This window comes from Segatella salivae DSM 15606 (assembly GCF_000185845.1).
GTDB lineage: Bacteria > Bacteroidota > Bacteroidia > Bacteroidales > Bacteroidaceae > Prevotella > Prevotella salivae.
In genome coordinates this window covers 1338419-1385970 of sequence record NZ_GL629647.1, presented here as the reverse complement: position 1 = coordinate 1385970, position 47552 = coordinate 1338419, and the positions used below count along the sequence as shown (strand labels likewise).

Genomic DNA, 47552 nt, shown 5'->3' with positions numbered 1-47552 from the left:
ATAATAAATAAAATAAATATATAAATTAAAAAGTTAAGTTATGCCTACTATTTCACAATTAGTAAGAAAGGGCAGAAAGGACATCGTAGACAAGAGTAAGTCCCCAGCTTTGGATAACTGTCCTCAGCGTCGTGGCGTTTGTGTTCGTGTTTACACTACGACTCCTAAGAAGCCTAATTCAGCAATGCGTAAGGTTGCTCGTGTGCGTTTGACAAACCAGAAGGAAGTAAACTCATACATCCCTGGAGAAGGTCACAACCTTCAGGAGCATAGTATTGTACTTGTTCGTGGTGGTCGTGTTAAGGACCTTCCTGGTGTACGTTATCACATTGTTCGTGGAACACTTGATACAGCTGGTGTTGCAAACCGCACACAGCGTCGTTCTAAGTATGGTGCTAAACGCCCAAAGGCAGCTAAGAAGTAATTGCTGAGCTAAAGATTTTTTTTATTCAAACGTTTTGCTGGAGAATTGTTGGACGCAGGTTGAGTAAATATTCGAGTGCGGATATTGAAGAACATGAATGACAACCCCATGCAGAATTTATTTTTCAAAACAAAATGAGAAAAGCAAAACCAAAGAAACGCGTGATCCTTCCGGATCCAGTTTACAATGATCAGAAGGTTTCTAAGTTTGTAAACCATTTGATGTATGATGGTAAGAAGACCATTTCATACGAGATTTTCTACAAAGCTCTTGATACAGTGAAAGAGAAGATGGCTAAAGAAGAGAAGCCTGCTCTTGAGATTTGGAAACAAGCTTTGGATAATATTACTCCTCAAGTAGAGGTAAAGAGCCGCCGAATTGGTGGTGCTACTTTCCAGGTTCCGACTGAAATTCGTCCAGATCGCAAGGAAAGTATTTCAATGAAGAATTTGATTGCTTTCGCACGTAAGCGTGGAGGAAAGTCAATGGCAGAGAAACTTGCTGCTGAGATTATGGATGCATACAACAATCAGGGTGGTGCATTCAAGCGTAAAGAAGATATGCATCGTATGGCAGAGGCTAACCGTGCGTTCGCTCATTTCAGATTCTAATTAATAAAGGTAAAAAGAAAATGGCAAATCGCGATTTACATTTGACTCGTAACATCGGTATCATGGCCCACATCGATGCTGGTAAAACAACTACTTCAGAACGTATCTTGTTCTACACAGGTAAGACGCATAAAATCGGTGAGGTGCATGATGGTGCAGCTACAATGGACTGGATGGCCCAGGAGCAGGAACGCGGTATTACAATTACTTCGGCTGCAACAACTTGTAACTGGAACTATGATGGTAAATCATATAAAATCAACTTGATTGATACTCCGGGACACGTTGACTTTACAGCTGAGGTAGAACGTTCACTACGTGTACTTGATGGTGCTGTTGCAACCTATTCTGCTGCTGATGGTGTACAGCCTCAGTCTGAGACTGTTTGGCGTCAGGCAGATAAGTATAACGTGCCACGTATCGGTTATGTGAATAAGATGGACCGCTCAGGTGCTAACTTCTTCGAGACTGTTCAGCAGATGAAGGATATTCTTGGTGCTAATCCTATCGCTATCCAGATTCCAATCGGCGCAGAAGAAAACTTCAAAGGTGTTGTCGATTTGATTAAAATGAAAGCTATCCTGTGGCACGATGAGACCATGGGTGCTGAATACGACGTTGAAGAAATCCCTGCAGAACTTGCTGATGAGGCTGCTGAATGGCGCGAGAAACTTGTAGAAGGTGCTGCAAACTTTGATGATGAGGTGATGGAACTTTATCTCGAAGGTAAGGAGATTAGCGAAGAAATGTTGCTTCGTGCTATTCGTAAAGGCTGTATTGCTATGGAGTGCTGTCCTATGTTGTTAGGATCTTCTTATAAGAATAAAGGTGTTCAGCCTCTGTTGGATTATGTTTGTGCCTTCCTTCCTTCACCAGTTGATACACAGGCTATCGTAGGAACGAATCCTGATACAGATGAAGAAGAAGATCGTATGCCTTCAGAGGATGCTCCAACTTCAGCTCTTGCATTTAAGATTGCAACCGATCCTTTCATGGGACGTCTTGTGTTCTTCCGTGTTTATTCAGGTAAGGTTGTTGCTGGTTCTTATGTATATAACCCGCGTTCTGGTAAGCGTGAGCGCATCAGTCGTCTGTTCCAGATGAATTCAAAGCAAGAAATCCCAATGGAATCTATTGATGCTGGTGATATTGGTGCAGGTGTAGGTTTCAAAGATATCCGTACAGGTGATACTCTTTGTGATGAGAAAGCACCAATCGTATTGGAGTCAATGACATTCCCTGACACGGTGATTTCTATTGCTGTTGAGCCAAAGAGCCAGGCAGATGTCGCGAAGATGGATAATGGTCTTGCTAAACTTGCAGAAGAAGATCCAACATTTACTGTTCGTACTGATGAGCAAAGTGGTCAGACTATTATTTCAGGTATGGGTGAGTTACACTTGGATATCATTATCGACCGTTTGAAACGTGAGTTTAAGGTTGAATGTAACCAAGGTAAACCTCAGGTGAACTATAAGGAGGCTATCACTCGTTCTGCACAGAGCCGTGAGACATATAAGAAACAATCTGGTGGTCGTGGTAAGTTTGCTTGTATTGATGTAACTATCGGTCCGAAAGATGAAGACTACACAGAAGGTGACTTGCAGTTCATCAATGAAGTTAAAGGCGGTAATGTACCAAAGGAGTTTATCCCTTCTGTACAGAAAGGTTTCGCTGATTGTTTAAGTAATGGTGTTCTTGGTGGCTTCCCTATGACAGGCTTGAAAGTTACATTGACGGATGGTAGCTTCCACCCTGTAGACTCTGATCAGTTGTCATTCGAATTAGTTGCACATCAAGCTTTCAAGGTGCTTTGCCCGAAGGCAGGTCCTGTTTTGATGGAACCTATCATGAAGGTAGAGGTTGTTACACCAGAAGAAAACATGGGTGATGTGATTGGTGACTTGAATAAACGTCGTGGTTTGGTTCAAGGTATGGAAGAAGCTCGTAGCGGTGCACGTATCGTTAAAGCAATGGTTCCATTAGCAGAGATGTTCGGTTATGTAACAGCACTGCGTACTATTACTTCTGGACGTGCTACTTCTTCAATGGAGTATGATCATCACGCAGCACTTTCTACAAGCATAGCTAAGGAAGTACTTGAGGAAGTTCATGGTCACGCAGAACTCCTTTAATTGAGAAAACTATAAAAGTTGAGAGGCGTTGTTTAGCGTATGACTCTTAAACAACGTACCTCTTTACTTCATTTACTAACAATTTTATAATTTAAAAAGTATGAGTCAGAAAATTAGAATTAAGCTGAAGTCTTACGATCACATGTTGGTTGATAAGTCAGCTGAAAAGATTGTGAAAGCCGTAAAGGCTACAGGTGCAATCGTTAGTGGTCCTATTCCATTGCCAACTCACAAACGTATCTTCACAGTAAACCGTTCAACTTTCGTAAATAAGAAGGCTCGTGAACAGTTTCAGCTTTCAGATTATAAACGTCTTATAGACATTTATAGTTCTACTGCTAAGACAGTTGATGCATTGATGAAGTTGGAATTGCCTTCAGGTGTAGAAGTAGAGATCAAAGTCTAATTTCAAAGTAGTAAATTATTAATTGATAAATTTTTATTGAAATGCCAGGATTAATTGGAAAAAAAATCGGAATGACATCCGTTTTCAGTGCCGACGGTAAGAATGTTCCGTGCACTGTTATCGAAGCTGGTCCTTGTGTTGTAACCCAAGTTAAAACAGAAGAAAAAGATGGTTACAAAGCACTTCAGTTGGGTTTCGAAGAGGCTAAGGAGAATCGTACCTCTAAGCCAATGATGGGAACTTTTAAGAAGGCAGGCACAACACCAAAGAAGCACTTGGCCGAGTTCAAGTTTAATGAGGAATACAACCTTGGCGACACACTCACCGTTGAGATTTTCTCAGATGCTAAGTTTGTAGACATCGTTGGTACTTCTAAAGGTAAGGGGTTTCAAGGTGTTGTTAAGCGTCATGGTTTTGGTGGTGTAGGGCAAAGTACACATGGTCAAGATGACCGCGCACGTAAACCGGGATCAATTGGTGCTTGTTCTTATCCTGCAAAGGTTTTTAAGGGCATGCGCATGGGTGGTCAAATGGGTGGTGATCGTGTTACTACTCAAAATCTTCAGGTGTTAAAGGTAATTCCAGAGCACAATCTCCTTCTCGTTAAGGGTTCTGTTGCTGGATGTAATGGTTCAACCGTTTTAATCAAAAAGTAATGGAAGTTAGTGTTTTAAATATCAAAGGTCAGGAGACTGGAAGGAAGGTGACTCTTAATGAGGCTATCTTTGGAATAGAGCCTAACGATCACGTGCTTTATTTAGATGTAAAGCAGTATCTTGCTGCGCAGCGTCAAGGAACAGCTAAAACGAAAGAAAGAAGTGAATTAAGTGGCTCTACTCGTAAGCTCGGTCGCCAAAAAGGCGGTGGTGGTGCACGTCGTGGTGATATTAATTCACCTGTATTAGTTGGTGGTGCTCGTGTATTCGGTCCAAAACCTCGTAATTATGACTTCAAATTAAATAAAAAAGTAAAAGTTCTTGCACGTAAATCTGCTTTATCTTACAAAGTTCAAGATAATGCTATAATTGTAGTTGAGGACTTAAAATTTGAAGCTCCAAAGACTAAAGAATTTGTAAATTTTGCAAAAAATATAAAAGTAGAAGGGAAGAAAACTTTAGTTCTTTTGTCAGAAGTTAATAAAAACGTATATTTGTCCGCTCGTAATATTCAAGGGACTGAAATAATGACAGCAACATCTCTCAATACGTATAAAGTTTTGAATGCAGACATTGTTGTAATTGCAGAAAGTGCTCTTAAGGCTATTGACGGAATCTTAAATAAATAATAAGGAGGTTTAGATTATGGCATTTATCATTAAACCATTGGTTACTGAGAAGCAATCTAAGATTACTGAGAAGAACGCGAGTCGCTATGGCTTTATCGTTCGTCCAGAGGCTAATAAGCTCCAGATTAAGAAGGAAGTCGAAGCCTTGTACAATGTTACAGTAGTTGAAGTGAATACACTTCGTTATGCCGGCAAGCATTCAAGTCGTTATACAAAGGCTGGTCTTATTAAAGGCCAAAAGAATGCGTTTAAGAAGGCTATCGTTACAGTAAAGGATGGCGATACAATTGATTTTTACAGCAATATTTAAATAAAAAATGGCAGTACGTAAATTAAACCCGGTTACTCCGGGACAAAGACACAAGGTTATTGGCACGTTCGAAGATATTACTGCATCCGTGCCAGAGAAGTCTCTCGTTTACGGCAAACATTCTACTGGTGGTCGAAATAACACTGGTAAAATGACCGTTCGCTACATTGGCGGTGGCCATAAGCAGAAGTATCGTTTGATAGACTTCAAGCGAGAGAAAGATGGTGTTCCAGCTGTAGTAAAGACAATCGAGTATGATCCTAATAGATCAGCTCGTATAGCTCTTTTGTTCTACGCTGATGGTGAAAAACGTTACATTATTGCTCCTAACGGACTGCAGGTAGGTGCTACACTGATGTCTGGTGCAGATGCTGCTCCTGAAATTGGTAATGCTCTTCCACTTGCAAACATTCCTGTTGGTACGGTAATTCATAACATTGAATTGCGTCCTGGTCAGGGTGCTTTGCTCGTTCGTTCGGCTGGTAACTTTGCTCAGTTGACTTCTCGTGAGGGTAGTTATTGTGTTATTAAGCTCCCTTCTGGCGAAACTCGTCAGATTTTGAGTGCTTGTAAAGCTACGGTAGGTAGTGTTGGTAATTCTGACCATGCTTTGGAGCAGTCTGGTAAGGCTGGTCGTTCACGTTGGTTAGGTCGTCGACCACATAACCGTGGTGTTGTTATGAATCCTGTTGATCACCCAATGGGTGGTGGTGAAGGTCGTCAGAGTGGTGGTCATCCACGTTCTCGTAAAGGTCTTTACGCTAAGGGTCTCAAGACTCGTGCACCTAAGAAGCTTTCAAACAAGTATATTATCGAAAGAGCTAATAAAAAATAAAGAGTAAATTATGAGTCGTTCATTAAAAAAGGGTCCATATATCAACGTGTCGCTCGAGAAGAAGATTCTCGCTTTGAACGAGAGTGGTAAGTCGAGTGTTGTGAAGACTTGGGCCAGAGCATCAATGATTTCCCCTGATTTTGTGGGACACACTGTTGCAGTTCATAACGGAAATAAATTCATCCCTGTTTATATTACTGAGAATATGGTTGGTCATAAACTCGGTGAGTTTGCACCTACACGTCGTTTTGGCGGTCACTCTGGTAATAACAAGAAGTAAGCGGGATTAAATCCATTTAAAAAATAGAATAATAATGGGAGCAAGAAAACATATCGCAGCTGAAAAAAATAAAGAAGCTCGCAAAAATCTGTACTTCGCAAAGCTCAAGGGGGTTCCTTCTTCTCCACGTAAGATGCGCTATGTCGTAGATATGGTTCGTGGTCTTGAAGTAGGGCGTGCTCTCGGAGTACTCAAGTTCTCTAAGAAGCAAGCTGCTTTGGACGTTGAAAAATTACTTCGCTCAGCAATTGCTAACTGGGAAACAAAGAATGGCCGCAAAGCTGAAGATGGTGAATTGTATATCAGCAAAGTCTTCGTAGATGAAGGTGTTACAATGAAACGTATGAGACCTGCGCCACAGGGACGTGGTTATAGGATTCGTAAACGTTCTAATCATGTGACTTTGTTTGTTGATGCCAAAACTAACGACGAAAAATAAAGAATAGAATGGGACAAAAAGTTAATCCGATAAGCAACCGACTTGGTATAATCCGTGGTTGGGATTCAAACTGGTTTGGTGGCAAGAATTTTGGTGATAACCTTGTTGAGGATCGTAAGATTCGTAAGTATCTCAATGAGCGTTTGGCGAAGGCAAGTGTATCGCGTATTGTAATAGAACGTACATTGAAACTCGTTACCATCACTATTTGCACAGCCCGTCCAGGTATCGTCATTGGTAAAGGTGGTCAGGATGTTGATAAATTGAAAGAGGAATTAAAGAAACTCTATAAAAAAGACATCCAAATTAATATATTTGAGGTTAAGAAACCCGAACTAGATGCAAATATCGTTGCTAACAACATCGCTCGCCAAGTGGAAGGCAAAATTTCATATCGTCGTGCCATTAAGATGGCTGTTCAGAATACGATGCGTGCAGGTGCAGAGGGTATTAAAGTTCAAATTACAGGTCGTCTGAATGGTGCTGAAATGGCACGTAAGGAAATGTTCAAGGAAGGTCGCACTCCTTTGCATACATTCCGTGCAGACATCGATTACTGTGCTACTGAGGCCTTAACAAAGGTTGGTCTTTTGGGTATAAAAGTATGGATTTGTCGAGGTGAAGTTTACGGAAAGCGTGAATTGACCCCTAACTTTACTCAGGAGAAACAAGTTGGTGGCCGTTCTAATAGCCGTAATGGCCGCGGTAGTCGAAAGAGAAACAATAACCGTTAAAAGAAAAAGCTATCATGTTACAGCCAAAAAGAGTAAAATATAGAAGACCTCAAGATGGGCGTGGTAATAAAGGCAATGCTCACAGAGGTACACAGCTGGCTTTTGGTTCTTTCGGCATCAAGACACTTGAGCCAAAGTGGATTAATAGCCGACAGATAGAGGCTGCTCGTGTAGCCGTAAACCGCTACATGAATCGTCAAGGCCAGGTTTGGATTCGCATTTTCCCTGATAAACCAATCACTCGCAAACCTGCTGATGTCCGCATGGGTAAAGGTAAAGGTGACCCTGCAGGTTGGGTTGCACCGGTAACTCCGGGACGTATCCTCTTTGAAGTAGAGGGAGTTTCATTTGATATTGCCAAAGAGGCTTTGCGCCTTGCAGCACAGAAGCTTCCTGTAAAGACTAAGTTTGTTGTTAGACGTGATTTCGATAAAAACGCTTAAGCTATGAAGATGAAAGAATTAAAAGAACTCGATGTCAAGGCATTGGCAGAGAAGTTGGAGAGTGAAAAGGCACAGCTTAATCAATTAAAGCTGAACCATTCAGTTGCTCCTCTTGAAAATCCATCACAGATTAAGGCAGCTCGTCGTAATGTTGCACGTATCGAAACAGAACTTCGTCAGAGAGAACTTAATAAATAATAATGGTCCAGATGGAAACAAGAAATTTAAGAAAAGTAAGACAGGGTGTTGTTGTCAGCAACAAGATGGATAAAACCATTGTTATAGCCTCTAAGTTCAAAGAGAAGCACCCTATTTATGGTAAGTTTGTTCAAAAGACAAAGAAATACCACGCTCATGACGAGAAGAATGAAGCAAATGTAGGCGATACAGTTCAGATTATGGAAACTCGTCCTCTGTCAAAGACTAAGAGATGGAGATTAGTACAAATTGTAGAAAAAGCTAAGTAATTATGATACAGGCAGAATCAAGACTTACAGTATGTGATAACAGCGGCGCACGTGAAGCAAAATGTATCCGTGTCCTCGGTGGTACCGGCCGTCGTTATGCCAGCGTAGGTGACGTTATTGTGGTAGCTGTCCAGAACGTCATCCCATCAAGTGATTTGAAAAAGGGTGCAGTATCAAAAGCTTTGATCGTTCGCACAAAGAAGGAAATCCGTCGTGCAGATGGTTCTTATATCCGTTTCGACGATAACGCTTGTGTATTGCTTAACAATGCAGGAGAACTCCGTGGTAGCCGTATCTTTGGTCCAGTTGCTCGTGAACTCCGTGCGGTGAATATGAAGGTCGTTTCTTTAGCACCTGAGGTTCTTTAATTAATCATAAAACAAGTAAGTAATGAGTAAGTTACATATAAGAAAAGACGATAAGGTTGTTGTTCTTACCGGAAGAGATAAGGGCAAGACTGGTAAAGTGCTCAAGGTATTAGTTAGCAAGAATTGTGCTATCGTAGAGGGACGTAACCTTGTATCAAAGAGCACTAAGCCTTCAGCAAAGAATCCTCAGGGGGGCATTGTAAAGATGGAGGCTCCTATTCATGTATCAAATCTGAGTCTGATCGATCCTAAGAGTGGTAAAGCTACTCGAGTTGCCATCAAGCATGAAGGCAAGAATGTGATTCGTATCGCTAAAAAGTCAGGGGAGGAAATTAAATAATGGATACAGCACAGTTAAAGAAAGTATATAAGGAGACTATAGCTCCTGAACTTCAGAAGCAGTTCAACTATTCTTCAGCAATGCAGGTTCCTGTTTTGAAGAAGATTGTGATTAATCAGGGTCTCGGTGATGCAACACAAGACAAGAAGATTGTCGATGTTGCAGTTAATGAAATTACCGCTATCACTGGTCAGAAGGCTGTTGCAACCTATTCTAAGAAGGATATTGCAAACTTCAAACTGCGTAAGAAGATGCCAATCGGCGTCATGGTAACACTTCGTGGTCAGCGCATGTATGAGTTCTTAGAAAGACTTATTCGTGTTTCTCTTCCACGTATTCGTGACTTCAAGGGTATCACAACAAAGTTTGATGGTCGTGGTAACTACACTTTAGGTATTACCGAACAGATTATCTTCCCAGAGATTAATATCGATGAGATAGACCGTATCCAGGGTATGAACATCACTTTCGTTACTTCAGCAGCAACTGATGAAGAAGGTTTTGCTCTTCTCAAGGCATTCGGACTTCCATTCAAGAACGCTAAAAACGATTAAGGAATATGGCAAAAGAATCAATGAAAGCTCGCGAGGTTAAGCGTGCAAAGCTTGTTGCTCGTTACGCTGAAAAGCGCGCAGCTCTGAAAAAGATTATCGCTACGTCTGAAGATGTTGCTGAAGCTTATGAAGCTGCACGCAAACTTCAGGCTATCCCCAAGAATGCTAATCCTATCCGTCTACACAACCGTTGCAAGATTACGGGCCGTCCTAAAGGTTATATCCGCCAGTTCGGTTTGTCTCGTATTCAGTTCCGTGAGATGGCATCAGCTGGTTTGATTCCTGGAGTGAAAAAAGCAAGCTGGTAATTCGGAATAGCAAAGTGAATGTTGTTTAAGCATCTGTAATTAAGCTCCTTTTGATTAGCTTTACGATTCCTAATATTTCATTTGGTAATAAGCGTCATAATGTGCTACAATTTGATAGCTTTTATACGATGATTTCTTTGGAATAGGAAAGTTATTCTACTCGGCTTGCTTTACAGATAAACATCAGTCACTTTACTTCTAATCGTTCTTAAACGGATTTTTTTAATATTGTCGGGGTTGTCCCGATTAATTAAACATTTATATTTTATGACAGATCCAATAGCAGATTATCTGACAAGACTCAGAAACGCAATCATGGCTCATCACCGTGTAGTTGAAGTTCCTGCGTCTAACTTGAAGAAAGAGATCACTAAGATCCTCTTCGAGAAGGGATACATCTTGAACTACAAGTTCATTGAAGATGGTCCTCAGGGTTTAATTAAGGTCGCACTGAAGTACGATCCATCAACAAAGCAGAGCGCTATCAAGAGTTTGAAGCGTGTGTCTACACCTGGTTTGCGTAAGTATACCGGTTATAAAGACATGCCGAGAGTAATTAACGGATTAGGTATTGCTATCTTATCTACATCCCAAGGTGTAATGACAGACAAGGAAGCTTCCGATTTAAAGATCGGTGGTGAAGTTCTTTGCTACATTTATTAATTGGAGGATTTTAATATGTCAAGAATAGGTAAATTGCCAATTAGTATTCCAGCAGGAGTTACAGTAAACTTCGATGAGAAGACAAATGTAGTTACAGTTAAAGGTCCTAAAGGCGAACTCTCTCAGTATGTAGATCCTTCTATTAAGATGGAAATAGCTGATGGTCATATCACTTTCAGTGTAGATGAGAATAGCCCTGTAGATATTAAGCAGAAACAATCTTTCCATGGTCTCTATCGTTCACTTGTTAACAACATGGTTGTTGGTGTAAGCGAAGGCTATCAGAAAGTACTTGAACTTGTAGGTGTAGGTTATCGTGTTTCTAATCAAGGTAATCTCATTGAATTCTCTTTGGGTTATACTCACCCTATTTTCATGGAACTTCCAAAAGAAATCAAGGTTGAGTCTAAATCAGAAAGAAACCAGAACCCAATTCTTACACTCGAGTCATGTGACAAGCAGTTGCTTGGTCTCATCTGTGCAAAAATTCGTTCTTTCCGTAAGCCTGAGCCTTATAAGGGTAAGGGTATCCTGTTCAAGGGTGAAGTTATTCGTAGAAAGTCTGGTAAGACCGCTGCAGCTAAGTAATTTTAATTGATTTTACGATTATGACAACAAAGAAAGTAGAAAGACGAATTAAGATAAAGTTCCGCATTCGTAAGAGTGTTAACGGAACAGCTGAGCGTCCACGTCTAAGTGTTTTCCGCTCTAATAAGCAGATTTACGCTCAGGTTATTAATGATTTGACTGGCAAGACGCTTGCTTCTGCAAGTTCATTAGGCCTTGAAAAGTTGGCAAAGATGGAACAAGCAAAGAAAGTTGGTGCACTTGTTGCAGAAAAAGCAAAGGCTGCCGGCATAGAGTCAGTAGTGTTCGACCGTAATGGTTACTTGTATCATGGCCGTGTACAGGCTCTCGCAGATGCAGCTCGTGAAGGTGGACTTAAATTCTAAACGATTATGGCAATGAATAAAGTTAAAGTAAATAGTGACGTAGAACTGAAAGATCGTCTGGTTGCTATCAACCGTGTAACCAAGGTTACAAAAGGTGGTCGTACATTCACATTCGCTGCTATCGTCGTTGTAGGTGATGGCAAAGGTGTTGTCGGCTGGGGCCTTGGTAAGGCTGGTGAGGTGACAACAGCAATCTCTAAGGGTGTTGAGTCTGCAAAAAAGAATCTCGTGAAAGTTCCTGTATTAAAAGGAACTGTCCCTCATGAAATTGAAGTTTCTTTTGGTGGTGCTCAAGTACTACTTAAGCCAGCAGCAGCTGGTACTGGTCTAAAGGCCGGTGGTGCTATGCGTGCAGTGCTTGAAAGTGCTGGTGTTTCTGACGTGATTGCAAAGTCAAAGGGGTCTTCAAATCCTCACAACCTTGTAAAGGCGACAATCGCAGCATTAGCTCAAATGCGTGATGCCTATACGATAGCTGGTGAACGTGGTATCAGTATGGATAGAGTTTTTAACGGTTAATAGGAGAAAATAATGGCAACAATTAAAATCAAACAGATTAAGAGTAAAATCGGTTATCCAGTTGATCAGAAGCGTACGCTTCATGCTTTGGGCCTTCATAAGATCTCTCAAGTTATTGAAGTTGAAGACACTCCTAGTATCCGCGGTATGATCCGTAAGGTTCATCATCTGGTAAGCGTAGTTGAATAATTAATCTTTTAATATTGAATCAATTATGAAATTAAATAATTTGACACCAGCAGAAGGCTCAACACATGCACGTCGTCGTATTGGTCGTGGTCCTGGTTCCGGTTTAGGTGGTACATCTACTCGTGGACATAAGGGTGCTAAAGCTCGCTCTGGTTACAAGAAAAAGATTGGTTTTGAAGGTGGTCAGATGCCACTTCAGCGTCGTGTACCGAAGGCTGGTTTTAAGAATATCAACCATAAAGAGTACTTCGCTGTAAACCTTTCAACACTCCAATCTCTTGCAGAGGCAAAGAATCTCACAAAGATTGGTATTGCAGAACTTCAAGAAGCAGGTCTTACTAATGGTAAAAAGCTTGTGAAGATTCTTGGCAATGGTGAGTTGAAAGCAAAAATAGATGTTGAAGCAAATGCATTCTCTAAGACTGCCGAAGAAGCTATAAAGGCAGTAGGTGGTAACGCAACTATAATCTAAGTAAATGAAAAAGTTTATTGAGACACTAAAGAACTGTTGGAAGGTTGAAGACTTGCGTCAGCGACTTTTGATAACAATACTCTTCACGGCAATATATCGTTTTGGATCATTTGTCGTACTTCCTGGTATTAATCCGGCTAAGTTGGAATCACTTCAGTCGCAAACCGCTGGTGGCTTAATGTCACTTTTGGACATGTTCTCTGGTGGAGCATTTTCCAATGCATCTATCTTTGCACTTGGAATTATGCCTTACATCTCAGCTTCTATCGTTATGCAGCTCCTTGCTGTAGCTGTACCTTATTTCCAAAAGATGCAGCGTGAAGGTGAAAGCGGCAGAAAGAAGATAAACTGGTATACTCGTCTACTGACAATTGCCATTCTGGTTTTTCAGGGACCCGCATACCTCATGAATCTAAAGACACAAGCTGGCCAGGCTTTGGCCAGCGGTGTCTCTTGGACTGCTTTTATAGTTTCTGCAACAGTTATCCTCGCAGCGGGAAGTATGTTTATTTTGTGGCTCGGTGAGCGCATTACGGATAAAGGTGTAGGGAATGGTATCTCATTAATCATTATGATTGGTATCATAGCTCGACTCCCACAGGCTTTCGTACAGGAGGTAACTTCACGATTCACTGCTATCTCCGGTGGAGGTATAGTTATGTTTATTGTTGAGTTGCTTATCTTATATGCAGTAGTTTGTGCCTCAATTCTGTTGGTTCAGGGAACTCGTAAGGTGCCTGTACAATATGCTAAGCGTATTGTTGGTAATAAGCAATATGGTGGCGCTCGTCAATATATTCCACTGAAACTGTTTGCCGCTAATGTAATGCCAATCATCTTTGCTCAGGCATTGATGTTTATTCCACTGGTTATAGTTCAATACCAGAGTGAGAATGCATCATGGGTTGTTCGGTCTTTAATGGACAATCGTAGTGTGTTGTATAATGTAATCTATGTAATACTAATTATAGCGTTTACATATTTCTATACAGCAATAACGCTGAATGCAACTCAGATGGCTGAAGACATGAAACGTAATAACGGTTTTATTCCAGGAGTAAGACCTGGAAAAGATACTGCTGAGTATATTGACACCATTATGTCTCGTATTACTTTCCCAGGTTCGTTGTTTATTGCGTTTATTGCTATAATGCCGGCTCTCGCAGGACTTCTGAATGTACAACAAGGATTCTCGCAATTCTTTGGTGGTACTTCATTGTTGATTCTTGTTGGAGTTGTTATTGATACATTACAACAGATTGAGAGTCACTTGATGATGCGTCATTATGATGGACTTCTGAACTCTGGACACACACGTAATAGTAGTGTCTCAGTTTATTAATCAGATTAAGTCCAATGAAAATATTTCTGAAGACGGAAGATGAAATCGACCTAATGCGTAAGGCTAACCAACTTGTTGGTTCTACTCTTGCAGAGTTAGGCCGACATGTTCAGCCTGGTATAACAACCTTACAGCTGGATAAGATAGCAGAGGAATTCATTAGAGATCATGGTGCAATACCAACTTTTAAGAATTTCCCTAATCCTTATGGGGAGCCTTTTCCAGCTTCAATATGTACTTCTGTAAACGATGTTGTAGTGCATGGAATTCCAAATGCTGACGTTGTTCTGAAAGAAGGAGATATTATCTCTATAGATTGTGGAACTCTTCTTGATGGGTATAATGGAGATTCCTGTTATACTTTTGCAGTGGGAGAAGTCTCACCTGAAGTGAGAAAATTACTGAATGTCACAAAAGAGTCCTTGTATAGAGGGATTGAACAGGCCGTTGCTGGGAAACATGTAGGAGATATTGGGGCTACTATTCAAGATTATTGTGAGAGCTTTGGTTATGGTGTAGTCAGAGAACTTACAGGTCATGGAATAGGTAAGGAAATGCACGAAGATCCTAAGATTCCTAATTATGGGCGTCATGGTAATGGGGTTATGCTTAAAGCTGGAGTGTGTATTGCAATTGAGCCAATGATTACAATGGGTGATTATCACATAGGAATGTTACCAGATAAGTGGAGTATTGTTACGTGTGATCGTAAACCTGCAGCACATTTTGAGCATACTATCGCAATCAGAAAAGGTAAAGCTGAGATCTTATCAACGTTTGAAGAAATAGAAAATCATTAAGTTAGAAGAATAGTTTTATGGCAAAACAATCCGCTATTGAGCAGGATGGAACAATTGTAGAAAGTCTGTCTAATGCAATGTTCCGTGTAGAACTTGAGAATGGGGTTCAGATTATTGCGCACATCTCTGGTAAAATGCGTATGCATTATATCAAAATACTTCCTGGTGACAAGGTAAAGGTTGAGATGAGTCCTTATGATCTGACAAAAGGCAGAATCGTTTTCAGATACAAATAATTACTCATATATAAACTGATATGAAAACAAGAGCATCATTGAAGAAGCGTACACCCGACTGTAAGATTGTTCGTCGCAAAGGTCGTTTGTTCGTTATTAACAAGAAAAACCCTAAGTTCAAATTGCGTCAGGGTTAGTGTTAAAGTATCGTAAAAGGTTAAATAAATCAATTTTTATTTCTAATTTTGCACGTTCTTTGACGAGAAAACAGATTTAAATTATTAATTTTTTATCAATTAAATAATGGCAATAAGAATTGTTGGAGTAGATTTGCCCCAGAACAAGCGTGGCGAAATCGCATTGACTTATATCTATGGTATAGGTCGAAGTAGTTCAGCAAAGATATTGGATAAGGCTGGTGTGAACCGTGACTTGAAAGTCAGTGAATGGACTGATGACCAAGCAGCCAAGATCCGTGAAATTATCGGCGCTGAGTTTAAGGTAGAAGGTGATCTCCGTTCTGAGATCCAAATGAACATCAAGCGACTGATGGATATTGGTTGTTATCGTGGAGTTAGACATCGTAATGGTCTTCCAGTTCGTGGTCAGAGCACTAAGAATAATGCTCGTACTCGTAAGGGTAGAAAGAAGACTGTTGCTAATAAGAAGAAGGCTACTAAGTAATTTTAATGTAAATTAATTATGGCAAAGACAAAAGCAACATCTAAGAAGAGAAACGTAAGAGTAGACGCAATCGGTCAGCTTCACGTTCATAGTTCATTCAATAATATCATTGTATCATTAGCTAATAGCGAGGGACAAGTTATTTCTTGGTCTTCTGCTGGTAAGATGGGCTTCCGTGGTTCAAAGAAGAATACTCCGTATGCAGCTCAGATGGCAGGTGAAGATTGTGCGAAAGTTGCGTTTGACCTCGGTCTGCGCAAAGTTAAGGCTTACGTAAAAGGTCCAGGTAATGGTCGTGAGTCTGCTATTCGTGCCGTGAACGCAGCTGGTATTCAAGTTACAGAGATTGTTGATGTAACTCCATTGCCACATAATGGCTGCCGTCCACCAAAGCGTCGCAAGGTATAATCATTGATACAATAATAAATTTAGCACATATTTTTATATTATGGCAAGATATATAGGTCCGAAATCTAAAATTGCACGTCGATTTGGTGAGCCCATCTTCGGCGCCGACAAAGTTTTGTCCAAGAGAAACTTCCCTCCTGGACAGCATGGCAATAACCGTCGCAGAAAGATGTCTGAGTACGGAGTCATGTTGGCAGAGAAGCAGAAAGCTAAGTATACATATGGTGTACTTGAGCGTCAGTTCCGTAATATGTTTGAGAAAGCAGCTAAGGCTGATGGTATTACTGGTGAGGTTCTACTTCAGAATCTCGAATGTCGTCTTGACAATGTAGTATATCGTCTTGGTATTGCTCCTACGCGTGCTGCTGCTCGTCAGCTTGTAGGTCATAAGCATATTACTGTAGACGGTAAAGTTGTAAACATCCCATCTTTCGCTGTTAAGCCAGGAATGGTTGTTGCTGTTCGTGAGAAATCAAAGTCTCTCGAGGTTATCGAAGCTGCACTTGCAGGTTTCAATCACAGTAAATACCCTTGGATTGAGTGGGACGATAATGCAAAGTGTGGTAAGTTCTTGCATAAGCCAGAGCGTGCCGACATCCCTGAGAATATTAAGGAACAGTTAATCGTTGAGTTGTACTCTAAATAAATCATTGAATTAATGGCGATATTAGCATTTCAAAAACCTGATAAAGTTGTAATGTTGGAGGCCAATGATAAGTTCGGCAAGTTCGAATTTCGTCCTCTTGAGCCGGGCTTTGGTGTTACCATTGGTAATGCATTGCGTCGCATTCTTCTTTCATCACTGGAGGGTTATGCTATCAACACCATCCGTATTGCTGGTGTTGAGCATGAGTTTTCTTCAGTTCCTGGTGTAAAGGAAGATGTAACCAACATTATCTTGAATTTGAAACAAGTCAGATTCAAGCAAGTAGTAGAAGAATTCGAGAACGAGAAAGTTAGTATCACTGTAGAGAATTCCACTGAATTCAAAGCTGGTGATATTGGTAAATATCTGACTGGATTTGAAGTGTTAAACCCTGATTTGGTGATTTGTCATTTAGATGCCAAAGCTTCAATGCAGATTGATCTCACCATTAACAAAGGACGCGGTTATATTCCGGCTGATGAGAATCGTGAGTTCTGCACTGATGTCAACGTTATTCCAATCGATTCTATCTACACCCCTATCCGTAATGTGAAATATTCAGTAGAGCCTTATCGTGTTGAACAGAAGACCGATTACGATAAGTTAGTTATTGAAGTTTCTACGGATGGTTCCATTCATCCGAAAGATGCGCTTAAAGAGGCAGCGAAGATTCTTATTTATCACTTCATGTTATTCTCTGATGAGAAGATTACTCTTGAATCTCCTGATCAAGATGGTAACCAAGAATTTGATGAAGAAGTGCTTCATATGCGCCAATTGCTCAAGACTAGATTAGTTGATATGAACCTCAGTGTTCGTGCACTTAACTGCTTGAAGGCTGCTGATGTTGAGACACTTGGTGATCTCGTTCAGTACAATAAGACTGACCTTTTGAAGTTCCGCAACTTTGGTAAGAAATCGCTTTCAGAGCTTGATGATTTGCTCGAAAGTCTGAATCTGTCGTTTGGAACCGATATTTCAAAGTATAAATTAGATAGAGAGTAAAACAAACTCTCTACCTCTTAAACGTTAAGAATAAAATGAGACATAATAAAAAATTCAACCATCTGGGTCGTACTGCATCTCATCGTGACGCTATGCTCGCAAATATGGCAGTGTCATTGATCATGCACAAAAGAATCACTACGACCCTTGCAAAGGCAAAAGCCTTGAAGAAGTATGTAGAACCATTGATCACTCGCTCTAAAGAAGACACCACAAACTCACGCCGTGTAGTTTTCCGTTATCTTCAAAAGAAAGAGGCTATCAAGGAACTCTTCAGTACGGTTGCTGCCAAGGTGGCTGATCGTCCAGGTGGTTACACACGTGTAATCAAGTTGGGTACCCGTCAGGGGGATGCTGCTGAAATTGCTTTCATCGAGCTCGTTGACTTCGATGAGAACATGGCTAAGACTCCGAAGGCTGCTAAGAAGACTCGCCGTAGCCGTAAGTCTACCAAGGCTGAAGCTACTACAGAGGCTCCTGTTACAGAAGTTCCAGCAGCTGAAGAGGCTAAAGCAGAGTAATCTCACGATTAATATTCAAACCTATAATGAAAGCGTAGTGAAGTTTTTCACTACGCTTTTTATTTGCCCTTACTTTGTTTTTGTGCTGCTATGTATGTCCGAAATAATTCTTTTATGACGTTACTCTGTCAGTTAATACTTAGTAGAAGTTCCGTTTGATGTGCATGAAAAGAAAACAAAGCATATTTTTGTGAAAGATTAATTCTATTATGTGAAACTATATTCTCATATGGATTTCGTATCTTTGTAATTGTAACAACAAAATTAAGGATATGGAAAATATTAAATTAGTGAATGGTGTTGAGATGCCATTATTGGGATATGGTGTGTTCAGGGTTAATCCAGAAGAGTGTGAACGCTGTGTGAGTGATGCACTTAATGTAGGTTATCGCTTGATAGATACCGCACAAGCTTATGGCAATGAAGAAGGAGTTGGACGTGCATGGCGTAAGAGTGGTATTGCGCGTAAAGACCTTTTCCTTGTTACAAAGATATGGATTAGTAATTCAGGAGAAGGGAAAGCTGCAACAAGTATAGATGAGAGTCTTCGTAAACTTGATACTGATTATGTCGATCTTTTACTCATTCATCAGGCTTATGGAGATGTGTTTGGAACATGGCGTGCTATGGAAAAGGCTTATAAAGAGGGCAAAGTTCGAGCTATCGGAGTATCAAACTTCCAGGCAGGACGCTTCTTTGACTTCGCACATTTTGTCGATGTAAAGCCTATGGTCAATCAATTGCAGTGCAATGTAATGGCACAACAGAACGATATACAGCCTATTTTACAAGAAACAAACACAAGAACAATGTCCTGGGGGCCGCTTGGTGGACAGGGGGTTGATGGTATTGTGAAGAGCGAACTGCTTGTAAGCATCGGACAAAAATATGGTAAGTCGGCAGCACAAGTAGCGCTTCGATGGCTTACGCAGCGTGGTATCGTAGCCATACCAAAGAGTAGTCACATAGAACGTATGCAGCAAAACTTCGATATTTTCGACTTCTCTCTTACGAAAGAAGATATGGATAAGATTGCAACGATGAATCAGTCGGATGCTGGTTTTATAGACTTTACTTCACCAGACTTTGTAAAGTATCTTATTGAAAACTATGGATAAATGTGAAATATGGCTTTATTATTTTCATCCATAAGCTGAAAAAGAATATGGATAAAGTTGATAATAGGTTGGAATATGTTATAAAATAAATAGTATTATGGGTTGTTCCATCCGAAGTGATGTTTAATTCCTTCGTGCTAAGTATTAGGCAACATGTTAAAACTTGTTTGCTTTTTTAGGGAATTCCCCCTTGATATATAGGGAAAACATCCTTTAACATTGTTGCTTTATACTTATCTTTGTCTCCATATAAGATTGAATCGAAGATGAAAAAAGTGTTGATTTATGCTGCATGTGCAACTTTATTGTTCAGCAGTTGCGATAGTTATACGGGGTCAGGTGCTTATGCCGGCGTCTCCTTAGGTTCCATTTTGGGCAGTGCTATCGGTGGAATTGCCGATGGCCCACGTGGGTCTGACATCGGGACTATCATTGGAATGGCAGGCGGAGCCGCTGTGGGTGCGATGATAGGTCAGGCAGCTGACCAGCGACGCGTAGCCGATCAAGAGCAATATCAGTATGAACGTGCAAAGCGAAACTATGACCATAAGATGAAAGAACGCCAGCAACAAGCAGGTGAAAGCAGTTATCAAGAGGCACCTTCTACGGATAGTGGCTTCGACGAAACTAACTCAGGAGACGATCGTATCTATGATTTCACGGGTAAAGATTACCAGAGTGATGTGACTACTCGCACGGCAACCACAAGACTTCCTGACTCATGTAGTGCCGACAATCGTATTGAAAGATTGAAGTATGCGCCTAATATTGAGGTGCGAAATGCACGTTTTCTTGATGCAAATGAAGACGGAACGATAGAACGCGGAGAGCTTTCTAAGGTGATATTTGAAGTTATGAATCGTGGTAATCAACCCATATATGATGTCCTTCCCGTGGTTATTGAGGCCAATAAAAACCGCCATTTGCAAATCTCTCCAAGCATTCATATAGAGAAAATAGAGCCGGGTAAGGGCATACGTTATACTGCTCTTGTCAAAGCAGACAATCGGTTGAAGGATGGAAATGCAAAGATTTGCGTCTCTGTTCTCCAAGGAAATAAGGCCATTTCAAAGGTAACGGAGTTTAATATCCCTACAAAGAAGTAAAAGAAAGTAGTCATTACTCGCAGCAATCCTCGCGAAAGAAGGGAGAGAAGGCATGCTGTTTATGTGCTAAAACGACTGACAGCGTACTTGATTTTGCAATGATTTCAATCGTCTGTTGGGTGCCGATAGGCATATATAACAGCAAATAAAGTGCTTTGTCTCATTTATTTCATGACATAACCCCTATTTCTCAATGGGTAATGACATTATCTTCGGTCCTTCAATCTTATATTGCTCGGCCCATGACTCCCTCCTTCTGGGAGGGAAAGGGGTGGGTGTTTTATCTTTTAAAACATTCCTTTTATTTTCTCAAATACGCTGTTCCAGCGATTCTCTTTGTCTTTTTTCGTTGTAGCATTCTTTTCGTCTTTCGTGGCATCTTCTTTCGGTTTGTTTGCCGCTTTGGTTTGAAGAAGTTTCTGTTGACTGGCAATTTTCTTCGCATCACGATTGATAGTCTTGTTCACAATGCCTTGTCTGTTCTTCCAATCATCCACAATATTATATCTAACGGATGATGCTTCAAAATCTATTCTGGGTAGTTCTTCGGCCTCGTCATCCAAATAAGGCACGCCTTTTCCTATCTTTTCAATCATCACAGTGGCTACTCCATTCGACAAAATGCCAAGTTGTTTGGCCGCGCCATACGACAAATCAATGATTCGTCCATGGCCAAACGGACCGCGGTCTGTTACTTTCACGACCACGCTATTACCGTTATTAGGGTTCGTTACTTTTAATAACGTGCCGAAAGGATAGGTGCGATGCGCACACGTTAAACTATCATGGTGCAGTCGTTCGCCGCTGGCGGTTCTGGCTCCAGTAGCTCTTTTTGAATAATAAGAGGCTTTTCCTCTCTGTTGTTGGGCGCATAATGACAGCGATAAGAGCAGATTTATCAGTATAAATAGAAATCTTTTATTGTCCACAAATCCGTTTTTTCGTTCGTAACTCGCCATATTGGATTAAACAAATCCCAATATGATTTACACACTCAATACGTTTGTAATCAATTGATTGCAATTCAACGATGTTGCAAATATACAAAAACTTTACGTAAGTTCCAAATCTATTGTTTTGTGAACGCTATGACTTTACGCGATAAAATGACGCAGTTGATGTTGCAATCTCCCTCATTTTACGCAGTGATTTGCCACAAATCATTTTTCTTTCTCAGCCCTTATGTTTTCTTTATCAAGCGCATGTTTCGCCATAACCAATTAGGAATACATTGCCATAAAAGCGTGACAATGTGCCAACGCCAGTCAACAACATAGCAATGTCTTTGCTTTTCAATCGCACGAAGAATAGACTTTGCCACATCTTTTGTCTTCATGAGCATCGGGAAATGTGCTGTTTCACCTAATAAAGGCGTGTCAACAAAGCCTGGACGAATATCAGTGAAGCGTATATTCAACTTCCGATTGGCGGCAAGTTGCTCCAAAGCTTGAAGATATTTGCTTTGCATTGCCTTCGAAGCACTATAAGCTGGTGCAGGACCCAGCCCCATTGTGCCAGCTATCGACGTGATGCAGGCAATGTGACCTCCGCCTTTCGACGAAAAGAAATGAAAGGCGGCATCTACCATTCTGGTAAATCCAATGACATTAGTTTGCATGGTTTGTAGTTCTCTTTCGCTATCCAATGCGGGGTTTTGCCACCCAATTCCCGACACATGAAGATAGAGATCTATTCCTTTCATGCGTTCAATGAGCTTGTGCAATGCGTCTACAGCCTGTTCTTCTTGAATGTCTATGCGAGCCACAAAGACACGCTCTGGTGCCAAACTCCGTAGCTTTTCTAACCTGTCTTCACGTCGTGCGGCCACGCCAACTGCCCAGTTTTGTGCAATCAATAGCCTTGCTAGCTCATAGCCAATGCCACTACTGGCTCCCATGATAATGGCTTTCTTCATCTTCGTTCGATAATAACGCCGTCGCCATAGACAACAGTCTGGTCTGCAGAAGCGCTGATTCGCAGGTTTACAAAGGCATTACAGCCAGCGTCATAAGCCTTTTGTATTACGTTTCTTAAGCAGCGTTCAGGATTGATTCTCCTACTATAATCAACGAAAAGCCCACGTTGTTCCTTAATCTCATAACCCATAATGTTTGGTAATGTGCTTACAAATTGTTGATCAATCACAAATTTCGATTCATCAACTTCACTGCTAAATAAACTCATTTTTATATATTTTGTTTGTGACAAAGATATAAAAATCGAACTAAAAAAGCAAGGGGTGGTTCGAAGGTTCTTTGGTTTTTGGGAATTATTTGGTCTATAATACTTTATAAAGTTCCGAAAACAAAGTGTTGTATGGAGTGATATAGGGTTTGTTTTCAAATGCACACATTTTGTGAAGACTATCGCAACGTAAGTTCAGAAGGGTGGAGGCGCTTGGAGAATGCACACATTTTCTGTCAATTTCTGATAGATTCTTCGATAAAAGTTCTACCTTTGTGGCGTTCAATAAAGGGAAAAAGGAAATGGAAGTAATAAGATGTTTTGTTGAGGAAATCATCATTCGATGTGGTGTTCATGGTGCCGGTGTTCCTATTTTGCGCCATGTCTTGCTGATTGTTGTCGTAGTATTACTGGCTTTGTTGAGCTATTTTGTGGCACGACGGGTGATTCTTTTGATTACGAAAGTAGTCTCTCGCAAGGGTCTTAAATGGAATCAGGCACTGTTAGTTTCAGTATGTCGCGTTGTTCCTGCTATTGTTGTATGGAAACTTCTGCCGCTCGTGTTCTATCAATATCATATGGTGCGTGAGCTTGTGGCACGTGTTACAGCCATTTATATCACGGTGATGGTGACGCGAGCTTTCATTGCTTTGCTTAATAGTTTCGATGAAATTACGGCCTCAAAGCGGTCGGCCAAGCAGCAATATCTCAAGTCTTTGCGAGGTGTTTTGAAGATTGTGGCTATCTTTATGGCTGCTATTTTCATCATTGCTATAGGCATAGGACGCAGCCCAATGACGCTGTTTGCCGGACTGGGTGCCACATCTGCCGTCTTGATGTTGGTGTTTCAAGACACGATTTCAGGCCTTGTTGCCGGCATACGACTAACGAGTAATGACATGCTTCATAAGGGAGACTGGATCACAGTGCCTAAATCTAACGTGGATGGTATCGTGGAAGAGATCTCACTTACGACTGTAAAGGTGAGGAACTTTGATAATACTATTGTCACGGTTACACCGCAAACACTCGTTGAAGACTCGTTCCAAAACTGGTTGGGGATGCAGCAAAGTGCAGGTAGAAGAGTGAAAAGAATGGTCTATTATGACTTTAGAAGTGTGAAGGTTATAGATGATTCACTGCGTAAGAAGTTAGTGGATAAGGGCTATTTCAAGGCAGAAGAGCTCGCCGGAAATATTGTAAATATGGCTTTATATCGTCGTTTCATCGAACAATATCTTAGTCATAATGCTTATGTTAACACCGATATGGTTTATATTGTATGTCAAAAAGAGGCGACAAACGCAGGACTTCCGCTTGAGTTTTATTTCTTTTTGAGAGATAAGGAATGGGAAAAGTATGAGCATCAATTAGCCGAAATCATGGAGTATGTCTATGCCGTTACGCCAGACTTTGGGCTTACTATCTACGAAGCTACACCTGTTCAATAATTTGACTAAATAGTATTAAATCGTAAGGAAAAGGCGTTTATTACTGTCTTTTAATAAGCGTTTTGGTGCTTGTTTAACGTTATTTATATTAAAAGTGATGCGTTTTAGGGTGCAAACTATTGACACGTATTTGATAATTTCCTATATTTGCATCGATAAATCAAATGTTATTCAACTTTAATAGAAAGACTATTATGAGCACAAAAAAGACCGTTCTTCCTCAGATTCCGCGGGACTTACGCAGAGAAGACGACAATGAAACAACCAAGGTGCACATTATTGAATCTGATGTTTGGTACACCTAAGGCCTGTAAAAGGCTTAGATTTGCTGATGACTTAATTCTAAAAATAGGATGGCTGGCCTGAAAATGGTCGGCCATTTTTTGTTTTAAGCTGGTGTTCTAAGCATAATATAGGAAGGTTTTCTTGTATAATAAGTTGCAAAGAGTTGTGTTTGAAAGGGAGAAGAGCCTAAGATTGAAATTGTTATTGTTGTGATTTGAGGGGCAAGGGAGAGGGAGTTACGCCGTAAAATGTGATAGATTTTGTGCAGTATAGGCTGGAACGAGTATGTTATTATATGATAAAAGAAGGTCTGAAAGTGGCAGTTAAAGCTCATTTTCAGACCTTCTTGTTTGTAAAAATGTATGAACTATTCAGCTGTTGGCTTTGAATAGGTGTCGCGAATCTTCTTTGTTTTCAGCATCAAATTCTTGTAATGAAGTGCGTTAATGCCGTCGGCATTGCTCTTTTTCAACTGCTGTTGGCAGAAATTATCAATCATATCAAGATGTTTCAGCGCATAAAGTGTCGCATCAGAAGGCTCTGTTTTGGTGTTGTCTTTAGCCGTTTTTTCAGGATTAATGACTAACCCAATGCAGTCAACATAGTTTTGTTCCAACTTACGGCGATAGTTATTGTCGCGTTGATTCGTTTGACTCATAGGCTTCCAAATGGCTTGAAACAAGTCGTTTAGATAGTCGTTGACAGGGTAGGGCTTGCTTGCCGTGAAACTGTTTGTAGCACAACGATAGAGCGTTTTAGCCGAAAGGAAGTAGTTTAACCATAAAGTTGAAGTGCGAGTCAAGTCATCGTTGGCATTGACACCAAGCTTATTGACAATACTATCAGGGTAAAGCCAATGAGGAAGTGTGAATAAATGGCGGCCAAGCCAGGCGATAGCATCTTTCTGAAGCGCTGCTGGAACGATGTCGTTATTGCGTGTTGATGGCCAGTTATCGCTGTAAACGCCATTGATATAGCGTCCAACGTGCCCGCAGTAACGCTGGAATTGTGAGCGCACAGCACTGTACATCGTTTCCAAGTCGTCTGTTTGTCCATCAGGTTGTGCCGTCCATTGCACAATGTTTTGCATCACACGCTTGAGGTTTTTGATGCCATATTCGTTGGCAACAATGTCATTATCGCTGAGATCTTCTATCTGAGAACGAGGGTCTTGGCCTCGTCCTTCGTCACCTTTATAGCGTAGTCGGTGATTCGCTGTAAGTGTTTTGGTAACCTCACTGCGTAAAACCTTCTTCTCTTCAAACTCATCTTTGAACTCCGGACGATACTGATAGCCCCACTTTATAGCCCATTTGTCGTAGTCATTAATACGGGGGAAGAGGCCAGCTTCACCTATATTATCCTCTGGTTGAGCAACAAAATTGAAGCGAGCATAGTCCATTATACTTGCTGTATGGCCATGTTTCTCAACCCAATTCTTATCGCGTAGCTTCTCAACGGGCGTCGCATGACTGGCTACCATGTTGTGACGTAAGCCCAAGGTATGACCCACTTCATGACTTGAAACGAAGCGAATGAGCTTGCCCATCAAGTCTTTGTCGAAGGTCATCTTTTGCGCTCTCTTGTCTAATGGGCCACATTGTGTCATGTACCATTTGGTTAATAAGTTCATAACATTATGGTACCAACAGATATGACTCTCTATAATCTCGCCGCTTCTTGGGTCAACTATGCGCGGACCATAAGCGTTTTCTTTCTCTGAAGGCAGGTAACGTAGGAAAGAATAACGGGCATCATCGGGGCTGATGTCACTGCCTTCGGGGACTTCTTTGCCTACAATGGCATTCTTGAAGCCTGCTTCTTCGAACGCTTTATTCCAGTCGTTGATACCTTGAATGAGGTAAGGCACCCACTCTTTTGGCGTTGCTGGGTCTATATAATAAACGATTTGGTGCTCAGGTTCAGAGAGTTTACCTTTCGCATAAGCTTTCTTGTCTTTAGGAACTAAGCGATAACGTGAGATGATGGCATCGTGCTTACTGGTTTCTCTGTCGCTGAATGTGACCAAAGGTTTATTGAAATAGCCCACACGTTCATCGCCTAAACGAGGTCGCATAGGCTTTTCGGGCAGCTCAACAATGCTGGTGTTGAGGCTCAACGTCATGAAACCATCGCGTGAAGCCATTGATTTTCCAGGCGTTGCAGCATAAGTTCGCAATGTCGATACTTCTATATTAATAGGATAAGCCTTAATCGTGTCGATGAAAGTGCGGTCATCTTGCAGTCCACCTAACTTCGTTTCAGTTCGGTCTGAGGCTGTAAACCCGCCAATCTTATTGTCACCTTTGAAGAGCTTTGTTACGTTAATGAGCATATTTCCCGTTTTATTGTCTTTACCGATAATATCGAATTTATAGACAATAGGGTCGATAGTAGACTTCTTTACGAGTGTAGCGATGTTGCTTTTTGGGTCAGCTGATTGCGTATGGGCCCATGAACGGAGGAACAAAGTCTTGTCATCATAGCGTTCGAAATAAACCGTATTGTTGTTTACTTCCTCTCCACTCAGCAAGCCAAAGTCCTGTGGTACCGACACAAAACGAGTCACAGCGAGGAACAATCTGCCAAGCGCTGCCTCTGGAATCTCAAAGAACCAGTCTTTCTCTATATGCCTTACACCAAACACTCCCTGTTGAAAAGAACCGCCTTTCTTGATGAGTTTCTCATATTCCGTTTCCTTTTTCTCAGGTTGTTTCTTGTTTTTCTCGTCATTCTTCTTTACTTCTGTAGAGTCTTTTGCCAATGAATCACAGTGTCGTGGCATTGACCATGCTGGCGTTGTAGATAGTAACGACAGCGTGAGTGCTACTAATAAATGTTTCATTTTGTTTGGTAATGTGTTTTATTCTTTTTGTTTTTATATGTATTTCAGTAGTATATCCCACACCGCAATGATGTGACAAACGCTACCAGCAAGCACAAAGAAGTGGAAGATGGTATGCATATACTTACGTTTGTTGACGCTATAGAAGACGGCACCTGTTATGTAACAAGCTCCTTCTCCGATAATCCACATGAGCGCGTTTGTAGTGAGTGAGCTCGCAAGTGGTTTGAAAGCAACTAACACACTCAGTCCCATGCCGACAAAAGCAATGGTTTCTAAGTTGCTATGGTCCTTGAGATTGACGAAGCTAATGATAGTCCCCACTATGGCACATGCCCATATAAAGCAAAACAAAGTGAATCCCCAGTAGCCCTGATCTCGTAGTGCAATGAGCGTGATGGGGGAGTAACTGCCGGCTATATGCCAATAGATAGCGGCATGATCCCATTTCCTTAGTCGCTCTTTCCACTTGCTCCAAGCCGACAATGCGTGATAAATCGTGGAAGCAATATATGAACATAGCATGCCAAAGAGATAGAGAATGACTCCTGCTGTGGCCCAACCATTGTGCTCACGAAAGCACCATATAAGAAAGATTACACCGAAAACAATGCCCAAGATGATTCCTCCGGCATGACTCCATGAGTTCCATAGTTCTTCACGATGATTGAAATGGATTTTCAGTTTCATACAATTATCACTTTCGGCAAAGTTAGTTGTTTGTTAGTAATGTATCAAATTTTTGAGTGAGTTATTTCTAATTTATCGCCGATTTCAAAGAAATCACTCTCCCGGTTTAGGCAAATCGCTGCGTGTAATGAACGCTTTTAACTCTATAAACCTATGGGATTATTCATTGAAAAGGCGCTTTCTCTTAGATTTAAGTCATGGAGAAAGCGCCTTCTTTGTTTGGCTTTACCAACTATTCTGCCACAGTAAAGTCGAGTTGTTTCTTCTCAAGATTGGCTTTTGCGACTTGAATTCGGATGGCATCTCCAAGTTGATACTTATGATGATGACGCCTTCCGATGAGACAGAAGTTTCGTTCGTCAAAGTCATAATAGTCATCTCCCAAGTCGCGCATAGGGATCATACCTTCACAATGGTTCTCATCTATCTCAGCATATATGCCATAACTCGTGATACCGCTAATGTGGGCATCGTATGTTTCGCCTAATTTCTCGGCCATAAATTCAACCATCTTGTACTTGATTGAATCGCGTTCAGCATTCTGAGCCACGAGTTCCATCTCCGAACAATGCTCGCATAGTTCCTCATAATGCTTTTCGTTAGCACTCCGTCCGCCATTAGCGTATCGGGTAAGTAAGCGATGTACCATCGTATCGGGATAGCGACGGATTGGACTTGTGAAGTGAGTGTAGTAGTCAAATGCCAGTCCAAAGTGCCCAATGTTATGCACACTATACTTCGCTTTCATCATAGCGCGCAAGGCAACTGACTGAATCATCTTTGCCTCGGGCCTTCCATCGCAGTCATCCATGAGTTTGTTGAGGCTGCGAGCCATAGCTCCTTTCGTGCCATCGGTCTTCACTTTATAACCAAACTTGACGATAAACTGACGCAGAGTCTCCATCTTTTGCGGGTCAGGATTATCATGTATGCGGTAGGGTAGCGTCTTTGCTTTGCGTCCTTTCTTTATTTTTCCGATGCTTTCTGCCACAGTTCGGTTGGCCAAGAGCATGAATTCCTCAATCAGTTTGTTAGCATCGCGGGAACGTTTAAAGTAACATCGTATGGGTTTTCCATGCTCATCGATGTCGAAATGCAACTCCTCGCGGTCAAACTTCACTGCTCCTGCCTTGAAACGCTTGGCACGTAACAGCTTGGCAAGACGGTCTAAGGTGACCAATTTGTCGGCATTCTCACCCTTATATCCACCTTTTGGTGCCTTTGGTGCAGGCTCTCCAGTTCCATCAATGACGCCATTGGCTTCAAGAATCTCCTGCACTTCCTCATAGGCATAACGCCGGTTACTGCGGATAATCGTATGAACGATGCGGTAATCTTTTACATTTGCCTCATCATCTAAATTGAAAATAACACTATAAGCAAGCTTATCTTCATCGGGACGGAGGGAACATATATAGTTACATAGACGCTCGGGAAGCATTGGAATGGTTCGATCTACGAGATAAACACTTGTGGCTCTCTTTACTGCTTCCTTGTCAATGATACTGCCTTCGGTTACATAATGGCTCACATCTGCAATGTGCACACCCACTTGCCACTGCCCATTGTCAAGCTGTTTGATAGAGAGTGCGTCGTCAAAGTCTTTTGCATCACGGGGGTCAATCGTACAAGTGAAGACCTCACGAAAGTCTTCTCGCTCTGCTTCATCCTGCTTTGTGATTTCTCCAGAGATTCTCTCGGCTGCCTCTTCTACGGCTTTTGGATAGACATAAGGTAGGCCGTATTGTGCCAAGATAGTGTTCATCTCAACGTCGTTGTCACCGGTTTGTCCCAATACATCTACCACTTCGCCAATCAAATTCTTATGTTCGGCGTCGGGCCACTGCATGATTTTGACAATGGCTTTATCGTTATCTTTCCCTCCTTTGAGTTTTCTCTTTGGGATGATAATGTCATGTACGAACGTGTTTTCAGGCGTAATGAGATATGCCATGTTGCGATCTACACGCAAACGCCCTACGAATTGGTCTTTACTTCGTTGTAGAATCTCAATGACTTGTGCCTCTTTTATATGCTTCTTTCGACGTGCCATGAAGCTCACTTTGACGCGATCTCCATTGGTTGCCCACATCGAATTGCGTTCTGAAACGAAGATAGGCGTGCCGCCATCATCGGGTAAGAACGAGTTCTTTCCATTTGACTTGCGAATGAATGTGCCTTCTTGCACCTGACCTTTCGTGTTGAGTTTGTATGAACTTTCCGTCACTCGGGTGAGAAAATCATCCCAAGTCATCTCTTCCATGATGTCGATGGCCAACATCTTCAGAGGGTGAGTATCTAATTTCAGGGCTCGGAATATCTCCTTGAAGCTTAGTGTTTTGCTGGGCTGGGATGCGAAGAAGTCTTGCAAACGCTCACTAAGTTGCTTCTTGGACATGCGCTTTCCGCCCTTTTTTCCTTTTCCCATCATTGTTCTTTTTTATGTGTTTAGATTACAAAGTAACGAAAAAGAAATGATAATCCCAATTTTTGTATCTCTTTTTTCTCAAGGAAAAACACGACAGCCTATATTTGTTTGTGTTGGAATGTCTGGGCATTTATGGTGGAATGAATAGGAATAGTATGTAAAATCACTTAGCAGTGATGGCTTCGTTGGTATAATTCTTGAGCTTAAAGCGTTGGTTTTTATCTCATGACAAAGCTTCTTTTTGATGTTTGTTTTGTAAGCTTTATTGGTCGTTTTTTAACACTTTTAGTGAGGTTGAAATAGGAAGAATAAGGTCTAAATCGTGGAACTTCATCATCGTTTCATCTTTCTTTGACCATGTTTCTTGGCGATATGCGTTGTTATTTGACTGGAATGACACACTCAAATGATGCTTTTTATCGCCTCATATGGCTTAGATTGCCTTGTAATATGCCTTATTTTACACGTAAATTTATCGTTGTTTTACCTTCTGTTTTGTTATGAATATTGCAAGTCTTTGATATTTAACGCCTTATAAAAGCTTTGGAATTTCTCTATTTTTAGTTCTTGTTGAAGAATCTTTTGGATAGCGTTTGTAATTGACTTGAAGTTGTAAAGTTTAATGATTAGATTTAACACATTTGTTGTTGCAAGGGTATTGATGTGCATCATTAAGGTTTTGCGGAAAGGATTCATAGGTAATTCATATAACAAAATCGCCCCAACAATATAATGATTGTTGAGGCGCTGTGGGATGATATCATTCAATTTCTGTTTTAAATGTCTATATCTAACTCTACAGGACAATGGTCGCTGCCATAGATTTCGGTGTGAATAGACGCACCTTTTAATTGAGGCCTGAGTCTGTCGGAAATCAAAAAGTAGTCGATTCTCCAGCCAGCGTTCTTCTCACGTGCACGGAATCGGTAGCTCCAATAGCTGTAAGTGATCTGTTCTGGGTGTAGCGTTCTGAACGTATCTGTAAAGCCATTGCTCAGCAGTTGCGTCATTTTGCTTCGTTCTTCGTCAGTAAAGCCTGCACTACGTCGGTTAGTTTTGGGATTCTTTAAGTCTATTTCCTGGTGTGCAACGTTCATATCTCCGCAGACAATCACGGGCTTTTTCGCATCGAGTTGATGCAGATAAGCCTGAAAAGCGTCTTCCCATGTCATGCGATAATCAAGTCGTCGCAGTTCTTCTTGAGCGTTAGGAGTATATACAGTGACGAGAAAGAACTTGTCATATTCAAGTGTTATGACGCGACCTTCATGGTCGTGTTCATCTATTCCGATGCCATAGCTAACGGCAAGTGGCTCTTTTCGTGTATAGATTGCAGTGCCACTATATCCTTTTTTCTCTGCATAGTTCCAGTAAGATGTATATCCTGGGAACTGAAGTTCAAGCTGTCCGGCTTGCATTTTGGTTTCTTGCAGACAGAAAAAATCGGCATTTAAGGACTCAAATGATTGTGAGAAGTCCTTACCAACGCAGGCCCGTAGGCCGTTAACATTCCATGAAATGAATTTCATTTTGTATTTAATGTTTAGCTGTTGAGACAAAGATGAAGTAGTTACCTGACGGTCTAAGATATTCTTTTTCGGCTTTAATCTCAGCGGGTTTCATTGCTACTTGTAGTGCGCGGTTACGTGTATTGTAGAGTGCAAACATGCTATTCTTGAAGACAACTTGCTGCGCTTGACCGTTTAAAGTGACTGTAAATGTTGTCTGATATATCAGTGTTTGATAGGAATATATAGTCTTATCGCGGTCATAATAGCTAAGTGCTCCAATCCTACTCCTAACGGGTTGTAGGGTGGTTTGTTTTGCCAACTCCTCACTTACGGCTTTACTTTGTGCATGATATGAATTGAGTAGCGATGCATAAAGGCTGTCGGGGATGCCGCTAACGCGTATGGTTGAGTCGGCATTGATGGTTAGTTGAACATTTCTTACAGAGTCTTTGGTAAGGAAAGTACCGGCATTATTCTCTGTAACCGTATAGATTTTGCCTTCATAAGTGCCTTGACCCGTCTCGAAGATTGTTCTTACATCTGCGTCAGTTAGTGTCAGTTCTTTCTCATCATCGCCATTCAAACATGATGAGAGTGCCGTTAAAGCTATTGCCAAACAAAGCATATAGCCAAAGAAATTACGTAAGTTTTTCATATAATCTGTTTCTTTCTTTGATGTTGAATAAATTGAAAGGTTATTTTTAAAAAGGTATGTTGTGGGGTGATACCCTTAAATTCGTTTTGATTCTCCACGCAATAGGCTCATAAATTCCTGTCGTGTGTTGAGGTCATTGAATACTCCACTGAAGTCGCTTGTTGTCGTTATAGAGTTTTGTTTCTCTACACCTCTCATCTGCATACACATGTGTTTGGCTTCAATGACCACCATAACGCCTTGTGGATTGAGGGTTTCTTGGATGCAGTCTTTAATCTGTTGGGTCAGTCTTTCTTGCACTTGAAGACGATGACTGAAGATATCTACGACGCGTGCAACCTTACTTAGTCCCGTGATGTAGCCGTTGGGGATGTATGCTACATGGCATTTGCCGTAGAAAGGCAACATGTGGTGTTCGCAAAGAGAGAACACATCGATGTCTTTAACGATAACCATTTGGTTGTAATCTTCCTTGAAGAGGGCATCGGTTAACACCTTATGAGGATCTTGGCTGTATCCTCTTGTCAGTATCTGCATAGCTTTTGCCACACGCATCGGGGTCTTTTCCAAGCCTTCTCGATAGGCGTCTTCTCCTAAAAGCGTGAGTATACTTTTATAATGTGTGGCGAGATCGTCGAGACCTTCGCGGAATTCAGTTTCTGGATTCATAGTCGTTGATATTTCGTTTGTCTCAAAGTGTCGTGCAATGAATCGCACTTGGTGAGACTTAATCTTGCACAGTAATCTTCCCTTTGACGATACATGCTTGACGATAGCCTAAGGCTTTCACCTTGCGCAGCATGTCGCTGGCTTCTTCAAAGCTTCGATAGTTGCCCACACGGCATATCCATCGTGGTGAGTAGAAATGCACATAGATGGGTTGATCGGGATATTTCATCTTGATAGCAGCGCAAGCTTGTTCTGCTTTCTGCCTGTCGATGCGTGAGTTTCCGCCTGAAAATGCTTGCACACGATAGCCAGTTACCTTGCGGCTTCCACGCATAACTTTCCTCCGCATGTCAACAGTTGGGATTGTAATCTCATCCTCTTCTTGCTGTTGATTGTTGGATTCTGTCCGCTGATGCGTTATTTTTTCCCGTCGCTCTACAGGCTTTATGGCTGGTTCTTTCTTGCTTTCTGTCTGCTTGGCAGAGTCACCTGTGACGACGCGTTGATTCGTTTTTGTCTCTTTCTTGGTAGGTTCGGTCTTGTTCGTTGTAGCTGTTGGCTTTACAACTTCTTTCTTTTGTTCGTTCGTAACTTGTGGCTTTGTCTGTTTACTGCCGTTGACGAGCTCGTCAATTTCTTTGCTTTGAGTGATGGTTACGGCTCCTTTTCCGGCTGAATTCCTTTTCAAATGGTCGAGGAAAGTTTGTGCATGAGATGGAATTGCCATGCAAATGATAACACTAAAAAGCCAAGCGAACTTCTTCATTTCCTATTGAATTGATTACAATATGGGGAAATCAGGACAATAAGATGAAACTCGTTGTCCTGTTTCCCAATATTAATTATGTGATATTACTTTTTCCAAGCGTCGATGATTCCTTTGAAATCAGCAGCCTTCAAAGATGCACCGCCAATCAAACCACCATCAATGTTTGGTTTAGAGAATAGCTCAGGAGCGTTTGAAGCCTTGCAGCTTCCACCATAAAGAATAGAAGTTTCTTCTGCAACTTCCTTGCCATATTTCTCTGCAACGATAGAACGGATGTAGCAAAGCATCTCTTCTGCCTGGTCAGAAGTAGCGGTTTTACCTGTTCCAATGGCCCAGATTGGCTCATAAGCAAGTATGATATTCTTCCATTCTTCAGCTGAAAGATTGAACACACTACCTTCAAGTTCTGCCTTAACAACAGCGTTCTGACGGTTTGATTCGCGCTCTTCGAGGGTCTCACCACAGCAGAAGATTACCTTCAAACCATTCTTTAAAGCCAACAAAACCTTTTCTTTTAGGATCTCAGCTGTCTCTCCATAGTACTGACGACGCTCTGAATGACCGAGTATTACGTATTGAGCGCCAGTGCTCTTAACCATCTCTGCCGACACTTCTCCAGTGTAAGCACCCTTCTCTTTGTCTGCACAGTTCTCAGCACCAAGGCCTACTAAGCTTGCATTTAGCTCCTTAGCAACACTTGCTAAGTGGATAAATGGGGTGCAGATTACTACGTCACAGTTTGGCTTTTCAGCTGTCATTGCCTCGTTAATCTCCTTTGCGAGTGCAACACCTTCTTGCAGGTTGAGGTTCATTTTCCAGTTACCTGCTACGATTTTCTTTCTCATTTTACTTTTCTTTTTATTGAATAGATGATATAATTTCTGTTTATCTTTCTGCTCTTTTAGTCTCACCCACTTGCTCCATGCCCACAAACGATCGGCTAAAGTGAGTAGCGTTAGGGGAAGAATGAACCACAAAACGATTTCTAATATCTTAGCCGGCACGCTGTCTTTTGGCATCTTTCCCAAGCTTGATTGGCTGATAGGACGCGATAGTTTGGCTTCATTGGGGAGGTTGTTATGACTCCATTTATTGATGATTGTGCCGTCTTTTAGTAACAAAAGTCCAGGATTACTGCGGATGATTGTCTTCAAAACAGCTTCATCTGTGATGCAAAATGGATACTCAGCTCCCGTTAAATCAATCCATCGTTTGATAGCTTTCGTCGTGCTTGCTGTTAGGCAATAGAACGGAATGTCATAGCTTTGAGCATATTCATAGAGTCTATCTATGTCACCAAAGTTGCTGTCATCGGCCGTCTCTAAATGTGGAGCAATCAGCAGAAATGTATAGCCTTTGTGGCTAAGTACACTGTTGGTGATGTCTAATCCCGTTTTGTTGTCAGTGATAGAAAAGTCATGTATCGGCGGAATATACCCCTCACTTGTTTGCACAGTCTTACTATCAATGAACTTCCAAGAGGCATCTGGATAGTTATCGAGCGTGAATTCCTTGCGCTGTCCGTTCTTCTCCATGATGAAAGTTGTTTTGAATTGCGGCAACTTTGCACCTTTAGGAATCTCCATTCCGCGCGGAATGTTCACACCAATATGGTAAGGTCGGAAGTCAAAGATAGGCAGAAAGTATAGACTTAAGCCACTACTCACCAAGATAAATACAATGGTATAGTTCGTGACAATCCACTGATTGCTTTTCGAAACGAATCGAAACATCGCCAGAGGTCTATACATAATGGCGAGTGAACAGACAAGAAGCACGATGTTTTTTATCAGTGTTTCTGTGTTTGTTAGATGCAAAGCATCGCCAAAACAGCCGCAGTCTTTCACCGGATCTGCCACTACTATCCACACGGTTACCATCGTCATGAACGCCATAAAGGCCACTGTCAGCTTCGAAATGAGTCGGCGTTGGATTGCAAAGAGCAAGAAAATGCCGATACAAAACTCTATGGCTGCGAGGAAAACTGCCACGGCAAGCAATGTCCAATTGGGCAGAATGCCAGCCATTCCGATAGCCCCGAGATAGTCTTGCAACTTATATTGCGTGCCAATAGGGTCTATTGCTTTCACAAAACCCGAGAAGATGAACGTCACTGCCACGATGATTCGGCAGAGGTTGACTATCATTTTCAGTAATCGTTGGCTCACAATAATAACGTATTTAGTCTTCTTTTGTCAGTTTGATAACACCAAACACGGCATAGTTTATAATGTCCATATAGTTCGAATCAATGCCTTCTGACACTAAAGTTTGGCCTTTTATGTCTTCAATCTCTTTGATTCTCACGAGCTTTGTGAGGATAAAGTCGGTATAACTACTAACCCGCATGTCTCTCCAAACCTCGTCATAATCGTGGTTTTTCTTAAGCATCAGTGATAAAGCTGCCTCAGCATATTTGTCATATAGGCTCAAAGCTTCTTCGGGAGTCATATCAACGGCATCGGCATATCCATGGTCTAATTGGATAAGTCCAATGATTCCATAGTTGATAAGCCCTATAAACTCAGGACGAATGCCTTCACCTACGAGCGATTTCTTTTTGATTTCAAGAGATCTTATGCGTTTAGCTTTGATGAAAAGTTGGTCAGTCAATGAAGACGGACGTAGTATACGCCATGATGATCCGTAGTCATGCAGCTTCTTACTGAATAGCTCTCGGCACTCCTTTAGGACGTTTTTAAACTGTTCTTCTGTGTTAGAATGTTTCATAAATTCAAAAACCTTGCGATTGCAAAAGTACTTATTTATAATGAAACAGCCAAATTTTTAAGGCCTCGCTTGACCTTTATGGGTGTTGCTGACGATAGCGAATCATGCGCACAACGCCACACATGGCCTCATATCTTGCTTTTAGTGAATCGCACTTTACACGCAGTTTGTTATATCGAAAGTTTGTTTCCTTGCCATGAAGTGCCTGTAAAGTAGCTTGCAAAGTGGAATCTGTCTTGGCTACATCTGCCTGTGCCATCCTCAAGGAAGCATTCTGCCAGATCTTCAATGCGGCTTTCCTTGACTCCACAGCTTCAGGGAAATCCTTCCTCAAAGACATGATAGAGTCGAGCGTTTGGCGGTAGTTTCCTGCATCATATAATGCTTCTATCTGCGCCATTAAAGGTGCAGCCTTCTCGTCTTGTGTCTCTGCACAGCTGCAAAAAGAGGCGCTAACGGCCAGTAACCAGATATATTTCTTCATGTTTGCAAAATTATAAAAAACTATGTAAAACGTCATATTCTGCACTAATTTTTAGTAACTTTGCACGCAATTTATAGCAAGTTAAGAGAAATTAAGCAACAATGAGAAATCTAACTGACGCTGATTTGGCGCGTCTACTCAATAAAGATATATTCCATTTGATTTCAGAGGCTGCCGACAAACTATCACTTGAGTGTTATGTTGTAGGCGGATATGTGCGTGATCTGTTTCTGGAGCGCCCGTCTAATGATATTGATGTCGTTGTCGTTGGTAGCGGAATACAAGTTGCAAGCGAGCTAAAGAGCCGGTTAGGCAAGCGAGCTCATCTCTCAGTATTCCGTAATTTCGGTACAGCGCAAGTGAAATTTCACGGCATGGAGATTGAGTTTGTGGGCGCACGAAAGGAGAGTTACAGCCACGATTCGCGCAAACCGCATGTTGAAGACGGTACACTTGAGGACGATCAAAACCGCCGTGACTTCACCATTAATGCCTTAGCGGTGTGTCTGAACAAAGAAAGGTTTGGCCAATTGGTTGATCCTTTCGAAGGCGTTTACGACATGGAAGACGGTATTATCCGTACACCGCTCGACCCAGATGTTACGTTTTCTGACGATCCTTTGCGCATGTTGCGGTGCATTCGCTTTGCAACGCAGTTGAATTTCTTTATAGAAGACGAGACGTTTGAAGCGCTTCAACGCAATGCCGAGCGTATAAAAATTATCAGCGGAGAGCGTATTGACGACGAGTTGAACAAGATAATGCTGACAAAAACGCCAAGCAAAGGCTTCATAGATCTTTATCGTTGTGGACTGCTTCAACTCATTATCCCCGAACTTGTGACCTTAGATGTCGTAGAAACACGCAATGGTCGTGCCCACAAAAATAACTTTTATCACACTTTAGAGGTGCTCGATAACCTCTGTCGAGCACAAGATGAAAGCGGAAAACACGATGAAATGTCACTTTGGTTGCGTTGGGCGGCATTGTTTCATGACATTGGTAAGCCCCGTTGTAAACGCTGGGATAACCTCAACGGATGGACTTTTCATAACCATAATTACGTGGGTGCGAAGATGGTTCCAGCCATATTCCGACGCATGAAGCTACCAATGGACAACAAAATGAGGTTTGTTCAGAAGATGGTTGACCTGCATATGCGACCTATTGCCATAGCAGATGAAGAGGTGACTGATAGTGCTGTGCGTCGTTTAATGAATGATGCGGGCGACGATATTGACGCTTTAATGATGCTTTGTGAGGCCGATATTACAAGCAAAAACCAAGTGCGCAAACAACGTTTCTTGGATAACTTCCGCATTGTTCGTGAGAAAATAGCCGATTTAAAGGTGCGAGATTATAAACGATTACTGCAACCTTGCATTGATGGTAACGAGATAATGGAGATGTTTCACCTTGGACCTTGCCGTGAAGTAGGCCAGTTAAAGCAGACACTTAAAGACGCTGTGCTTGATAATAAGGTTGAAAACGAGCGTGAACCTCTGATGAAACTGCTGATGGATAAAGCCAAAAGCATGGGATTGGTGGAGTGAAATGCGAGACAAACGAAGCTCTTTTGAACCACGATTGTAGTCTTGAAGTGGAAGAAATAAAGTGAAATCTTGTGGCTATATAGGTCTGCTTTTGGCTCCTTTTTTATCATATAATGTTGTGATAATGTAAATATTATTATTCAAAATAAGGCACATCGAATGGTGACGAAATAGAGATGAAATCCTTTAAAAATCGACTTTTCTTCATCAATTCGTGTGTTTTGTTCCCTGGTTCTTTAGCACTTATTCTGTTGTTTGACGCAGATTGCAGTATGATATGCACTGAATCATGCCGTAAAATGATAGAGATTAACTGATGAAATGGCTCATTTTGCGCGCTGATTCCATTCATTTCGTGTGCTATTTTTATGCTTTTCAGCCTTCTTTTTCTATGCATTTTCCTAACGTGTTGATTGATAACATGATAGGAAGTCGCCTTAAAACTCGCGTATTCTTAAACAAAATGATTTCTGTTTTGAATACGCGCGTTTTGTAGAATGAATTGTAAAGGCTTTTGATATCGATCTAAGTGTGGTTCTTTTTGATTCTAATAGATGAATCTTTCAAAATCTTTTTGTTGGTGGTTTCTGGTTCATCTTGTTGACTTTTGGTTTATTCCTTATCTTATATAAAAGGTATTTATTGTATAGATGATATAATCTTTGTTAAAAACGTTTGTCATAACATTCTCATATTTGATTTTAATTTGTATCTTTGCAGCAACAAAACTATTTATTAAATTTGAGTTTTCATTAAGCTATTGTGTGTGAACGACTCATTAAAGGATAATGTCATCCATCAAGAAGTGGAAGAAATCAAGAAAACATTAAACATATATATAGGTATGAAAAGTATTAAATCTTTGTTAGTTGCAGCTGTAAGCGTTTCGCTTGTAGCCTGTGGTGGAGGTGGTGGAATGCCCAACTTTGGGAACAATGAATTCCCAGTTGAGACAATAGGAAGCAATAGTGCATCGCTCCAATCCACTTATCCGGCGACGATAAAAGGTATTCAAGACGTTGAGGTTCGCCCCAAAGTGTCTGGTTTTATCACGAAAGTTTATGTGCACGAAGGGCAGGCAGTGAAGACTGGTCAGTTGCTTTTTACAATAGATAGTGAGACTTATCAGGCAGCCGTTCGACAGGCACAAGCAAGTGTAAACACTGCACGTGCGCAATTGAATACGGCGCGTTTGACCTTTGAAAACAACAAAAAGTTGTATGATAAAAAGGTAATCGGCCAATATGAACTATCTACTGCGCAGAATAGTTATGCCACAGCACAAGCTGCTTTGGCTCAAGCGCAGGCAGCTTTAGCGTCAGCCAAGGAGACATTAAGCTGGTGTAGAGTGGTTAGTCCAACGTCAGGTGTGGTAGGTAGTTTGCCTTATAAAGCGGGCGCTTTAGTTAGTGCTTCCTCTCCCGATCCATTGACAACAGTTTCTGATGTCAGTACAGTTGAGGTGTTCTTCTCTATGTCTGAGGGCGACATTCTCAATATGACGAGGACCTCAGGAAGCGTATCTGCCGCGCTAAAAGAACTTCCTTCAGTGAAGCTTCAGCTTGTAAACGGCACACTATATAACCATCCTGGTAAGGTGGTTAAGATGAGTGGAGTAATCAATCAGTCTACTGGTGCTTATTCATTGATAGCACATTTCGCTAATCCCGAACGCATATTGAAGAGTGGTGGCGCAGGACAGATTATCATTCCTCGTACAAACAACCACGCAATTGTTATCCCGCAAGAGGCTACTTCGTCAGTACAAGACAAATTGTTTGTGTATAAAGTAGGTAAGGATAATAAGGTTTATTACACAGAAATCAAGGTAAACCCACAGAATGATGGGAATACTTATATTGTGACAAGTGGGCTTTCGGTTGGCGATCGCATTGTTGTTAAGGGTTTAACAAAGCTTTCAGACAAGATGGAAATCAAGCCAGTAACACTTGCTGAGTATCAAAAGAGCATTGATGATGCCGCTAAATTAGGTGCCAAACAAGGCACAGCGAGTGGCTTTGTCAAAGTAATGAAAGGAAAATAATAATAGAAAGTATGACATTTACAGGTTTTATTAAACGTCCGGTACTATCTACTGTAATCTCAATCTTCCTCGTATTGTTGGGTGCTATCGGTCTGGTTTCACTGCCTATTGAGCAGTATCCTGACATCGCTCCCCCTACAATATCGGTGATGACGAGTTATACGGGTGCCGATGCACAGACAGTTTTGAACTCTGTTATTACGCCTTTGGAAGAGAGTATCAATGGAGTTGAGAACATGACTTATATGTCTTCGACCGCAACCAACTCGGGAATGGCGATGATAACAGTATATTTCAAGCAGGGAACAAACGCGGATATGGCGGCTGTTAATGTGCAAAACCGCGTTCAACAGGCTCAGGCGTTGTTGCCAGCCGAGGTTACTCGTGTTGGTGTTACGGTCTCTAAGCGTCAGTCTTCGAATGTAATCATGTATTCGTTGACGACAGATGATGGTCGATATGATGGTCAGTTTCTGACAAACTACAACAATATCAACATCGTTCCTCTGCTGAAACGTATCAAAGGTGTAGGCGATGTACATACTCCTGGAACTGCAACTTACTCAATGAGAATATGGCTTCAGCCTGACAAAATGAAGCAATATGGTCTCGTTCCCTCGGATATTACAAATGTTTTAGCCGAACAAAACATCGAGGCTGCACCAGGTTCATTAGGTGAAAATGGGTCAGTTGCCTATGAGTATGCTTTGAGATATCGAGGTCGTTTGAAGTCAACGACCGAGTTTGAAAACATCATGTTGAAGAGTTCTTTGACTGGAGAGACATTGCGATTAAAGGATGTTGCCAAGGTCGAACTCGGTGCATTGATGTATAATGTGAAGCTGATTAACAACGGACAACCTGCAGTTATGGGTATGGTTAACCAGATTGCAGGTTCTAATGCTACGGATATTGCGGAGGCAGTGAAGTCAGCTTTGGAGGAGGCCAGCAAGAGTTTCCCTCCTGGAATGAAGTATACGATTGAGCAAGATACCACAGAGTTCCTCTTCGCTTCTATCGAAGAAGTTATTATGACGTTGTTTATTACGTTGGCATTAGTGTTTATTGTGGTATATATTTTCCTACAAGATATTCGCTCAACACTAATCCCTATGATTGCCGTTCCTGTGGCTTTGATAGGTACTTTCTTCTTCCTTTGGGTCTTTGGCTTCTCAATTAACCTGCTCGTTTTATCGGCTTTACTTCTTGCTATCGCTATTGTTGTGGACGATGCCATTGTGGTTGTTGAGGCCGTTCACGCCAAATTAGACCAAGGTTACAAAAGCGCTATGACGGCATCTATTGATGCTATGAACGAGATTTCAGGCGCTATTATCTCTATTACGCTTGTAATGGCGGCCGTGTTCGTACCAGTTTCCTTCCTCGGGGGTACCTCGGGAACGTTCTATAGAGAGTTCGGTGTGACGATGGCACTATCAATTGTCATCTCAGCTATTAATGCGTTGACGCTCTCTCCGGCGCTATGTGCAATCTTCTTGAAGCCACATGATGAGGAGAAAGATGAGACAAATAAAAACTTTGTGAGTCGTTTCCATAGCAATTTCAACCGAGTTTTCGATAAGACTACAGAGAAATATAAGAACGGAGTCACTCGAGTTATCAACCATAAGCTATGGACTTCGCTTGCTGTTATTATAGGAATTGTCGTCTTAGTAATTTCAATGAAGGTTACAAAGACAGGTCTTATACCTGATGAAGACACTGGAACTTTGTTCGTGATGATATCAGCTAACCCGGGAACGAGTCAGGAACGGACACATGAAATCCTTGAAGAGGTAGACAAGATGTTGGCAAGTAATCCTGCTATTCAACGCAGAGAAGGTATTGCTGGCTATAACTTCATTGCCGGACAAGGCTCAGATCAGGCTACGTTTATTATCAAACTGAAACCTTTTGAAGAGCGTTCGGGCGGTTTCTTTACACGAATCAAGAATGCAATCTCACACGGAGATCCTATGGCTTTGATAGTTAATCCATTGGAAGCAAACTCTGTTCTGGGTATGATCTATAAGCAAACAGCCACTATTAAGGATGCACAGATCTTGGCTTTTGGCCCACCTATGGTGCCAGGATTCTCCGTTCAGAACGGTGTTACCCTAACGCTTCAGGATAAAACTGGTGGAGATTTGAACAAGTTCTTCAACGTAACACAGGACTTCCTCAAAGAGTTGAATCAACGACCTGAGGTGAAGCAGGCTATGACTACCTACAATCCGAACTATCCTCAGTATATGGTTGACGTCGACGTTGCTAAGACAAAGCAAGCTGGAATCTCTCCCGCTGTGGTGTTATCTACGTTACAAGGTTACCTCGGTGGTATGTATGCGTCTAACTTTAACGCTTATGGTAAGCTCTTCCGCGTAATGATTCAGGCTGCTCCTACAGACCGTTTGCGCCCAGATCAGCTATCAAACATCTATGTACGCACTGCAAGTGGACAGATGTCTCCAGTGTCAGAGTATTGTACTTTGAATCGTGTTTACGGCCCATCTAATATTGCCCGCTTCAACTTATATACTGCAATCAACGTCAGTGTGACGCCAAACTCGAACTATTCTTCAGGACAAGTCATGCAGGCTATAGCCGAAGTGTCTAAGAATACGATGCCACAGGGCTACGGATATGAGTATTCTGGCCTGACAAGATCAGAGGCAGAGAGTAGCAATACCACAGCAATCGTCTTCGCACTCTGCTTGGTTTTCGTCTACTTAATCTTGAGTGCACAGTATGAAAGCTATATCCTTCCACTGTCAGTAATCCTTTCTATCCCGTTCGGTTTGGCCGGAGCATTCCTCTTTACGATGCTCTTTGGACACTCTAATGATATCTATATGCAGATATCGCTTATCATGTTGATCGGTCTGTTGGCTAAGAATGCAATCTTGATTGTACAATTTGCCCTCGAAAGACGACGCACTGGTATGGCCATTAAGTATAGCGCCATCCTTGGAGCTGCCGCTCGTTTGCGTCCAATCTTGATGACTTCGTTGGCTATGGTCATTGGACTCCTGCCATTGATGTTTGCAAGTGGCGTTGGAAAGAACGGCAACCAGACCCTCGGTGCAGCTGCCGTTGGTGGTATGTTAATAGGTACTTTATGCCAGATCTTTGTCGTTCCGGCATTGTTTGTGGCTTTCCAATGGTTGCAAGAGAAGCTTACTCCATTAGTGTTTGAAGACAAATTGAGCGAAGAAACAGCTTCAGAACTTGAGCAATATGCCCATTCTAACAGCGTTGTTACAGTTCAAAACTCTAATCAACAAGATGAAGATGAAAACAAATAAAACATTATTGCTCATGGCCTTTGCAGCCGTCTCATTGACGGGTTGCAAAAGCCTTTACGGCAAATATGAACGCCCAGACGTTAAGACCAGCGGCATCTTCCGCGACGTAACGTCTGATAACGATACGTTGGCAGTAACAGATACGGCCAGCTTTGCAAACATTCCATGGCGCAGTGTGTTTACCGATAGCCACTTACAAGCATTGATTGAGAAGGGATTGGCACACAATCCTAATCTTCTTAACGCTGCTTTGAACGTGAAAATGGCCGAGGCTCAGCTCCAGGCGGCTAAGCTTTCGTTCCTTCCTTCGTTTGCGTTTACGCCACAAGGAACCATATCTTCATGGGACGGGAATAAGGCAAATAAGATTTATAGCTTGCCTATTAACGCCAGTTGGAACGTAGATTTGTTTGGAACATTGCTCTCTTCGAAGCGTGCAACCCAAGTAGCTTTGTTGCAAAGCAAGGATTATCAGGTCTCTGTTCAAACCAAGTTGATTGCCAATATCGCTAACATGTACTATACATTACTAATGCTTGACAAGCAGATGGAACTTGTAAATGACATGGAAAAGCTTACAAAAGACACTTGGGATATCATGACTTTGCAAAAGGATGCCATTGTAGGTGTGCGCTCAACTGCCGTACAACGCGCTGAGGCTAACTACTATTCGGTGCTTACACAGAAAGCCGATATCAAACGACAGATAAGAGAAACCGAGAATGCGCTTTCGCTTTTGGTTGGTCAACAGGCACAGACCATCAGCCGAGGCAACCTTGACGACCAGCAGTTGCCAGCCAATTTCTCTACTGGAGTGGGGCTACAATTACTGCAAAATCGTGCTGACGTCCACGCAGCTGAAATGGCTTTGGCGCAGTGTTTCTATAATGTGGAGACTGCACGCAGCCGCTTTTACCCAGTGTTGAATATCAATGCGAGTGGCGCTTTCACTAATAGTGGGGGCTTGGGGATAGTGAATCCCGGTAAATGGTTACTCACTGCAGTAGGTTCTTTGACGCAACCTATCTTCCAAAATGGTAAACTTGTTGCCGGACTTAAAGTGGCTAAGGCTCAATATGAGCAGGCTTTCAACACATGGCAGAACGCAGTTCTCACTGCAGGAAGCGAGGTTAGTAACGCTCTTGTGCAGTATAATAGCGCAGAAGAAAAGTCAAAAATTCAAGCCAAACAAATTGAAGTACTAAAGAAAAACGTTGAAGATACGAAGGAGTTGATGGCCAGTGCGGGGAGTACTTACCTTGAGGTTATCACCGCACAAAGCAGTTTGCTCAACACCGAACTATCTAAAGTGGCCGATGATTTCAGTAAGATGCAGGCCGTAGTCAACCTCTATAGTGCTTTAGGAGGAGGCAGTAAGTAGTGTGAAATGAATCGTGTGGAAGGAGGAAATGAACAAAATGAAAGCATAAGCACAACGTTCATATTGCGTGAATTGGTGTTGAAGGCAGAACCTTTACAATCAAGTTAAACGCAGAGGTCAGTGGCTTGTTCAAGACTTATCATTCAAACATAACGTCAACTCCACATCCTGCACGAATCTTTCAGCATGAAAGCAATTTCACATTCAATATTCAACATTTAACATTAATAGTTATGTCAAGTGATATAAGTCCAAGAGCAGAAGTGTCTCCAAAGGCAAAGATTGGTGACAACTGCAAGATATTTCCGTTTGTCTACATTGAAGACGATGTGGTGATAGGCGACAATTGTGTGCTCTTTCCATTCACAAGTGTGCTCAATGGTACAAAGATGGGCAATAACAATAAGGTGCATCAGGGTTCGGTGCTTGCTGCTATACCTCAGGATTTCAACTTCCGTGGGGAGCAAAGTGAACTCATCATTGGCGACGATAACATCATTCGAGAGAATGTAGTCATTAACCGCGCAACGCATTCTGGCTGTAAAACCATCATCGGTAACGGCAATTTCCTCATGGAAGGAGCCCATATCTCTCATGATACTATTGTGGGAAACCAATGTGTTTTGGGTTATGGCACAAAGATAGCTGGTGATTGTCACATCGGAGATAACGTCATTTTCAGTTCCAGTGTCATAGAGAATGCAAAGACACGCGTTGGTAATATGGCCATGATTCAGGCTGGAACTACGTTCTCAAAAGACGTTCCTCCTTATGTAATTGTAGGCGGAAAGCCAGCTACTTACACGGGACCTAATACGATGATTATGGGCAGTAATGGCATTGAAGAGAAGGTACAGAGGCACATAGCTAATGCATATCGTCTCGTGTTTCATGGTCAAACCAGCCTGTTTGATGCCATACATCAGATTATTGATCAGGTGCCAGATGGTCCCGAAATACAGGCTGTTGTTGAATTCCTCAAGGCTTCAAAGCTCGGAATTATTAGCAAAATGTAAACATACCTATATGTTTTATATATGTGAAGAGGAGGTTGTCATAAGGCGATTTCCTCTTTTTTATTTTGCGAAGACACTTTTCTTTGGACAATGTAGTAGGCGTTGTGCCTTTTATTCTATGGTGTTTTGTCACGGCATAACGCATAGAAAACGTATAACATCTACGGCGTTGACCTCCTCACTACACACATAACTTAAGGTAAGTTAACGCCAACCCTGAGCTATAAAATATATAACGCCTTTAGCGTTAAACTGAAGTGGCAATATAAACTGCGTCATTTCATGCGATAATTTGCGTCAAATGATGGTGTGTTTTGCATCAAATCATGCGGTGAAGTGAGGCAAATTGTGAGGTCATTTGCCCGATATAAAAAACAGCTTTGAAGCTTATGGACGATGCTCCCTTTGTTTATCAGGCTTCCATAAGAATCAAAGCATAACGAAAACTGGTGTTTTTTCTGTTGTATGCACTCACTTTCTGTCTTTTGAAGAGGGTAGGAGTGCACTCTTTTTTCTGTTTAATAAGACGCTGTGCAGGGTATTCCTATCTGGCGAACGCGGTCACAAATGGCGTCGAGTTCAGCCGGAGTAGCCTTTAATAGCTCATGATCTGGGGTCTCGCGGTCAATCGTATAGATCATGACTTCTTGGGGATTGACTTGCTTAACGGCTTCAAGCCAAGGACCAATAAAGTGCTCGTGGGTGTTGTCTACATCGATTCCATCTTCTGTTTTCCCTTTCATGAACATGGTTTGAATAATGACATGGCCATTAAAAAGTTTCAATCCATCAATGATTTTGGCTATATCATACGAGGCTTTCAATGGGCGATCTACAAGACGGATATAGTCCATATCGACCGTATCGACCTTTAAGATATTGTTATCCACCATCATCAATGCCTCGCGTACACGTTCGTTGAAGATATAAGTACTGTTACTTAACACGCTAATCTTAGCCTTTGGACAATACCGATTGCGTAAGTTGATGGTGTCTTCAATAATGCCTTTG

General features: G+C 41.7%; 55 protein-coding genes (1 of these 55 cut by a window edge). 41 read left to right on the top strand and 14 right to left on the bottom strand.

From position 1 onward, the window contains the following. The first annotated feature begins 40 nt into the window (after positions 1-40). From rpsL to HMPREF9420_RS05640, 35 genes are all read left to right on the top strand, one after another. Complete coding sequence (gene rpsL, locus HMPREF9420_RS05810) at positions 41-424, top strand: 30S ribosomal protein S12 (RefSeq protein ID WP_004335835.1); 384 nt, start codon at positions 41-43, stop codon at positions 422-424. Between the two features lie 134 nt (positions 425-558). Further along, on the top strand, positions 559-1035 hold the full coding sequence (rpsG, locus tag HMPREF9420_RS05805; protein ID WP_004371792.1) for a 30S ribosomal protein S7: 477 nt from the start codon (positions 559-561) through the stop codon (positions 1033-1035). Between the two features lie 20 nt (positions 1036-1055). After that, a complete protein-coding gene (fusA, locus tag HMPREF9420_RS05800; RefSeq protein WP_007134562.1) occupies positions 1056-3170 on the top strand; it encodes an elongation factor G in 2115 nt (704 codons plus the stop codon). Positions 3171-3270: 100 nt separating this feature from the next. After that, positions 3271-3576: a 30S ribosomal protein S10 gene (rpsJ, locus tag HMPREF9420_RS05795; protein ID WP_007134561.1), complete on the top strand. Its 306-nt coding sequence runs from the start codon at positions 3271-3273 to the stop codon at positions 3574-3576. A 41-nt stretch (positions 3577-3617) separates the two neighbouring features. After that, positions 3618-4232 carry a 50S ribosomal protein L3 gene (rplC, locus tag HMPREF9420_RS05790; protein WP_007134560.1) on the top strand — a complete coding sequence of 205 codons (615 nt, stop codon included), beginning with the start codon at positions 3618-3620 and terminating at the stop codon, positions 4230-4232. Further along, positions 4232-4861, top strand: a complete 630-nt coding sequence (gene rplD / locus HMPREF9420_RS05785; RefSeq protein WP_007134559.1) for a 50S ribosomal protein L4 — start codon at positions 4232-4234, stop codon at positions 4859-4861. Before rplC ends, rplD begins: the two co-directional genes overlap by 1 nt. A gap of 16 nt (positions 4862-4877) precedes the next feature. Continuing rightward, on the top strand, positions 4878-5171 hold the full coding sequence (gene rplW / locus HMPREF9420_RS05780; protein ID WP_007134558.1) for a 50S ribosomal protein L23: 294 nt from the start codon (positions 4878-4880) through the stop codon (positions 5169-5171). A gap of 7 nt (positions 5172-5178) precedes the next feature. Beyond that, a complete protein-coding gene (gene rplB / locus HMPREF9420_RS05775) occupies positions 5179-6006 on the top strand; it encodes a 50S ribosomal protein L2 (protein WP_007134557.1) in 828 nt (275 codons plus the stop codon). Between the two features lie 10 nt (positions 6007-6016). Further along, positions 6017-6286 (top strand): 30S ribosomal protein S19, encoded by a 270-nt coding sequence (gene rpsS, locus HMPREF9420_RS05770; protein WP_007134556.1) that lies wholly within the window; start codon positions 6017-6019, stop codon positions 6284-6286. A gap of 34 nt (positions 6287-6320) precedes the next feature. Continuing rightward, positions 6321-6725, top strand: a complete 405-nt coding sequence (gene rplV / locus HMPREF9420_RS05765; protein ID WP_007134555.1) for a 50S ribosomal protein L22 — start codon at positions 6321-6323, stop codon at positions 6723-6725. 8 nt (positions 6726-6733) lie between these two features. After that, positions 6734-7459 (top strand): 30S ribosomal protein S3, encoded by a 726-nt coding sequence (rpsC, locus tag HMPREF9420_RS05760; RefSeq protein WP_007134554.1) that lies wholly within the window; start codon positions 6734-6736, stop codon positions 7457-7459. Between the two features lie 14 nt (positions 7460-7473). Further along, positions 7474-7902: a 50S ribosomal protein L16 gene (gene rplP / locus HMPREF9420_RS05755; protein WP_004371782.1), complete on the top strand. Its 429-nt coding sequence runs from the start codon at positions 7474-7476 to the stop codon at positions 7900-7902. A gap of 3 nt (positions 7903-7905) precedes the next feature. Then, positions 7906-8100, top strand: coding sequence for a 50S ribosomal protein L29 (rpmC, locus tag HMPREF9420_RS05750; protein ID WP_007134553.1), 195 nt, complete (start codon positions 7906-7908; stop codon positions 8098-8100). A gap of 2 nt (positions 8101-8102) precedes the next feature. Next, on the top strand, positions 8103-8369 hold the full coding sequence (gene rpsQ, locus HMPREF9420_RS05745) for a 30S ribosomal protein S17 (RefSeq protein WP_007134552.1): 267 nt from the start codon (positions 8103-8105) through the stop codon (positions 8367-8369). Between the two features lie 2 nt (positions 8370-8371). Next, positions 8372-8737, top strand: coding sequence for a 50S ribosomal protein L14 (rplN, locus tag HMPREF9420_RS05740; RefSeq protein WP_004380837.1), 366 nt, complete (start codon positions 8372-8374; stop codon positions 8735-8737). Between the two features lie 22 nt (positions 8738-8759). After that, on the top strand, positions 8760-9077 hold the full coding sequence (rplX, locus tag HMPREF9420_RS05735) for a 50S ribosomal protein L24 (RefSeq protein ID WP_007134551.1): 318 nt from the start codon (positions 8760-8762) through the stop codon (positions 9075-9077). Next, positions 9077-9631 carry a 50S ribosomal protein L5 gene (gene rplE, locus HMPREF9420_RS05730; protein ID WP_007134550.1) on the top strand — a complete coding sequence of 185 codons (555 nt, stop codon included), beginning with the start codon at positions 9077-9079 and terminating at the stop codon, positions 9629-9631. Before rplX ends, rplE begins: the two co-directional genes overlap by 1 nt. Before the next feature lie 5 nt (positions 9632-9636). Further along, positions 9637-9939: a 30S ribosomal protein S14 gene (rpsN, locus tag HMPREF9420_RS05725; protein ID WP_007134549.1), complete on the top strand. Its 303-nt coding sequence runs from the start codon at positions 9637-9639 to the stop codon at positions 9937-9939. Positions 9940-10206: 267 nt separating this feature from the next. Beyond that, a complete protein-coding gene (gene rpsH, locus HMPREF9420_RS05720; protein WP_007134548.1) occupies positions 10207-10602 on the top strand; it encodes a 30S ribosomal protein S8 in 396 nt (131 codons plus the stop codon). A gap of 15 nt (positions 10603-10617) precedes the next feature. Then, a complete protein-coding gene (gene rplF / locus HMPREF9420_RS05715) occupies positions 10618-11190 on the top strand; it encodes a 50S ribosomal protein L6 (protein ID WP_021824693.1) in 573 nt (190 codons plus the stop codon). A 20-nt stretch (positions 11191-11210) separates the two neighbouring features. Next, positions 11211-11555 carry a 50S ribosomal protein L18 gene (gene rplR, locus HMPREF9420_RS05710; RefSeq protein ID WP_007134546.1) on the top strand — a complete coding sequence of 115 codons (345 nt, stop codon included), beginning with the start codon at positions 11211-11213 and terminating at the stop codon, positions 11553-11555. A gap of 6 nt (positions 11556-11561) precedes the next feature. After that, positions 11562-12074: a 30S ribosomal protein S5 gene (gene rpsE, locus HMPREF9420_RS05705; RefSeq protein WP_007134545.1), complete on the top strand. Its 513-nt coding sequence runs from the start codon at positions 11562-11564 to the stop codon at positions 12072-12074. Positions 12075-12086: 12 nt separating this feature from the next. Further along, complete coding sequence (gene rpmD / locus HMPREF9420_RS05700; protein ID WP_007134544.1) at positions 12087-12263, top strand: 50S ribosomal protein L30; 177 nt, start codon at positions 12087-12089, stop codon at positions 12261-12263. Between the two features lie 25 nt (positions 12264-12288). Next, positions 12289-12735, top strand: a complete 447-nt coding sequence (gene rplO, locus HMPREF9420_RS05695; protein ID WP_007134543.1) for a 50S ribosomal protein L15 — start codon at positions 12289-12291, stop codon at positions 12733-12735. Between the two features lie 4 nt (positions 12736-12739). Continuing rightward, complete coding sequence (gene secY, locus HMPREF9420_RS05690; protein ID WP_007134542.1) at positions 12740-14077, top strand: preprotein translocase subunit SecY; 1338 nt, start codon at positions 12740-12742, stop codon at positions 14075-14077. Between the two features lie 14 nt (positions 14078-14091). Beyond that, positions 14092-14877, top strand: a complete 786-nt coding sequence (map, locus tag HMPREF9420_RS05685) for a type I methionyl aminopeptidase (protein WP_007134541.1) — start codon at positions 14092-14094, stop codon at positions 14875-14877. A gap of 17 nt (positions 14878-14894) precedes the next feature. Further along, on the top strand, positions 14895-15113 hold the full coding sequence (gene infA / locus HMPREF9420_RS05680; protein WP_004341775.1) for a translation initiation factor IF-1: 219 nt from the start codon (positions 14895-14897) through the stop codon (positions 15111-15113). 20 nt (positions 15114-15133) lie between these two features. Next, positions 15134-15250, top strand: a complete 117-nt coding sequence (ykgO, locus tag HMPREF9420_RS05675; RefSeq protein ID WP_004350205.1) for a type B 50S ribosomal protein L36 — start codon at positions 15134-15136, stop codon at positions 15248-15250. 106 nt (positions 15251-15356) lie between these two features. Then, positions 15357-15737, top strand: coding sequence for a 30S ribosomal protein S13 (gene rpsM / locus HMPREF9420_RS05670; protein ID WP_004350207.1), 381 nt, complete (start codon positions 15357-15359; stop codon positions 15735-15737). 18 nt (positions 15738-15755) lie between these two features. Next, positions 15756-16145, top strand: a complete 390-nt coding sequence (rpsK, locus tag HMPREF9420_RS05665) for a 30S ribosomal protein S11 (RefSeq protein ID WP_007134540.1) — start codon at positions 15756-15758, stop codon at positions 16143-16145. Between the two features lie 40 nt (positions 16146-16185). Further along, positions 16186-16791 (top strand): 30S ribosomal protein S4, encoded by a 606-nt coding sequence (gene rpsD, locus HMPREF9420_RS05660; protein WP_007134539.1) that lies wholly within the window; start codon positions 16186-16188, stop codon positions 16789-16791. Positions 16792-16803: 12 nt separating this feature from the next. Beyond that, complete coding sequence (locus HMPREF9420_RS05655; RefSeq protein ID WP_007134538.1) at positions 16804-17796, top strand: DNA-directed RNA polymerase subunit alpha; 993 nt, start codon at positions 16804-16806, stop codon at positions 17794-17796. Positions 17797-17831: 35 nt separating this feature from the next. Next, entirely contained in the window at positions 17832-18317 is a 486-nt protein-coding gene (gene rplQ / locus HMPREF9420_RS05650; protein ID WP_007134537.1) for a 50S ribosomal protein L17, read from the top strand. A gap of 272 nt (positions 18318-18589) precedes the next feature. Beyond that, on the top strand, positions 18590-19435 hold the full coding sequence (locus HMPREF9420_RS05645; RefSeq protein ID WP_007134536.1) for an aldo/keto reductase: 846 nt from the start codon (positions 18590-18592) through the stop codon (positions 19433-19435). Positions 19436-19701: 266 nt separating this feature from the next. After that, complete coding sequence (locus HMPREF9420_RS05640; protein WP_007134535.1) at positions 19702-20541, top strand: hypothetical protein; 840 nt, start codon at positions 19702-19704, stop codon at positions 20539-20541. A 287-nt stretch (positions 20542-20828) separates the two neighbouring features. On the opposite strand, the gene HMPREF9420_RS05635 is transcribed toward HMPREF9420_RS05640, so the two are convergent. From HMPREF9420_RS05635 to HMPREF9420_RS05625, 3 genes are all read right to left on the bottom strand, one after another. Then, a complete protein-coding gene (locus HMPREF9420_RS05635; protein ID WP_044079121.1) occupies positions 20829-21470 on the bottom strand; it encodes a septal ring lytic transglycosylase RlpA family protein in 642 nt (213 codons plus the stop codon). 251 nt (positions 21471-21721) lie between these two features. Next, on the bottom strand, positions 21722-22456 hold the full coding sequence (locus HMPREF9420_RS05630; protein ID WP_007134532.1) for an SDR family NAD(P)-dependent oxidoreductase: 735 nt from the start codon (positions 22454-22456) through the stop codon (positions 21722-21724). Continuing rightward, positions 22453-22725: a YbjQ family protein gene (locus tag HMPREF9420_RS05625; protein WP_007134531.1), complete on the bottom strand. Its 273-nt coding sequence runs from the start codon at positions 22723-22725 to the stop codon at positions 22453-22455. The genes HMPREF9420_RS05630 and HMPREF9420_RS05625 overlap by 4 nt, the downstream gene beginning before the upstream one ends. 302 nt (positions 22726-23027) lie before the next feature. Between HMPREF9420_RS05625 and HMPREF9420_RS05620 the strand changes: the two genes are divergently transcribed. Continuing rightward, positions 23028-24176: a mechanosensitive ion channel family protein gene (locus tag HMPREF9420_RS05620; RefSeq protein ID WP_044078788.1), complete on the top strand. Its 1149-nt coding sequence runs from the start codon at positions 23028-23030 to the stop codon at positions 24174-24176. Between the two features lie 652 nt (positions 24177-24828). Here the strand turns inward: HMPREF9420_RS05620 and HMPREF9420_RS05615 are convergent. From HMPREF9420_RS05615 to HMPREF9420_RS05565, 10 genes are all read right to left on the bottom strand, one after another. Continuing rightward, entirely contained in the window at positions 24829-27306 is a 2478-nt protein-coding gene (locus HMPREF9420_RS05615) for a zinc-dependent metalloprotease (protein WP_007134528.1), read from the bottom strand. Between the two features lie 33 nt (positions 27307-27339). Next, complete coding sequence (trhA, locus tag HMPREF9420_RS05610) at positions 27340-27996, bottom strand: PAQR family membrane homeostasis protein TrhA (RefSeq protein WP_007134527.1); 657 nt, start codon at positions 27994-27996, stop codon at positions 27340-27342. Between the two features lie 232 nt (positions 27997-28228). After that, positions 28229-30424, bottom strand: coding sequence for a ribonuclease R (gene rnr / locus HMPREF9420_RS05605; protein ID WP_044079119.1), 2196 nt, complete (start codon positions 30422-30424; stop codon positions 28229-28231). Positions 30425-31200: 776 nt separating this feature from the next. Continuing rightward, on the bottom strand, positions 31201-31953 hold the full coding sequence (locus HMPREF9420_RS05595; protein WP_007134522.1) for an exodeoxyribonuclease III: 753 nt from the start codon (positions 31951-31953) through the stop codon (positions 31201-31203). Between the two features lie 7 nt (positions 31954-31960). Continuing rightward, positions 31961-32590 (bottom strand): DUF4840 domain-containing protein, encoded by a 630-nt coding sequence (locus tag HMPREF9420_RS05590; protein ID WP_007134521.1) that lies wholly within the window; start codon positions 32588-32590, stop codon positions 31961-31963. A gap of 75 nt (positions 32591-32665) precedes the next feature. Continuing rightward, entirely contained in the window at positions 32666-33259 is a 594-nt protein-coding gene (gene folE, locus HMPREF9420_RS05585; RefSeq protein WP_007134520.1) for a GTP cyclohydrolase I FolE, read from the bottom strand. A 58-nt stretch (positions 33260-33317) separates the two neighbouring features. Continuing rightward, positions 33318-34025: an SPOR domain-containing protein gene (locus HMPREF9420_RS05580; RefSeq protein ID WP_007134519.1), complete on the bottom strand. Its 708-nt coding sequence runs from the start codon at positions 34023-34025 to the stop codon at positions 33318-33320. Positions 34026-34111: 86 nt separating this feature from the next. Continuing rightward, a complete protein-coding gene (locus HMPREF9420_RS05575) occupies positions 34112-36175 on the bottom strand; it encodes a BT_3928 family protein (RefSeq protein WP_007134518.1) in 2064 nt (687 codons plus the stop codon). 34 nt (positions 36176-36209) lie between these two features. Continuing rightward, positions 36210-36758 carry a DUF1599 domain-containing protein gene (locus tag HMPREF9420_RS05570; RefSeq protein ID WP_007134517.1) on the bottom strand — a complete coding sequence of 183 codons (549 nt, stop codon included), beginning with the start codon at positions 36756-36758 and terminating at the stop codon, positions 36210-36212. Positions 36759-36834: 76 nt separating this feature from the next. Beyond that, positions 36835-37242 (bottom strand): hypothetical protein, encoded by a 408-nt coding sequence (locus HMPREF9420_RS05565; RefSeq protein WP_044078786.1) that lies wholly within the window; start codon positions 37240-37242, stop codon positions 36835-36837. A 101-nt stretch (positions 37243-37343) separates the two neighbouring features. Between HMPREF9420_RS05565 and HMPREF9420_RS05560 the strand changes: the two genes are divergently transcribed. From HMPREF9420_RS05560 to lpxA, 5 genes are all read left to right on the top strand, one after another. Beyond that, on the top strand, positions 37344-38795 hold the full coding sequence (locus HMPREF9420_RS05560; RefSeq protein WP_007134515.1) for a CCA tRNA nucleotidyltransferase: 1452 nt from the start codon (positions 37344-37346) through the stop codon (positions 38793-38795). A gap of 844 nt (positions 38796-39639) precedes the next feature. After that, on the top strand, positions 39640-40839 hold the full coding sequence (locus tag HMPREF9420_RS05555; protein ID WP_044079117.1) for an efflux RND transporter periplasmic adaptor subunit: 1200 nt from the start codon (positions 39640-39642) through the stop codon (positions 40837-40839). 11 nt (positions 40840-40850) lie between these two features. Then, positions 40851-44144: an efflux RND transporter permease subunit gene (locus tag HMPREF9420_RS05550; protein WP_007134512.1), complete on the top strand. Its 3294-nt coding sequence runs from the start codon at positions 40851-40853 to the stop codon at positions 44142-44144. Next, a complete protein-coding gene (locus HMPREF9420_RS05545) occupies positions 44125-45525 on the top strand; it encodes an efflux transporter outer membrane subunit (protein ID WP_007134511.1) in 1401 nt (466 codons plus the stop codon). Before HMPREF9420_RS05550 ends, HMPREF9420_RS05545 begins: the two co-directional genes overlap by 20 nt. Positions 45526-45758: 233 nt before the next feature. Beyond that, the gene (lpxA, locus tag HMPREF9420_RS05540) at positions 45759-46541 is read left to right on the top strand and encodes an acyl-ACP--UDP-N-acetylglucosamine O-acyltransferase (protein WP_007134510.1); all 783 of its coding nucleotides are present in this window, start codon (positions 45759-45761) and stop codon (positions 46539-46541) included. A 518-nt stretch (positions 46542-47059) separates the two neighbouring features. Here the strand turns inward: lpxA and HMPREF9420_RS05535 are convergent. After that, on the bottom strand, positions 47060-47552 hold the 3' portion of the coding sequence (locus tag HMPREF9420_RS05535; protein WP_044078785.1) for a radical SAM protein. The gene runs 290 nt beyond the window's last position; the window shows 493 of its 783 coding nt (coding positions 291-783); its start codon lies off the right edge, out of view; it ends in the stop codon at positions 47060-47062.

What these genes read in the sequence shown, in the direction of transcription:
- rpsL (WP_004335835.1), top strand. Translation starts at nt 41, where the DNA reads ATGCCTACTATTTCACAATTAGTAAGAAAGGGCAGAAAGGACATCGTA.
- rpsG (WP_004371792.1), top strand. Translation starts at nt 559, where the DNA reads ATGAGAAAAGCAAAACCAAAGAAACGCGTGATCCTTCCGGATCCAGTT.
- fusA (WP_007134562.1), top strand. Translation starts at nt 1,056, where the DNA reads ATGGCAAATCGCGATTTACATTTGACTCGTAACATCGGTATCATGGCC.
- rpsJ (WP_007134561.1), top strand. Translation starts at nt 3,271, where the DNA reads ATGAGTCAGAAAATTAGAATTAAGCTGAAGTCTTACGATCACATGTTG.
- rplC (WP_007134560.1), top strand. Translation starts at nt 3,618, where the DNA reads ATGCCAGGATTAATTGGAAAAAAAATCGGAATGACATCCGTTTTCAGT.
- rplD (WP_007134559.1), top strand. Translation starts at nt 4,232, where the DNA reads ATGGAAGTTAGTGTTTTAAATATCAAAGGTCAGGAGACTGGAAGGAAG.
- rplW (WP_007134558.1), top strand. Translation starts at nt 4,878, where the DNA reads ATGGCATTTATCATTAAACCATTGGTTACTGAGAAGCAATCTAAGATT.
- rplB (WP_007134557.1), top strand. Translation starts at nt 5,179, where the DNA reads ATGGCAGTACGTAAATTAAACCCGGTTACTCCGGGACAAAGACACAAG.
- rpsS (WP_007134556.1), top strand. Translation starts at nt 6,017, where the DNA reads ATGAGTCGTTCATTAAAAAAGGGTCCATATATCAACGTGTCGCTCGAG.
- rplV (WP_007134555.1), top strand. Translation starts at nt 6,321, where the DNA reads ATGGGAGCAAGAAAACATATCGCAGCTGAAAAAAATAAAGAAGCTCGC.
- rpsC (WP_007134554.1), top strand. Translation starts at nt 6,734, where the DNA reads ATGGGACAAAAAGTTAATCCGATAAGCAACCGACTTGGTATAATCCGT.
- rplP (WP_004371782.1), top strand. Translation starts at nt 7,474, where the DNA reads ATGTTACAGCCAAAAAGAGTAAAATATAGAAGACCTCAAGATGGGCGT.
- rpmC (WP_007134553.1), top strand. Translation starts at nt 7,906, where the DNA reads ATGAAGATGAAAGAATTAAAAGAACTCGATGTCAAGGCATTGGCAGAG.
- rpsQ (WP_007134552.1), top strand. Translation starts at nt 8,103, where the DNA reads ATGGTCCAGATGGAAACAAGAAATTTAAGAAAAGTAAGACAGGGTGTT.
- rplN (WP_004380837.1), top strand. Translation starts at nt 8,372, where the DNA reads ATGATACAGGCAGAATCAAGACTTACAGTATGTGATAACAGCGGCGCA.
- rplX (WP_007134551.1), top strand. Translation starts at nt 8,760, where the DNA reads ATGAGTAAGTTACATATAAGAAAAGACGATAAGGTTGTTGTTCTTACC.
- rplE (WP_007134550.1), top strand. Translation starts at nt 9,077, where the DNA reads ATGGATACAGCACAGTTAAAGAAAGTATATAAGGAGACTATAGCTCCT.
- rpsN (WP_007134549.1), top strand. Translation starts at nt 9,637, where the DNA reads ATGGCAAAAGAATCAATGAAAGCTCGCGAGGTTAAGCGTGCAAAGCTT.
- rpsH (WP_007134548.1), top strand. Translation starts at nt 10,207, where the DNA reads ATGACAGATCCAATAGCAGATTATCTGACAAGACTCAGAAACGCAATC.
- rplF (WP_021824693.1), top strand. Translation starts at nt 10,618, where the DNA reads ATGTCAAGAATAGGTAAATTGCCAATTAGTATTCCAGCAGGAGTTACA.
- rplR (WP_007134546.1), top strand. Translation starts at nt 11,211, where the DNA reads ATGACAACAAAGAAAGTAGAAAGACGAATTAAGATAAAGTTCCGCATT.
- rpsE (WP_007134545.1), top strand. Translation starts at nt 11,562, where the DNA reads ATGGCAATGAATAAAGTTAAAGTAAATAGTGACGTAGAACTGAAAGAT.
- rpmD (WP_007134544.1), top strand. Translation starts at nt 12,087, where the DNA reads ATGGCAACAATTAAAATCAAACAGATTAAGAGTAAAATCGGTTATCCA.
- rplO (WP_007134543.1), top strand. Translation starts at nt 12,289, where the DNA reads ATGAAATTAAATAATTTGACACCAGCAGAAGGCTCAACACATGCACGT.
- secY (WP_007134542.1), top strand. Translation starts at nt 12,740, where the DNA reads ATGAAAAAGTTTATTGAGACACTAAAGAACTGTTGGAAGGTTGAAGAC.
- map (WP_007134541.1), top strand. Translation starts at nt 14,092, where the DNA reads ATGAAAATATTTCTGAAGACGGAAGATGAAATCGACCTAATGCGTAAG.
- infA (WP_004341775.1), top strand. Translation starts at nt 14,895, where the DNA reads ATGGCAAAACAATCCGCTATTGAGCAGGATGGAACAATTGTAGAAAGT.
- ykgO (WP_004350205.1), top strand. Translation starts at nt 15,134, where the DNA reads ATGAAAACAAGAGCATCATTGAAGAAGCGTACACCCGACTGTAAGATT.
- rpsM (WP_004350207.1), top strand. Translation starts at nt 15,357, where the DNA reads ATGGCAATAAGAATTGTTGGAGTAGATTTGCCCCAGAACAAGCGTGGC.
- rpsK (WP_007134540.1), top strand. Translation starts at nt 15,756, where the DNA reads ATGGCAAAGACAAAAGCAACATCTAAGAAGAGAAACGTAAGAGTAGAC.
- rpsD (WP_007134539.1), top strand. Translation starts at nt 16,186, where the DNA reads ATGGCAAGATATATAGGTCCGAAATCTAAAATTGCACGTCGATTTGGT.
- HMPREF9420_RS05655 (WP_007134538.1), top strand. Translation starts at nt 16,804, where the DNA reads ATGGCGATATTAGCATTTCAAAAACCTGATAAAGTTGTAATGTTGGAG.
- rplQ (WP_007134537.1), top strand. Translation starts at nt 17,832, where the DNA reads ATGAGACATAATAAAAAATTCAACCATCTGGGTCGTACTGCATCTCAT.
- HMPREF9420_RS05645 (WP_007134536.1), top strand. Translation starts at nt 18,590, where the DNA reads ATGGAAAATATTAAATTAGTGAATGGTGTTGAGATGCCATTATTGGGA.
- HMPREF9420_RS05640 (WP_007134535.1), top strand. Translation starts at nt 19,702, where the DNA reads ATGAAAAAAGTGTTGATTTATGCTGCATGTGCAACTTTATTGTTCAGC.
- HMPREF9420_RS05630 (WP_007134532.1), bottom strand. Translation starts at nt 22,456, where the DNA reads ATGAAGAAAGCCATTATCATGGGAGCCAGTAGTGGCATTGGCTATGAG.
- HMPREF9420_RS05625 (WP_007134531.1), bottom strand. Translation starts at nt 22,725, where the DNA reads ATGAGTTTATTTAGCAGTGAAGTTGATGAATCGAAATTTGTGATTGAT.
- HMPREF9420_RS05620 (WP_044078788.1), top strand. Translation starts at nt 23,028, where the DNA reads ATGGAAGTAATAAGATGTTTTGTTGAGGAAATCATCATTCGATGTGGT.
- HMPREF9420_RS05615 (WP_007134528.1), bottom strand. Translation starts at nt 27,306, where the DNA reads ATGAAACATTTATTAGTAGCACTCACGCTGTCGTTACTATCTACAACG.
- trhA (WP_007134527.1), bottom strand. Translation starts at nt 27,996, where the DNA reads ATGAAACTGAAAATCCATTTCAATCATCGTGAAGAACTATGGAACTCA.
- rnr (WP_044079119.1), bottom strand. Translation starts at nt 30,424, where the DNA reads ATGGGAAAAGGAAAAAAGGGCGGAAAGCGCATGTCCAAGAAGCAACTT.
- HMPREF9420_RS05595 (WP_007134522.1), bottom strand. Translation starts at nt 31,953, where the DNA reads ATGAAATTCATTTCATGGAATGTTAACGGCCTACGGGCCTGCGTTGGT.
- HMPREF9420_RS05590 (WP_007134521.1), bottom strand. Translation starts at nt 32,590, where the DNA reads ATGAAAAACTTACGTAATTTCTTTGGCTATATGCTTTGTTTGGCAATA.
- folE (WP_007134520.1), bottom strand. Translation starts at nt 33,259, where the DNA reads ATGAATCCAGAAACTGAATTCCGCGAAGGTCTCGACGATCTCGCCACA.
- HMPREF9420_RS05580 (WP_007134519.1), bottom strand. Translation starts at nt 34,025, where the DNA reads ATGAAGAAGTTCGCTTGGCTTTTTAGTGTTATCATTTGCATGGCAATT.
- HMPREF9420_RS05575 (WP_007134518.1), bottom strand. Translation starts at nt 36,175, where the DNA reads ATGATAGTCAACCTCTGCCGAATCATCGTGGCAGTGACGTTCATCTTC.
- HMPREF9420_RS05570 (WP_007134517.1), bottom strand. Translation starts at nt 36,758, where the DNA reads ATGAAACATTCTAACACAGAAGAACAGTTTAAAAACGTCCTAAAGGAG.
- HMPREF9420_RS05565 (WP_044078786.1), bottom strand. Translation starts at nt 37,242, where the DNA reads ATGAAGAAATATATCTGGTTACTGGCCGTTAGCGCCTCTTTTTGCAGC.
- HMPREF9420_RS05560 (WP_007134515.1), top strand. Translation starts at nt 37,344, where the DNA reads ATGAGAAATCTAACTGACGCTGATTTGGCGCGTCTACTCAATAAAGAT.
- HMPREF9420_RS05555 (WP_044079117.1), top strand. Translation starts at nt 39,640, where the DNA reads ATGAAAAGTATTAAATCTTTGTTAGTTGCAGCTGTAAGCGTTTCGCTT.
- HMPREF9420_RS05550 (WP_007134512.1), top strand. Translation starts at nt 40,851, where the DNA reads ATGACATTTACAGGTTTTATTAAACGTCCGGTACTATCTACTGTAATC.
- HMPREF9420_RS05545 (WP_007134511.1), top strand. Translation starts at nt 44,125, where the DNA reads ATGAAGATGAAAACAAATAAAACATTATTGCTCATGGCCTTTGCAGCC.
- lpxA (WP_007134510.1), top strand. Translation starts at nt 45,759, where the DNA reads ATGTCAAGTGATATAAGTCCAAGAGCAGAAGTGTCTCCAAAGGCAAAG.